At 56.2% G+C, this 55012-nt stretch carries 69 protein-coding genes, 1 pseudogene and 1 other annotated feature (1 of these 71 cut by a window edge); of the genes and pseudogenes, 67 read left to right on the top strand and 3 right to left on the bottom strand.

Annotated features, from left to right (window positions below; translation table 11 throughout):
* Both PHU01S_RS18165 and PHU01S_RS18160 read right to left on the bottom strand, forming a co-directional pair.
* Positions 1-540, bottom strand: the 5' end (the start) of a protein-coding gene (locus tag PHU01S_RS18165) for a sensor histidine kinase (protein ID WP_246029270.1). The gene continues 609 nt to the left of window position 1, outside the view; 540 of the gene's 1149 nt are visible here — the first part of the coding sequence; the start codon lies at positions 538-540; its stop codon lies beyond the left edge, outside the window.
* Between the two features lie 162 nt (positions 541-702).
* On the bottom strand, positions 703-1407 hold the full coding sequence (locus PHU01S_RS18160; RefSeq protein ID WP_048743650.1) for a response regulator transcription factor: 705 nt from the start codon (positions 1405-1407) through the stop codon (positions 703-705).
* A gap of 193 nt (positions 1408-1600) precedes the next feature.
* On the opposite strand from PHU01S_RS18160, the gene radA reads away from it, so the two are divergent.
* The 3 genes from radA (at position 1601) to pssA (ending at position 4923) form a co-directional block, all read left to right on the top strand.
* On the top strand, positions 1601-2977 hold the full coding sequence (gene radA, locus PHU01S_RS18155) for a DNA repair protein RadA (RefSeq protein ID WP_021878520.1): 1377 nt from the start codon (positions 1601-1603) through the stop codon (positions 2975-2977).
* A 17-nt stretch (positions 2978-2994) separates the two neighbouring features.
* Complete coding sequence (gene disA / locus PHU01S_RS18150; RefSeq protein ID WP_021878521.1) at positions 2995-4071, top strand: DNA integrity scanning diadenylate cyclase DisA; 1077 nt, start codon at positions 2995-2997, stop codon at positions 4069-4071.
* Between the two features lie 108 nt (positions 4072-4179).
* Entirely contained in the window at positions 4180-4923 is a 744-nt protein-coding gene (pssA, locus tag PHU01S_RS18145; RefSeq protein ID WP_021878522.1) for a CDP-diacylglycerol--serine O-phosphatidyltransferase, read from the top strand.
* A gap of 233 nt (positions 4924-5156) precedes the next feature.
* On the opposite strand, the gene PHU01S_RS18140 is transcribed toward pssA, so the two are convergent.
* Positions 5157-5552: a nucleoside triphosphate pyrophosphohydrolase family protein gene (locus PHU01S_RS18140; protein WP_021878523.1), complete on the bottom strand. Its 396-nt coding sequence runs from the start codon at positions 5550-5552 to the stop codon at positions 5157-5159.
* Positions 5553-5857: 305 nt separating this feature from the next.
* On the opposite strand from PHU01S_RS18140, the gene PHU01S_RS18135 reads away from it, so the two are divergent.
* The 64 genes and pseudogenes from PHU01S_RS18135 to PHU01S_RS17820 all read left to right on the top strand — a co-directional run.
* Positions 5858-6970: a PIN/TRAM domain-containing protein gene (locus PHU01S_RS18135; protein WP_021878524.1), complete on the top strand. Its 1113-nt coding sequence runs from the start codon at positions 5858-5860 to the stop codon at positions 6968-6970.
* A 49-nt stretch (positions 6971-7019) separates the two neighbouring features.
* Complete coding sequence (ispD, locus tag PHU01S_RS18130; RefSeq protein WP_127508989.1) at positions 7020-7802, top strand: 2-C-methyl-D-erythritol 4-phosphate cytidylyltransferase; 783 nt, start codon at positions 7020-7022, stop codon at positions 7800-7802.
* 2 nt (positions 7803-7804) lie between these two features.
* The gene (gene ispF, locus PHU01S_RS18125; RefSeq protein WP_048743647.1) at positions 7805-8287 is read left to right on the top strand and encodes a 2-C-methyl-D-erythritol 2,4-cyclodiphosphate synthase; all 483 of its coding nucleotides are present in this window, start codon (positions 7805-7807) and stop codon (positions 8285-8287) included.
* A 256-nt stretch (positions 8288-8543) separates the two neighbouring features.
* The gene (gene gltX / locus PHU01S_RS18120) at positions 8544-10019 is read left to right on the top strand and encodes a glutamate--tRNA ligase (protein ID WP_127508986.1); all 1476 of its coding nucleotides are present in this window, start codon (positions 8544-8546) and stop codon (positions 10017-10019) included.
* Between the two features lie 491 nt (positions 10020-10510).
* Positions 10511-11194 (top strand): serine O-acetyltransferase, encoded by a 684-nt coding sequence (cysE, locus tag PHU01S_RS18115; RefSeq protein WP_174806382.1) that lies wholly within the window; start codon positions 10511-10513, stop codon positions 11192-11194.
* A gap of 17 nt (positions 11195-11211) precedes the next feature.
* Positions 11212-12690 carry a cysteine--tRNA ligase gene (gene cysS / locus PHU01S_RS18110; protein WP_127508983.1) on the top strand — a complete coding sequence of 493 codons (1479 nt, stop codon included), beginning with the start codon at positions 11212-11214 and terminating at the stop codon, positions 12688-12690.
* Positions 12687-13148 (top strand): Mini-ribonuclease 3, encoded by a 462-nt coding sequence (locus PHU01S_RS18105; protein WP_048743642.1) that lies wholly within the window; start codon positions 12687-12689, stop codon positions 13146-13148. The genes cysS and PHU01S_RS18105 overlap by 4 nt, the downstream gene beginning before the upstream one ends.
* The gene (gene rlmB / locus PHU01S_RS18100; RefSeq protein ID WP_048743641.1) at positions 13138-13926 is read left to right on the top strand and encodes a 23S rRNA (guanosine(2251)-2'-O)-methyltransferase RlmB; all 789 of its coding nucleotides are present in this window, start codon (positions 13138-13140) and stop codon (positions 13924-13926) included. The genes PHU01S_RS18105 and rlmB overlap by 11 nt, the downstream gene beginning before the upstream one ends.
* Before the next feature lie 5 nt (positions 13927-13931).
* Positions 13932-14453, top strand: a complete 522-nt coding sequence (locus PHU01S_RS18095; RefSeq protein ID WP_021878530.1) for an NYN domain-containing protein — start codon at positions 13932-13934, stop codon at positions 14451-14453.
* A 300-nt stretch (positions 14454-14753) separates the two neighbouring features.
* Positions 14754-15404 (top strand): RNA polymerase sporulation sigma factor SigH, encoded by a 651-nt coding sequence (sigH, locus tag PHU01S_RS18090; protein WP_048743637.1) that lies wholly within the window; start codon positions 14754-14756, stop codon positions 15402-15404.
* A 376-nt stretch (positions 15405-15780) separates the two neighbouring features.
* Complete coding sequence (gene rpmG, locus PHU01S_RS18085; protein ID WP_021878532.1) at positions 15781-15930, top strand: 50S ribosomal protein L33; 150 nt, start codon at positions 15781-15783, stop codon at positions 15928-15930.
* A 17-nt stretch (positions 15931-15947) separates the two neighbouring features.
* On the top strand, positions 15948-16157 hold the full coding sequence (gene secE, locus PHU01S_RS18080) for a preprotein translocase subunit SecE (RefSeq protein WP_021878533.1): 210 nt from the start codon (positions 15948-15950) through the stop codon (positions 16155-16157).
* 24 nt (positions 16158-16181) lie between these two features.
* On the top strand, positions 16182-16715 hold the full coding sequence (nusG, locus tag PHU01S_RS18075; protein ID WP_048743635.1) for a transcription termination/antitermination protein NusG: 534 nt from the start codon (positions 16182-16184) through the stop codon (positions 16713-16715).
* 90 nt (positions 16716-16805) lie between these two features.
* A complete protein-coding gene (rplK, locus tag PHU01S_RS18070; protein WP_021878535.1) occupies positions 16806-17231 on the top strand; it encodes a 50S ribosomal protein L11 in 426 nt (141 codons plus the stop codon).
* 112 nt (positions 17232-17343) lie between these two features.
* On the top strand, positions 17344-18036 hold the full coding sequence (rplA, locus tag PHU01S_RS18065) for a 50S ribosomal protein L1 (RefSeq protein WP_048743631.1): 693 nt from the start codon (positions 17344-17346) through the stop codon (positions 18034-18036).
* A 13-nt stretch (positions 18037-18049) separates the two neighbouring features.
* Positions 18050-18185: a sequence feature (ribosomal protein L10 leader region), on the top strand.
* A gap of 64 nt (positions 18186-18249) precedes the next feature.
* Positions 18250-18753: a 50S ribosomal protein L10 gene (rplJ, locus tag PHU01S_RS18060; RefSeq protein ID WP_048743629.1), complete on the top strand. Its 504-nt coding sequence runs from the start codon at positions 18250-18252 to the stop codon at positions 18751-18753.
* Positions 18754-18872: 119 nt separating this feature from the next.
* Positions 18873-19235, top strand: coding sequence for a 50S ribosomal protein L7/L12 (gene rplL, locus PHU01S_RS18055; protein WP_048743628.1), 363 nt, complete (start codon positions 18873-18875; stop codon positions 19233-19235).
* Between the two features lie 90 nt (positions 19236-19325).
* Entirely contained in the window at positions 19326-19934 is a 609-nt protein-coding gene (locus tag PHU01S_RS18050) for a class I SAM-dependent methyltransferase (RefSeq protein WP_049868847.1), read from the top strand.
* A 614-nt stretch (positions 19935-20548) separates the two neighbouring features.
* Entirely contained in the window at positions 20549-24094 is a 3546-nt protein-coding gene (gene rpoB / locus PHU01S_RS18045) for a DNA-directed RNA polymerase subunit beta (protein ID WP_048743625.1), read from the top strand.
* A gap of 35 nt (positions 24095-24129) precedes the next feature.
* A complete protein-coding gene (gene rpoC / locus PHU01S_RS18040) occupies positions 24130-27759 on the top strand; it encodes a DNA-directed RNA polymerase subunit beta' (RefSeq protein WP_048743623.1) in 3630 nt (1209 codons plus the stop codon).
* A gap of 216 nt (positions 27760-27975) precedes the next feature.
* Positions 27976-28206, top strand: a complete 231-nt coding sequence (locus tag PHU01S_RS18035; RefSeq protein WP_048743622.1) for a ribosomal L7Ae/L30e/S12e/Gadd45 family protein — start codon at positions 27976-27978, stop codon at positions 28204-28206.
* Positions 28207-28365: 159 nt separating this feature from the next.
* The gene (gene rpsL, locus PHU01S_RS18030) at positions 28366-28785 is read left to right on the top strand and encodes a 30S ribosomal protein S12 (RefSeq protein ID WP_048743621.1); all 420 of its coding nucleotides are present in this window, start codon (positions 28366-28368) and stop codon (positions 28783-28785) included.
* Between the two features lie 53 nt (positions 28786-28838).
* On the top strand, positions 28839-29309 hold the full coding sequence (gene rpsG / locus PHU01S_RS18025) for a 30S ribosomal protein S7 (RefSeq protein WP_048743619.1): 471 nt from the start codon (positions 28839-28841) through the stop codon (positions 29307-29309).
* Positions 29310-29344: 35 nt separating this feature from the next.
* Positions 29345-31420 carry an elongation factor G gene (fusA, locus tag PHU01S_RS18020; RefSeq protein WP_048743618.1) on the top strand — a complete coding sequence of 692 codons (2076 nt, stop codon included), beginning with the start codon at positions 29345-29347 and terminating at the stop codon, positions 31418-31420.
* A gap of 97 nt (positions 31421-31517) precedes the next feature.
* Positions 31518-32708, top strand: a complete 1191-nt coding sequence (tuf, locus tag PHU01S_RS18015) for an elongation factor Tu (protein ID WP_021878333.1) — start codon at positions 31518-31520, stop codon at positions 32706-32708.
* A gap of 507 nt (positions 32709-33215) precedes the next feature.
* Entirely contained in the window at positions 33216-33524 is a 309-nt protein-coding gene (gene rpsJ, locus PHU01S_RS18010) for a 30S ribosomal protein S10 (RefSeq protein WP_017692074.1), read from the top strand.
* Between the two features lie 47 nt (positions 33525-33571).
* Entirely contained in the window at positions 33572-34195 is a 624-nt protein-coding gene (gene rplC, locus PHU01S_RS18005; protein ID WP_021878331.1) for a 50S ribosomal protein L3, read from the top strand.
* Between the two features lie 30 nt (positions 34196-34225).
* Positions 34226-34849 (top strand): 50S ribosomal protein L4, encoded by a 624-nt coding sequence (rplD, locus tag PHU01S_RS18000; RefSeq protein ID WP_021878330.1) that lies wholly within the window; start codon positions 34226-34228, stop codon positions 34847-34849.
* Entirely contained in the window at positions 34849-35139 is a 291-nt protein-coding gene (rplW, locus tag PHU01S_RS17995) for a 50S ribosomal protein L23 (protein WP_021878329.1), read from the top strand. Before rplD ends, rplW begins: the two co-directional genes overlap by 1 nt.
* Positions 35140-35165: 26 nt before the next feature.
* The gene (gene rplB / locus PHU01S_RS17990; RefSeq protein WP_021878328.1) at positions 35166-35996 is read left to right on the top strand and encodes a 50S ribosomal protein L2; all 831 of its coding nucleotides are present in this window, start codon (positions 35166-35168) and stop codon (positions 35994-35996) included.
* Positions 35997-36067: 71 nt separating this feature from the next.
* On the top strand, positions 36068-36346 hold the full coding sequence (gene rpsS, locus PHU01S_RS17985) for a 30S ribosomal protein S19 (protein ID WP_021878327.1): 279 nt from the start codon (positions 36068-36070) through the stop codon (positions 36344-36346).
* 49 nt (positions 36347-36395) lie between these two features.
* Complete coding sequence (gene rplV / locus PHU01S_RS17980) at positions 36396-36731, top strand: 50S ribosomal protein L22 (protein WP_021878326.1); 336 nt, start codon at positions 36396-36398, stop codon at positions 36729-36731.
* 13 nt (positions 36732-36744) lie between these two features.
* Entirely contained in the window at positions 36745-37410 is a 666-nt protein-coding gene (gene rpsC, locus PHU01S_RS17975; protein WP_021878325.1) for a 30S ribosomal protein S3, read from the top strand.
* 2 nt (positions 37411-37412) lie between these two features.
* Positions 37413-37847, top strand: a complete 435-nt coding sequence (gene rplP, locus PHU01S_RS17970; RefSeq protein ID WP_048743604.1) for a 50S ribosomal protein L16 — start codon at positions 37413-37415, stop codon at positions 37845-37847.
* Complete coding sequence (rpmC, locus tag PHU01S_RS17965) at positions 37837-38037, top strand: 50S ribosomal protein L29 (protein WP_048743602.1); 201 nt, start codon at positions 37837-37839, stop codon at positions 38035-38037. The genes rplP and rpmC overlap by 11 nt, the downstream gene beginning before the upstream one ends.
* A gap of 46 nt (positions 38038-38083) precedes the next feature.
* A complete protein-coding gene (gene rpsQ, locus PHU01S_RS17960) occupies positions 38084-38347 on the top strand; it encodes a 30S ribosomal protein S17 (protein ID WP_021878322.1) in 264 nt (87 codons plus the stop codon).
* 38 nt (positions 38348-38385) lie between these two features.
* On the top strand, positions 38386-38754 hold the full coding sequence (gene rplN / locus PHU01S_RS17955; protein WP_048743599.1) for a 50S ribosomal protein L14: 369 nt from the start codon (positions 38386-38388) through the stop codon (positions 38752-38754).
* 49 nt (positions 38755-38803) lie between these two features.
* A complete protein-coding gene (gene rplX / locus PHU01S_RS17950; RefSeq protein WP_021878320.1) occupies positions 38804-39157 on the top strand; it encodes a 50S ribosomal protein L24 in 354 nt (117 codons plus the stop codon).
* 31 nt (positions 39158-39188) lie between these two features.
* Positions 39189-39731: a 50S ribosomal protein L5 gene (gene rplE, locus PHU01S_RS17945; protein ID WP_021878319.1), complete on the top strand. Its 543-nt coding sequence runs from the start codon at positions 39189-39191 to the stop codon at positions 39729-39731.
* A 27-nt stretch (positions 39732-39758) separates the two neighbouring features.
* Positions 39759-39944, top strand: coding sequence for a type Z 30S ribosomal protein S14 (locus PHU01S_RS17940; protein ID WP_010348808.1), 186 nt, complete (start codon positions 39759-39761; stop codon positions 39942-39944).
* A 31-nt stretch (positions 39945-39975) separates the two neighbouring features.
* Positions 39976-40374, top strand: coding sequence for a 30S ribosomal protein S8 (rpsH, locus tag PHU01S_RS17935; RefSeq protein ID WP_021878317.1), 399 nt, complete (start codon positions 39976-39978; stop codon positions 40372-40374).
* 30 nt (positions 40375-40404) lie between these two features.
* On the top strand, positions 40405-40947 hold the full coding sequence (rplF, locus tag PHU01S_RS17930) for a 50S ribosomal protein L6 (protein ID WP_049868848.1): 543 nt from the start codon (positions 40405-40407) through the stop codon (positions 40945-40947).
* Positions 40948-41006: 59 nt separating this feature from the next.
* A complete protein-coding gene (gene rplR / locus PHU01S_RS17925) occupies positions 41007-41375 on the top strand; it encodes a 50S ribosomal protein L18 (protein WP_048743594.1) in 369 nt (122 codons plus the stop codon).
* Positions 41376-41395: 20 nt separating this feature from the next.
* On the top strand, positions 41396-41896 hold the full coding sequence (rpsE, locus tag PHU01S_RS17920) for a 30S ribosomal protein S5 (protein WP_048743592.1): 501 nt from the start codon (positions 41396-41398) through the stop codon (positions 41894-41896).
* Between the two features lie 13 nt (positions 41897-41909).
* Positions 41910-42089 (top strand): 50S ribosomal protein L30, encoded by a 180-nt coding sequence (gene rpmD, locus PHU01S_RS17915; protein ID WP_021878313.1) that lies wholly within the window; start codon positions 41910-41912, stop codon positions 42087-42089.
* A 58-nt stretch (positions 42090-42147) separates the two neighbouring features.
* Positions 42148-42588, top strand: coding sequence for a 50S ribosomal protein L15 (gene rplO / locus PHU01S_RS17910; RefSeq protein ID WP_048743590.1), 441 nt, complete (start codon positions 42148-42150; stop codon positions 42586-42588).
* The gene (gene secY, locus PHU01S_RS17905) at positions 42589-43887 is read left to right on the top strand and encodes a preprotein translocase subunit SecY (RefSeq protein ID WP_021878311.1); all 1299 of its coding nucleotides are present in this window, start codon (positions 42589-42591) and stop codon (positions 43885-43887) included. It begins immediately after the preceding gene.
* A 91-nt stretch (positions 43888-43978) separates the two neighbouring features.
* The gene (locus tag PHU01S_RS17900) at positions 43979-44632 is read left to right on the top strand and encodes an adenylate kinase (protein WP_021878310.1); all 654 of its coding nucleotides are present in this window, start codon (positions 43979-43981) and stop codon (positions 44630-44632) included.
* Entirely contained in the window at positions 44629-45387 is a 759-nt protein-coding gene (gene map / locus PHU01S_RS17895; protein ID WP_021878309.1) for a type I methionyl aminopeptidase, read from the top strand. Before PHU01S_RS17900 ends, map begins: the two co-directional genes overlap by 4 nt.
* A 7-nt stretch (positions 45388-45394) precedes the next feature.
* On the top strand, positions 45395-45700 hold the full coding sequence (locus tag PHU01S_RS17890; protein ID WP_048743588.1) for a KOW domain-containing RNA-binding protein: 306 nt from the start codon (positions 45395-45397) through the stop codon (positions 45698-45700).
* A complete protein-coding gene (gene infA / locus PHU01S_RS17885) occupies positions 45678-45893 on the top strand; it encodes a translation initiation factor IF-1 (RefSeq protein WP_048743586.1) in 216 nt (71 codons plus the stop codon). Before PHU01S_RS17890 ends, infA begins: the two co-directional genes overlap by 23 nt.
* Before the next feature lie 43 nt (positions 45894-45936).
* On the top strand, positions 45937-46050 hold the full coding sequence (gene rpmJ, locus PHU01S_RS17880) for a 50S ribosomal protein L36 (protein ID WP_021296640.1): 114 nt from the start codon (positions 45937-45939) through the stop codon (positions 46048-46050).
* Positions 46051-46068: 18 nt separating this feature from the next.
* The gene (gene rpsM, locus PHU01S_RS17875; RefSeq protein WP_048743584.1) at positions 46069-46437 is read left to right on the top strand and encodes a 30S ribosomal protein S13; all 369 of its coding nucleotides are present in this window, start codon (positions 46069-46071) and stop codon (positions 46435-46437) included.
* Between the two features lie 16 nt (positions 46438-46453).
* Positions 46454-46849 (top strand): 30S ribosomal protein S11, encoded by a 396-nt coding sequence (gene rpsK, locus PHU01S_RS17870; RefSeq protein WP_021878306.1) that lies wholly within the window; start codon positions 46454-46456, stop codon positions 46847-46849.
* Between the two features lie 127 nt (positions 46850-46976).
* Complete coding sequence (locus PHU01S_RS17865) at positions 46977-47921, top strand: DNA-directed RNA polymerase subunit alpha (RefSeq protein ID WP_049868849.1); 945 nt, start codon at positions 46977-46979, stop codon at positions 47919-47921.
* A gap of 20 nt (positions 47922-47941) precedes the next feature.
* Complete coding sequence (rplQ, locus tag PHU01S_RS17860; protein WP_048743581.1) at positions 47942-48307, top strand: 50S ribosomal protein L17; 366 nt, start codon at positions 47942-47944, stop codon at positions 48305-48307.
* A gap of 434 nt (positions 48308-48741) precedes the next feature.
* Positions 48742-49494, top strand: coding sequence for a tRNA pseudouridine(38-40) synthase TruA (gene truA / locus PHU01S_RS17855; protein WP_127508980.1), 753 nt, complete (start codon positions 48742-48744; stop codon positions 49492-49494).
* Positions 49495-49757: 263 nt separating this feature from the next.
* Positions 49758-50195, top strand: coding sequence for a 50S ribosomal protein L13 (rplM, locus tag PHU01S_RS17850; protein ID WP_048743578.1), 438 nt, complete (start codon positions 49758-49760; stop codon positions 50193-50195).
* Positions 50196-50214: 19 nt separating this feature from the next.
* Positions 50215-50607, top strand: coding sequence for a 30S ribosomal protein S9 (gene rpsI / locus PHU01S_RS17845; RefSeq protein ID WP_021878300.1), 393 nt, complete (start codon positions 50215-50217; stop codon positions 50605-50607).
* A 183-nt stretch (positions 50608-50790) separates the two neighbouring features.
* On the top strand, positions 50791-51774 hold the full coding sequence (locus PHU01S_RS17840; RefSeq protein ID WP_127508977.1) for a nucleoside hydrolase: 984 nt from the start codon (positions 50791-50793) through the stop codon (positions 51772-51774).
* A 149-nt stretch (positions 51775-51923) separates the two neighbouring features.
* Positions 51924-52616: a phosphoadenylyl-sulfate reductase gene (locus tag PHU01S_RS17835; RefSeq protein ID WP_049868852.1), complete on the top strand. Its 693-nt coding sequence runs from the start codon at positions 51924-51926 to the stop codon at positions 52614-52616.
* Positions 52617-52636: 20 nt separating this feature from the next.
* Entirely contained in the window at positions 52637-53806 is a 1170-nt protein-coding gene (gene sat, locus PHU01S_RS17830) for a sulfate adenylyltransferase (protein WP_049868853.1), read from the top strand.
* Between the two features lie 150 nt (positions 53807-53956).
* Positions 53957-54763, top strand: a complete 807-nt coding sequence (gene cwlD, locus PHU01S_RS17825) for an N-acetylmuramoyl-L-alanine amidase CwlD (protein ID WP_048743685.1) — start codon at positions 53957-53959, stop codon at positions 54761-54763.
* A 69-nt stretch (positions 54764-54832) separates the two neighbouring features.
* Positions 54833-55012, top strand: a pseudogene (locus PHU01S_RS17820) (MRP family ATP-binding protein); the annotation flags it as partial.

Below are 55012 nucleotides of genomic sequence, written 5' to 3'. Positions count from 1 at the left end.
CATCTCGACCTCGTCGCGGTAACGGTCGTCCTCGATATATTCCAGAAACCCCAGCACCGAGGTGAGCGGGGTGCGAAGATCATGGGACACCCCGGTAATGAGGTCGTCCTTGGCTTGCACGGCAGCCCGCTCCTCTTCCTGGGCGAGCTGCAGCCTGCGGGCCATTTCGTTGACGCTGCGCGCAACGACCCCGAGCTCATCGCTGCTGCTCTCGTCGATGCGGTGGGACAGATCTCCTGCCGAGATCGCCTGCAGGGCGCTCGTCAGGGTGTCGAAGCGCTTGATGATGCCCCTGGACAAGGAAAAGAACAAAAAGATGAACAGCAGCAGTCCGACGATGACCCGAACCGGGCCGGAGCCGATCCCATTGATGGTGTAGGCCAGCGCCTTCGTCAGGAAAAAGGATTTGGACGGATTGAACCGGATGAGCAGCTCCGCCAAGTAATTGCCCAGCAAAAGAAGGACTCCCATGCCGAGCAGGCTGGCGGCGAAGCTGAGGATGAATTTCCATAGAAAGGTTTGAAAGATGCGGCTGGCCAAAGATGTGCCTCCCTCATAGACGGACGTCGTTCTGCGGCTTTGCGAGTTGAATGTGGACGATGAGCCGGCGGCCGGGACATGCCGGGCCCCGACATGAGCATCGGCATCATTTGAATGCGTCCGGGTATTGGAGCTTCAACGTATCGAGCATGCTCTCGCTCCCTACAGCTTCTCCATTTTGTAGCCGACGCCCCATACGGTCTTGATGTACCTGGGATGCCTCGGATCGGCTTCGATCTTCTCCCTCAGCTTGCGGATATGGACCATGACGGTATTTCCCGCTTCAAAAAAAGTTTCCTGCCAAATCATCTCGTACAGCTGCTCGATGCTGTACACCCGGCCGGGATTGCGCCCGAGCAGCTCCAGGATGGAGAATTCCCGGGGCGTAAGCCGCACCTCCTGGCCCTCGACCGTCACTTCCCGCGTCGCGGAGTTGAAGGTGACGCCGTCGATCGTGACGGCATCCGGCGAGGCGGCGTCGCCGGCGGCGGCTCCATAGATGCCGTATCGGCGCAGCTGGCTTTTGATCCGGGCGAGCAGCTCCAAAGGGCTGAACGGCTTGGACACATAATCGTCGGCCCCGACGCTGAGGCCGTGGATTTTGTCGATCTCCTCGCTTTTGGCGGACAGGAAAATAATCGGCATCTGCCGGATTTCCCGAATCGCCATGCAGGTGTCGATTCCGTTCATGCCGGGCATCATGACATCGAGCACGACGAGATCCACTTTTTCCTTCCGGATGATGTCCAGAGCCTCTCCTCCGCTTGCAGCGGTCAGAAGGCGGAACCTTTCCTGCTTGAGGTAAAGCCCCATCAGCTTGACGATTTCGGGCTCGTCATCGACGAGCAGCACCGTTTCTTCGTTCATGGCTCACCGCTCCCTCTCTCTTTTCTGTCAGTATAACGGAAAAGATCTTATCTTTTTCTTAGATTCCCGGACATCGGCGAGAACGGAGCGCCAGCGGCTCCTGCTCGAAAGAATGTTCGCATGATTTTCTTTTGTTGCGGCCTCTGAAATGGTAAACTTTGAAGGTACGTCATATCCGTAAAAGGAGCCTTCGATGGCCAAACTAAAAGTGAAATTCGCCTGTACGGAATGCGGAACGGAATCGCCCAAATGGCTGGGAAAATGCCCCGGCTGCGGCGCCTGGAACACGATGGTGGAGGAAAAGGAGACGGTGGTCAAAACCGCCGGCGTCGGATTATCCTCTCCAATGGCCCGCGGGACGAAAGAAAAGCCGCGTTCCATCATAGACATAGATACCGGGCATGAGCCCCGCATCGAAAGCAGCATCGGGGAGCTGAACCGGGTGCTGGGCGGCGGGGTCGTGCCCGGCTCCCTCATACTCGTCGGCGGCGACCCCGGCATCGGCAAGTCGACGCTGCTGCTGCAGACCTCCCATGCATTGTCGGCCGCCGGACTCAAGGTGCTCTATATATCGGGCGAGGAATCCGTTCGCCAGACCAAGCTCCGCGCCGATCGCCTCGGCGCGCTGAGCGCGTCGCTGTTCGTGCTCTGCGAGACGAACATGGAGCATATCAATGATGCCATCGATACCGTCCAGCCGGATTTTCTCGTCATCGACTCGATCCAGACCGTCTATGACCCCAGCGTCCAGTCCGCACCGGGCAGCGTCGCCCAGGTGAGGGAATGCACGGCCCACTTCATGCGCGTCTCCAAGCTGGGCGGCATTGCGACCGTGCTGGTCGGACATGTCACCAAGGAGGGAGCGATCGCCGGCCCGAGGCTGCTGGAGCATATGGTGGACTGCGTCCTTTACTTCGAGGGGGAGCGCCATCATTCCTACCGCCTGCTTCGCGCCGTCAAAAACCGCTTCGGCTCCACCAACGAGATCGGCATCTTCGAGATGGGCGAGAGCGGGCTGCGCGAAGTGGCGAACCCGTCGGAGCTGTTCCTGTCGGAGCGGCCTCTGGGCGTCTCCGGCTCCACCGTCGTGGCGAGCATGGAGGGCACGAGGCCTGTGCTCGTGGAGCTCCAGGCGCTGGTCGCGCCTACGCATTTTCCGTCGCCGCGACGGACGTCCACCGGCTACGACCACAACCGGATGGCGCTGATCATCGCCGTGCTCGAAAAAAGAATCGGGCTGTTCCTGCAGACGCAGGATGCATACCTGAACGCCGCCGGCGGAGTGCGCCTTGACGAGCCCGCTGTCGATCTGGCCGCCGCCGTGGCGCTTGCTTCCAGCTTCAAGGATGCGCCGACGCGTCCATTCGACGTCGTCTTCGGCGAGGTGGGGCTTACCGGCGAGGTGCGGGCTGTCTCCCGAGCCGAGCAGCGGGTCAAGGAAGCCCAGAAGCTGGGCTTCAAGCGGGTCATCATGCCCGAGAAAAGCCTCAAGGGCTGGAAGCCGCCGGACGATATAACGATTGTCGGCGTGAATACCGTATCCGAAGCATTGCGCGCGGCGCTGGAATAGGGGGTTCGCTGGAAATCATGAAAGAGAACAGAGAGATCGAAATTACGAATCAGCTGCTGCAGCTGGTCGCGCCGGGCACCGCTTTCCGCGAAGGGCTGGACAATGTGCTGCGGGCGAAGACAGGCGCGCTGCTCGTCGTCGGCTACAGTCCCGAGGTGATGGAGGTCGTGGACGGCGGGTTTTCCATCAATTGCGACTTTTCCCCGAACTATCTGTACGAGCTGGCCAAGATGGACGGGGCCATCATCCTGAGCGAGGATCTCAAGAAGATCCTGTATGCGAATACGCAGCTGATTCCGGACCCGTCGATTTCGTCGATCGAGACCGGGATCAGGCACCGCACCGCGGAGCGGGTGGCCAAGCAGACGGGCAAGCTGGTGGTATCAATTTCGCAGAGGCGTAATATCATCACCTTGTATATGGGTAATCTAAGGTATTCCCTGAAGGACATGGGCGTTATTCTTACGAAGGCGAATCAGGCGATCCAGACGCTGGAAAAGTACAAGGCGGTGCTGAGGCAGTCGTTCACGAATCTGTCGGCGCTTGAATTCGAGGAATTGGTGACGCTGCAGGAGGTCGCGCATGTCATCCACCGGGTGGAGATGGTGCTGCGGATCAAAATGGAGATCAAGCGGTACGTCAACGAGCTCGGCACCGAAGGCCGTCTGATCAGCATGCAGATGGAAGAGCTCATCGGAGGCGTGGAGGAGGATGCCTGGTTCCTGCTCAAGGATTACGCCCGCGACAACAGCGACGAGAAAATCCGGGACATCCGGACCGGGCTCAAAAAGCTCAGCAACGACGAGCTGATGGACGCGCCTCATGTCATTCGGCTGCTCGGCTATCCGCAAGGAGCGACGATTGCAGATGAGGCCGTCCATCCGCGCGGCTACCGCCAGATGTACCGGATTCCGCGGCTTCCGCTCATCATCATGAACAATCTGATCGAGAAATTCGGAAATCTGCCCAATATCGTCATGGCGACGATCGGCGAATTGGACGAAGTGGACGGAATCGGCGAGGTGCGCGCCCGGGCGATCAAGGAAGGATTGCGCCGGATTCAAGATCAAATGTTCATTGACAGACAAATCTGATTCCCCTAGAATGGGGGAATGCCGACAGGAGGGCTTGGATGATGGTGGATTTTTTTCCATCGATGTCCATGATATCCCAAGGCATAGTAGAGATGAGGTGGAAATGAAGTGTTTGCAAAATCATTGCCGAGTCTTTTTACCATAGGCAACCTGTTCCTCGGGATCGTCGCCATCATTATGGTGTTCAATGAAAAGCCTGAAGTCGCCGCCATGATGGTCATCGTCGCCATGCTTCTGGACGGGGTCGACGGCCGCGTCGCCCGCGCGCTCAATGTTCAAAGCGAATTCGGCAAGGAGCTCGATTCCTTGTCCGATATCATATCGTTCGGTGTCGCCCCTGCTTTCATCATGTATGTCGTGGCATTTCAGGATCTCAGCTCGCAGCCGGCCGCCTGGATCGTGACCGCGATCTTCCCGATCTGCGGCGCGCTCCGGCTCGCCCGGTTCAACGTCATCTCCGGCATTCCGGGCTACTTCGTCGGCCTGCCGATTCCGGCAGCAGGGGGCGTTCTGGCTACGCTGGCTCTGTTCTACACGGATATCCAGCCCTGGGTGCTGATGGCGAGCACGCTCGTTCTCGCGCTGCTGATGGTCAGCACGGTGAAGTACCCGAACTTCAAGAAGATCGGACTGCCCAAGGGCGCGATCTGGAGCATACCGATCGTCGTCGTCATTGCGGTCGTGCTCGGCGTCGCTTTCCCGAACCAGATCTCCAAGATCATCTTTGTGCCGCTGCTGCTCTATGCGCTGTACGGCCTAAAAAAAAACGTTAATGTCCAGGGACGCCTGCGCCGCCGCAGATCCCGCCGTTCCGAAGGCGAAGAAGAGAACGTCCGCAAGCGGAGCGTCTAGCATCCTCCTGCCGCTGGCATGGATCGGCTCCTGCGATGCAGCAGCCGCTTCCTGACCCGGTGCCGAATTTCGGTGCCGGGTTTGTTGGTTGTATATGGAGCTTCTGTCCTGCCTGGGATGAGGCTCGCCGATTGCCGGCCACAGCCTTTCTCATTGGAGAAAGCAAATAAAAAGCAGTCCGTCCTCCATTGGAGAATGGACTGCTTTTTCAATGTCCGGATAGGAATTCCGGTTCAGGTCAAATTGAAAATGCCGAGCGTAGAGCATTTATCGGATTCGGCGGACAGAACCTCGCCGAGATCGATTTCCAGCAGATTGCAGAGCGCGGACATGTAGAACAGGTGGCGTCCCAGCTCGTTTTTCAGCACATCACGGCAGTTCTCGCACACATGGCCGTCCATGTGTGTGCCCAGAAGCTGCTTGGCGCTCTCAAGCTCGGGATCGTCCGAATAAGGCTGCTTGCTGGCCTGGATTTCAATACAGCCGCATTCGGTCACGGCTTTCGTGACAGCGCGGTTGACAGCTGCGCCCGTCTGTCCGAACTTGGACAGGACATCGAGCATGCTCCGGTGACGCAGGAGCAATTCCGATACTTGCTGCTGAAACTCTTGGAGCGTTGGAGCGCTCATCGGTATCCACCTCTTTCGCGATTTTTGCTGCTATGGGAATGCATGTCATGGGACGAGCATGCGATTTCATCCGCCGTATGCTGGACGGCGATGGCCTGAATCCATTATAAGCCCGCCCTGTCCAGAATACAAAAACGAAATCGCCATTATGAGAAATCCTTCATGACGCGTCTTTCGCAGGACTTGCGGCGCATGGACGGGAATGAGGCCCGCCCGTCGCCTGCTGCTGCAAAATTGTTGCTTGGATGCGACGGTTTAGCCTTCTCCAAATTGGAACATACTGGCTAATGGAGGTGGCATAAGCGATGATAAAACGTATTCTGCAATTACTCGGTATCGTATTCGGCGGCATGATCGGCTCTCAGTTCGGCAATGGAACAGGCGGAGCGCTTCCGGCCGGCCTTGGAAGCTACAGCCCTCTCGCAGGGAGCTACGGTTCTTTCGGATTTTACACCGGCCTGGCGACAGGCGCGCTGGCGGGCCTGCTGCTGGCGACCGCCCTTGCCGGAAGACTGGAGAGAATGCTCGGGGAAGGCGTGCGGCGCGCTTCCGACATGCCGGCGGCGGATCTGCTGGCAGGCGCGGCGGGATTGACCGGCGGCCTTGTCCTTTCGGCTCTGCTCTATCCCTCGGTATCCCAGCTTCCGGGGGCGGCGGCGACGATCGCTCCGGCGCTGCTGACTTTGGGACTCGGCTACGTGGGACTGAGCGTCGGGCTGAGGAAGAAGGAAGAGCTGACGGAAGGGCTCCACGCGATGATGCAGCCGAAGGCGCTGCCCGTTCCGGAGAAGGAAGAGCATGTCAATTTCGAAGAACACAAGATCATGGACACAAGCGTCATCATCGACGGCCGGATCGCGGATATTTGCAAGACCGGCTTCATCGAGGGGACGCTCGTCATTCCCGAGTTCGTCCTCGAGGAGCTGCAGCATATCGCCGATTCCTCCGATCTGCTCAAGCGCAACCGCGGCCGCCGCGGCCTGGACATCTTGAACAAGATCCAGAAGGAGCTCGACGTGAAGGTTCTCATCTACGAAGGGGACTTCGAGGAGATCGGCGAGGTGGACAGCAAGCTCGTCAAGCTGGCCAAGCTGCTGCGGGGCAAGGTGCTCACGAACGACTTCAACCTCAACAAGGTTTGCGAGCTGCAGGGAGTGTCGGTGCTGAACATCAACGATTTGGCCAATGCGGTCAAGCCGGTCGTGCTGCCGGGCGAGGAAATCGTCGTGCAGATCATCAAGGACGGCAAGGAGCATGGACAAGGAGTCGCCTATCTCGACGACGGCACGATGATTGTCGTGGAGGGCGGCAGGGATTACATCGGCATGACGATGGAGGTGCTCGTGACGAGCGTGCTCCAGACTTCGGCGGGACGGATGATCTTCGCAAAGCCCAAGCTGTTGGAAAAAGCGCTGTAACAGGGTATGATAGGGAATAAACGTTACAGCGGGAAGTGAGCTTCGGAAGATGGACAAGCAATATGGCGGCGAGCAAGCCGCAACCTCTCAGGCCGCCCCGGGCGCCGCGTCTTCGGATGCGGCGCTTGTCGGCTTCCGGGAGGCCTGCTGGGGAGCCGTCATCGTGGCGGCCGGACGCGGCACGCGGATGGGCACGCCGGAGAGCAAGCAGTTCCTGCTGCTGCGGGGCAAGCCGGTGCTGGTCCATACGCTGGAGCTGTTCCAGAGGATGGACGCCATCCGGGAGATCGTGCTCGTCACGGGAGCGGCGGATGCCGAACGTTGCCGCCGCTGGTGCGGGGAGTACGGCTTGACCAAGGTGGCCGCGATCATGGAGGGCGGCTCCGAGCGCCAGCATTCCGTGCGGATCGGCCTGGACTCGCTCTCGGCGGATTGGGCGCTTGTCCATGACGGCGTCCGGCCGCTCGTCAGCGAGGCTGCGGTGTCCGCTTGCCTGGCGCGTGCCGAGGAGACCGGCGCGGCCGTGCTCGCCGTGCCGGTCAAGGACACGATCAAGAAGGTGGACGCGGCGGGCATCATCGAATCGACGCCGGACCGGAGCAGCTTGTGGGCGATCCAGACCCCGCAAGCTTTTCGCCGCGCCCGTCTCAGGGAAGCCCATGAACGGGCGCTTGCGGACGGCTTTCTCGGTACGGACGACTCCATGGTCGTGGAGCGGCTCGGAGATCCGGTCGCCGTAGCCGAAGGGGAATATACGAATATCAAGATTACGACCCCGGAAGATCTGCCCTACGCGGAATTTCTTCTGGAGCAGAGGGAGAGGGGACGATAGAGATGATTAGAGTGGGACAAGGATTCGACGTGCATCAGCTGGTGGAGGGCCGTCCATGCATTATCGGGGGCGTCGCCATTCCATTCGAAAAAGGGCTGCTCGGCCATTCCGATGCCGACGTGCTGCTGCATACCGTAGCGGATGCGGTGCTCGGCGCGCTTGCGCTCGGCGATATCGGCAAGCATTTCCCGGACACCGATCCGGCGTTCAAGGATGCCGACAGCGTCAAGCTGCTGGAGCATGTGTGGGCGCTTGCAGTCCAGCGGGGATATGCGCTCGGGAACCTGGATTGCACGATTATCGCGCAGGCTCCCAAAATGGCGCCGTACATTCCCGCGATGGTGGAAGTGATCGCCCGCGTGCTGGGAGCGGAGCAGGACCAGGTGAACGTCAAGGCGACGACGACGGAACGGCTCGGATTTCCCGGACGGGGCGAGGGAATCGCCGCTCAGGCGGTTGTCTGCCTCGTGAAAAATATGCTATGATGGCACTTATTTTAGGCGGTTAAGTGCAGCCGTACAGTCCGCTCAGGCAAGCGGAACAGGATACCGACCGGCTCGCTGTCGAACCCGTATTTCCTCATCCTGCTTATGCGCAGTGGAACTCGGTTTCATAGGCGGACGCCGCGTTTTCACCTCCATGTTGCCGCTGCCTCCAGCGCCGCAATGGTTCCACTTACATAAATAGCGTTCATAGGGCGAGGCCCCGGGACGAAAACAAGAACGAAATGGGGAATTCAAGATGGCAGACCAAGGAACGCAGGAAATCCGCGTCCGTTATGCTCCGTCGCCGACGGGGCATCTGCATATCGGCAACGCGCGCACCGCGCTGTTCAACTATCTGTTCGCCCGCAGGCACGGCGGCAAGTTCATCGTCCGTATCGAGGATACGGACGTGAAGCGCAACGTGGCCGGCGGCGAGGAGAGCCAGCTGAAGTACATGAGCTGGCTCGGCATCACCTGGGATGAAAGCATCGATGTCGGCGGCGGCTACGGACCGTACCGCCAGACCGAACGCCTCGACATCTACAGCCGGTACTGGCAGCAGCTGCTCGACGAGGGCAAGGCTTACCGCTGCTACTGCACGGAAGCAGAGCTCGAGCGGGAGCGGGAAGAGCAGAGCGCGCGCGGCGAAACCCCGCGCTATTCGGGCCGCCACCGAAATCTGACTGCCGAGCAGCAGGCTGGCTTCGAAGCGGAAGGACGCGTCGCGAGCATCCGCTTCCGCGTGCCGGAAGACCGCACATATACATGGAACGACATGGTCAAGGGAACGATCAGCATCGACACCAAGGAAACCGGAGATTTCGTCATCGTGAAGAAGGACGGCATCCCGACCTACAACTTCGCGGTTGCGGTCGACGACCATCTCATGAAGATCTCCCACGTGCTCCGCGGCGAGGACCATATCTCCAATACGCCGCGCCAGCTGATGATCTACGAGGCTTTGGGCTGGGAGCCGCCGCTGTTCGCCCACATGACGCTGATCGTGAACGAATCCCGCAAGAAGCTGAGCAAGCGGGACGAGTCCATCATCCAGTTCATTGAGCAGTACGAGAATCTCGGCTACCTGCCGGAGACGCTGTTCAACTTCATCGCCTTGCTGGGCTGGTCGCCGGAGGGCGAGCAGGAGCTGTTCACCCGCGAGGGGCTCGTGGAGGCGTTCGACGAGTCGCGCCTCAGCCGCAGCCCGGCCGTGTTCGACACGAACAAGCTGGCCTGGATGAACAACGAATACATCAAGTCGCTGGAGCTTCCCCGCCTTGTCGACCTCTGCCTGCCGCATCTGCAGAAGGCGGGCCGGGTATCGGAGGCGCCTGAGGCCGGCGAGCGCGAATGGGCGGCCGACCTGATCGGCCTCTACCGCGACAAGCTGCGCTGGGGAGCCGAGATCGTGCCGCTGACCGAGCTGTTCTTCCTGGAATCGTTCGAGGACGAGGCTGAGGCTGTCGCCGTGCTGGAGGAAGAAACGGTGCCGACGGTGCTGGGAGCCTTCCTGTCCGGCGTCGAGACGCTGGAGCCCGAAGCCTGGAACGAGGAGGGCATCAAGGCGCTCATCAAGTCGGTCCAGAAGGAAACCGGCTGTAAGGGCAAGTCGCTCTTCATGCCGATCCGGGCCGCGGTCACCGGGCAGACGCACGGACCGGACCTCAACCGCACCATCTCGCTGCTGGGCCGGGCCAAAGTCGCACAGCGGCTGCGCGCCCGCTTGGGCTGAGGACGGCCCCGCATATATTTCCGCGCTCCGGCTTCTTGCACTTTGCGGGTTATCGGGTATACTACAAGTAATTGAACCTTTTTACAGGCTTTGACCAGGAGAGAACCGCCATATCCGGGATTGCAGAGAGGACAACCGCCACGCATCCGGCCGCAGCATATCGCGACGCGCCGGGAAGGTGACGGCTGGGAGTTGTCCATTCCGGCGGCGGGTTCATGCACCTGCGAGCCTTGCTCCGATCTTGCGGAAGCTTCTCTTCCGCTCGGGTAGGCGGCAACGCATGGCCGGCGTTACAGGCTACGAGACAGGGCCGCCAGGCATCCTGACCCGCTTGAGACCGCTTCGCGCGCGTTTCTCCCGGGCGGATGCGGCCCTGTGCCGCAGAGTGGGACCGCGTCTGTACGCCTCTGCAGCCTTCGGGCTGCGGAGGCTTATTTTTTGATTGGACGGAAGAAAGCTTGGATCATCTCGCCCGAAGGGGGCTGAAGCCGATGTTGCGTCACATGAAATCCGATATACGGGCCGTGTTCGACAACGACCCCGCTGCGCGCAGCGTGTTCGAGGTGATCTTCACCTATTCGGGACTGCATGCCATCTGGGCGCATCGCGCCGCGCATTATTTGTTCAAGCGCAAATGGTTCACGGCCGCCCGCATCATCTCTCAGGTCAGCCGGTTCATGACCGGAATCGAAATCCATCCCGGGGCCAGAATCGGCAGCCGCCTGTTCATCGACCACGGCATGGGCGTCGTCATCGGGGAGACTTGCGAGATCGGGGACGACGTCATCATCTATCAGGGCGTCACCCTCGGCGGCACGGGCAAGGAAAAGGGCAAGCGCCATCCTACCATAGGCAGCAATGTCGTCATCGGCTCGGGAGCGAAGGTTTTAGGATCGTTCCAGGTTGGAGACTATTCCAATATCGGTTCCAACGCCGTCGTTCTCCGGGAGGTGCCCGAGAACAGCACGGTCGTAGGCAACCCGGGCCGCATCGTCAAGCGCAACGGAGAAAAGGTCGGCGACAGGCTCGACCATGCGAAGCTGCCCGATCCGCTCATTGAGATGATCCGGAGCATGCAGAATGAAATCAATTCCCTCAAGGCGGAGGTCGACCGGCTCAAGCAGCCTGCGGCGCCCGTTCGTGAATATATGGAGGAACCGGTGAAATTCCGGTAAGCGGAGGCGAAGCGTAAATGAGTTTGGAAATCTACAATACGATGAGCAGAACCAAGGAAACGTTCAAGTCGCAAGAGCCGGGCAAGGTCAAAATGTACGTATGCGGCCCGACGGTCTACGACTATATCCATATCGGCAACGCGCGGCCCGCGATTTTCTTCGACGTCGTGCGCCGTTATCTGGAAGCGGTCGGATACGAGGTCAACTACGTCGTCAACTTCACCGACGTGGACGACAAGATGATCCGCAAGGCGGAGCAGCTCGGCATTACGGTGCCGGAGCTCGCGGACACGTTCATCTCCGCCTATTACGAGGACACGGAAGGGCTCGGCGTCCGCCGTGCGTCGCTGAATCCCCGCGTCATGGAGCATATGCCGGAAATCATCGCTTTCGTCCAGGATCTCGTCGACAAGGGAGCGGCCTATGAAAGCGGCGGCGACGTCTATTTCCGGACGAAATCCTTCGCGGACTACGGCCAGCTCTCCCACCAGAACATGCAGGAGCTGCAGATGGGCATCCGCATCGGCATCGACGAGCGCAAGGAGGATCCGCAGGATTTCGTTCTGTGGAAGGGCGCCAAGCCGGGAGAGATCAAATGGGACAGTCCATGGGGGCCGGGCCGTCCGGGATGGCATATCGAATGCTCTGCGATGGCGAAGCGGCATCTGGGCGATACCCTCGACATCCATGGCGGAGGCAACGACCTGCAGTTCCCGCATCATGAGTGCGAATGCGCCCAGTCCGAGACGCTGAGCGGCAAGCCGCTCGCCAACTATTGGATGCATAACGGCTTCATCAACATCGACAACCAGAAGATGTCCAAGTCGCTCGGCAACGGCATTACGGTCCATGACATGCTGACCCGGATCAAGCCGGAAGCGATCCGTTACTTCATGCTTTCCGGCCATTACCGTTCGCCGCTCAACTTCAGCGACGACACGGTAGAGCAGGCGCTCGGCAGCGTGGAGCGGATCGCCAATTGCCGCACCAACCTGCTGCACCGGCTGGCGGCGGTCGGCGGTTCCATGGAAGCCGATGCAGCCGTCGATGCCCCAGGCAGCGGCTCCGCCGGCCTAGGCTCGCTCCGGTTCGTGCCGGATTCCGGAAATGCCGAGCTGGATGAACGGCTTCTGGAGCTGAGCGGCCGCTTCACAGCCAAAATGGACGATGATTTCAATACGCCCGATGCCATCACGGTGCTGTTCGATCTGGTGACCGAAGCGAACCAGCATCTGCAGCGGCCTGTCGTGACGGCCCGGGAGGCGCTTGCGCTCATCGGGCTGATGGACGCCATGGACCGCGTGCTCGGCTTGCTTCCGGCCGCGTCCGAACAGCATGGACTGCTGGATGCCGAGGTGGATGCGCTGATCGTCGAGCGGACGGAAGCGCGCGCTTCGAAGAACTGGAAGCGCGCGGACGAAATCCGCGACCTGCTGGCAGAGCAAGGCATCCTGCTGGAGGACACTCCGCAGGGCATCCGGTGGCGCCGCAAATGAACGAGCCTGTGAAGGAACAAAGCCGAGAGCTTCCCTACGAGCCGCCTTCCAAGACGCCGGAGCTGCTGAACCCCATCGTGCTCGCTTACGCCGGCGATGCGGTGTTCGAGCTGCTGGTGCGCCAGCATCTGCTCGCCCAGCCGAATCTCAAGCCGCATCATCTCCATCGCGAGGCGACCGGAATGGTGTCGGCCAAAGGGCAGCGGCAGCTGCTGGAGCGCTGGGCGCCGATGCTGTCGGAGGAGGAGGCCGACATCGTCAGGCGCGGCCGCAACGCCAAGTCCGGCCAGTCTCCGCGCAATGCGGATCCGGCCGATTACAAGCAGGCGACCGCTCTGGAGAGTCTGATGGGGTATTTATATTACAAAGGCCGGACCGAACGGATCCGGGAGTTGATGGCGGCCGCTTTCTCCGAGAAGGAAGCGGAACGCGGAAAGGAGACTGGGAATGGCCAGTGACAGGCAGAAGAAGGAACAGAACGACCAGAACGAGCAGGAGCAGCAGGAATGGATCGCGGGCAAACATCCCGTCCTGGAGGCGCTCCGCTCGGGCCGCGAGCTGAATAAGATCTGGATCGCCGACACGGTGCAGAAGCCGTCGGTATCCCCGATCATGGCCGAAGCCAAGAAAGCGGGAATCGTCGTCCAGTTCGTGGACAAGCGCAAGCTCGACCAGTTGGGCCTTGAAGTTTCCCATCAAGGGGTCGTAGCCCAGGCGGCGGCCTACCGGTATGCCGAATTGGAAGAGCTGCTGCAGCGGGCCAAGGACCGCGGCGAGACGCCACTGCTGCTCATTTTGGATGAGATCGAGGATCCGCATAACCTGGGCTCCATTCTGAGGACGGCGGAATGCACCGGCGTGCACGGAGTCATCATTCCGAAGCGCCGCGCGGCCGGCTTGACGGCAACCGTATGGAAAACCTCCGCCGGAGCGGCCGAGCATGTGCCGGTGGCGCGAGTGACCAATCTCGCCCAGACGATCGAGAGCCTGAAGCAGGAGGGAATCTGGATTGCGGGCGCGGACGTGTCGGCGCAGCAGGATGTGTACAAGACCAGTTTCGACCTTCCGCTTGCCCTCGTCATCGGCAACGAAGCCAAAGGCATGGGCCGGCTGATCCGCGAGAAATGCGATTTCCTCGTCAAGCTCCCGATGCTGGGCCAGCTCAATTCGCTCAACGCCTCCGTGGCCGCCGGCGTGCTCATGTACGAGGTCGTCCGGCAGCGCCGGGGCGTCTAGCTGCCGTGTCCCGCCAGTCGGACGTCCTGCTGGTCGACGGCTACAACATCATCGGCGCCTGGCCGGAGCTGGAACGCTTGAAGGAAAGCAATCTGGAGGAGGCAAGGGACCGGCTGCTCGATCTGCTGGCCGACTATCAAGGCTATACGGGACATCAGGTGTACGTCGTGTTTGACGCGCATCAGGTTCCCGGCAGCCGCTCGGCCTACAAGCAGCACAAGCTGACGGTCGTATTCACGAAAGAAAAGGAAACGGCGGACGAGTGCATCGAACGTCTCGTCACCGAGCTCAAGAAGCGAAGCCGCCATATCTATGTGGCGACCTCGGATTCCGTCGAGCAGCATGTCGCGTTCGGCAAAGGCGCCCTGCGGATCTCGGCCCGGGAACTGGAGCTGGAGCTGCAGCAGAACCGCCGCGAGATCGACAAGTCGCTGCGTTCCGACAGCGCCAAATCCCGCAATACGATCGATGCCAAGCTGTCGCTGGAAATGCGGACGATGCTGGAAAGAATGAGACGGGGGGAATGAATGGACGGAACTGGCGATTGATGGAGATAGGCGTGTAAGCTTATCTGCCTCCGCAATAGCGTTTTCCAACCATCTGTTTACAATTTTTCAAGATCCTATCGGTTATAGAACGCTCGTTTGCGTTGACGATGTCAAGAGAGGTCTTGTATACTGTCCTTATTATTTCTGGCAAAATTGTCCGCTTTTCCGCCGCTTGTCGCCGCCTGGCTTTCCAGTCCGGACGATAGCGGAAGGAGAGCTTTTCTGACTTAAGAAAAATAGACCTTGCAGTGCACGCTTTGCAGGCCGGAGGGATAGTTGGTGAGCATCGACCTCAGAGAATGGAGTACGCACGATTATGACTGCCGAACGGATGAAGACGTTGTCGAGGCGGTGCGGACGGGCGACAGCGAAGCGCTGGAATATCTGATCAACAAATACCGGAATTTCGTTCGTGCCAAGGCCCGCTCTTATTTCCTTATCGGAGCGGACCGGGAAGACATCGTGCAGGAAGGCATGATCGGGCTCTACAAGTCCATCCGCGACTTCAAGGGTGACAAGCTGGCTTCCTTCAAAGCTTTCGCGGAGCTGTGCATCACCCGCCAAATCATAACCGCAATCAAGACGGCGACCCGGCAGAAGCATATTCCGCTGAACTCCTACGTTTCGCTGGACAAGCCGATCTATGATGAAGATTCCGACCGCACGCTGCTGGATGTCATCTGCGGCACCCGCGTCAGCGATCCGGAAGAGCTCATCATCAATCGGGAGGAGTTCGACGGCCTCGAGGACAAGATGTCCGAGATTCTGAGCGATCTGGAACGGAAAGTTCTCATGCTGTATCTGGACGGCCGCTCCTACCAGGAGATCGCCGTTGATCTGGACCGGCACGTCAAGTCGATCGACAACGCCCTTCAGCGAGTGAAGCGCAAGCTGGAGAAGTACCTCGAGCTGCGGGACGTCAGCTGTTAGGCTGCCGCCCTGATCCTGAACCTGCCTGCTTTCAAGACCCGGATGACGGGTCTTTTTTCTTTTCCGCGCCGCCTGCTGCCGATGGAAGGCCGTTTAGAAGTCTATCAAAACGGCTATACTTGGAAACAGCGATGAAAGCAGCGCGCCGTCCTCCGGTCCCGATGCCGGCAAGGGCTGTCCGCCGCCTGCCTCTCCAGCCTTCCCGCCGCTCTGCGTGCGGCTTCCGGGCCGCCCGGACGCCTTCCATTTTGCATTGACATGCAAGAATCCGTTATGATAAGGTACTTAGAGTGACTCGGATCAGGCCTGAGGCCCTCTCGGGTCCTATCGCACGTTGTTTGACGAAGCGCACTCTTAAGATCGGGAGGTGACCTAAATGCGGGTTATTATTACGCTTGCATGCACGAACTGCAAGCAAAGAAACTACACGAACACCAAGAACAAGCGCAATCACCCCGACCGCATGGAAATGAGGAAGTTCTGCAAGTTCTGCAACGAGCATACTCCTCACCGCGAGACGAGATAGTCAGGAGGTGGGTTCAGGTGACTTTTATCGCAAAGCTGAAGCAAAACTTCGGATCGACGTTTGGTTTTTTTGCAGACAGTTGGGCTGAGCTGAAGAAAGTTCGCTGGCCAAACCGTAAAGAGTTGACAAGCTATACGATCGTTGTACTCGTCACGATCGTGTTTGTGACGATTTACTTTTGGCTTCTTGACATCGGGATCTCATCTCTGGTTGAACTGATTGTTTAAGAAGGGTCCAAAGGTGGATTGTTAATGGAAAAAAGATGGTATGTGGTTCATACTTACTCGGGCTATGAGAACAAGGTGAAAGCCAACCTCGAGCGCCGCGTCGAATCGATGGGCATGGAAGACAAGATCTTCCGCGTGCTGGTTCCGATGGAAGAAGAAATCGTGAACAAGGACGGGAAGAAGAAGACCGTCATGCGCAAAGTCTATCCGGGATACGTCCTGGTGGAAATGATTCAGACCGACGATTCTTGGTATGTTGTTCGCAATACGCCTGGCGTAACGGGATTCGTGGGCTCTACAGGTTCCGGCTCCAAGCCGACGGCACTGCTTCCGGAGGAAGTGGACGCCATTCTCAACCATATGGGAATGTCCGAGCCTAAGCCGAAGATGGAATTCGAGCTGAAAGAAACCGTTCGCGTTACAGTAGGTCCGTTTGCTAACTTTGTCGGCGTCATTGAAGAAATTCAAATGGACAAGAGCAAGCTGAAAGTCCATGTCAACATGTTTGGTCGTGAAACCCCGGTTGAACTTGACTACACACAGGTCGAGAAGGTATAATGAACCGGTTTCCGGCCTCCGGATTCATCCGGATGGCGGCATGAGCATTTCATGTCAGGCAACTGACTTCGATCGCAGGAGGTGTAACACATGGCAAAGAAAGTCATCAAACTCGTCAAGCTGCAAGTTCCGGCAGGCAAAGCCAACCCGGCTCCGCCAATCGGTCCTGCGCTCGGTCAAGCAGGCGTCAACATCATGGCGTTCTGTAAAGAGTTCAACGCGCGTACGGCTGATCAAGCCGGCCTGATCATTCCGGTCGTCATCACCGTATTCGAAGACCGCTCCTTCACGTTCGAGACGAAAACTCCTCCAGCAGCCGTACTGCTCCGCGTAGCAGCAGGCATCGAGAAGGGTTCCGGCGAACCGAACAAGAAGAAGGTCGCTACGGTCAACCGTTCCAAGGTCCGCGAGATCGCAGAACAAAAAATGCAGGATCTGAACGCTGCATCCGTAGAAGCTGCAATGCGCATGGTCGAAGGTACTGCCCGCAGCATGGGCGTAACGATCGTCGACTAATCCAGGACGCGCCTCGAGGCGCGGCGTCACAGCGGGACCGCTTGGTTTCGCAGTGGGAGGGACGGCTGTACGTCAGGCGTTCCGCTACACACCACATAAGGAGGAACTCTTCATGGCAAAGCATGGCAAGAAATACGTTGAAGCCGCTAAGCTGATCGACAGCGAAGCGACTTACGAGCCGTCTGAAGCAATCGAGCTCGTGAAAAAAGCAGCAACCGCCAAATTCGACGAATCCGTCGAAGTGGCTGTCCGTCTGGGCGTCGACCCGCGGAAACAAGACCAAGCCGTTCGCGGTGTCGTTGTACTCCCGCACGGTACGGGCAAAACAAAGCGCGTCCTCGTATTCGCCAAAGGCGACAAAGCGAAGGAAGCCGAAGCTGCAGGCGCTGACTTCGTCGGCGATGCGGACATGATCAACAAAATTCAACAAGGCTGGTTCGAATTCGATGTCTGCGTGGCTACGCCTGACATGATGGCTGAAGTCGGCAAGCTCGGACGTATCCTCGGCGGTAAAGGCCTCATGCCTAACCCTAAAGCCGGCACGGTAACGTTCGACGTGACGAAGGCTGTTCAGGAGATCAAAGCCGGTAAGATCGAATACCGCCTTGACCGTGCAGGTCAAATCCATGCACCGATCGGCAAAGTGTCGTTCGACGCCGAGAAGCTGGCTGAGAACCTCAAATCGCTGATCGACGCTCTGAACCGTGCCAAACCGGCATCGGCAAAAGGGATTTACCTGAAAAACATCGCTGTATCTTCTACGATGGGACCTGGCGCTCGCGTCAACGTTTCCACGTTCCGCTAAGAGCTGCGATTCTAACTTCAGAACACGCATACCTAAGACAGTAGGTGCCTTCGGGCTTAATCCCCTACCGAGGTGTTATGATATACGTTTCCCGTAAACGGACAATCATGGCCTTCGCTGTCTTGGCGGAGGCCTTTATTCATGCACCGGCAGGTTGAAGGTAAACCGTTCTAAAGGATGCAACGGATATCCACATCGGGAGGTGTAAACAAAATGGCAAACGTAAAAGTTATCGAATCCAAGCAGCAGCAGGTGGAAGAAATCGCCGCCAAGCTGAAAGCAAGCACGACGACGGTTGTAGCTGACTACCGTGGACTGAACGTGGCTCAAGTAACGGAACTGCGCAGGCAGCTTCGCGAAGCAGGCATCGAATTCCAGGTTCTCAAAAACTCCCTCGTTCGCCGCGCGTCCGAATCCGCCGAGCTTTCCGGTCTGACAGAAGTTCTCGCGGGTCCGACGGCTATCGCCTTCGGCGCGGACGACGTCGTAGCTCCTGCAAAAATCATCTCCGACTTCGCCAAGAAAAATGACGCCCTGAAAGTAAAAGGCGGCATCCTCGAAGGCCAAGTCGTAGACGCAGCCCAAATCAAGGCGCTGGCAGACCTGCCATCCCGCGACGGCCTGCTCTCCATGCTCCTCAGCGTCCTCCAGGCTCCTATGCGCAACTTCGCGCTGGCGGTCAAAGCCGTGGCGGAAAAGCAAGAAGCGGAAGCCTAAAAACGATTTTCCTCCGTCCGGCGGCCATCGGGCTGCCGGCAGGAATTGCTTGATCCTTGCGCCGGCATAGCCGGCATCCATCACCACCAAAAAAACTTATACCCAATGGAGGTTCAACCATGAGCAACGAACAAATCTTGGAAGCCATTAAAGGCATGAACGTTCTGGAACTGAACGATCTCGTTAAAGCAATCGAAGAAGAATTCGGCGTAACGGCTGCTGCACCTACGGTTGTAGCTGCTGGCGGCGGCGCTGCTGAAGTTGAAGAGCAATCCGAATTCGACGTTATCCTTACGAGCGCTGGCGCTTCCAAAATCAACGTCATCAAAGTCGTTCGCGAGCTGACAGGTCTTGGCCTGAAAGAAGCGAAAGAAGTTGTCGACAACGCTCCAAAAGCAATCAAAGAAAAAGTAGCTAAAGAAGAAGCAGAAGCTATCAAAGCTAAGCTTGAAGAAGCAGGCGCAGCTGTAGAAGTGAAATAAGCTTTCTCTTAAAAGCTTGAGAACCCCTTGGAGCCTCGCGGTTCCAAGGGGTTCTCTCTATGAGAAGGCATACCCGGAAGGAGGGACATGATGTCGGACCACTACTATTCCCGTACGCCGGGAACGCAGCAGAACCGGCAGAAGCATGAGACGGAGCTGAGAGGCTTCCGGTTTCAGTTCATGACGGACAACGGAGTCTTTTCCAAAAGCGGAATCGACTACGGCAGCCGTTTCCTCATCGAGGAGATGGAAATCGGCGAGGCTGACCGGGTGCTGGATGTCGGCTGCGGCTATGGCCCCATCGGACTGACGGCAGCGCGGCTGGCGCCGCAAGGACAGGTTGTCATGCTGGATATCAATGAGCGAGCCGTAGAGCTGGCCGGAGAGAATGCGAAGCTGAATGGAATTGCCAATGTGCGCATACAGCAGAGCGATCTGTTCGAGAAAGCCGGCGGCGAGCCGTTTGATGTCATCTTGACGAATCCGCCGATTCGGGCAGGCAAAGCGACTGTTCACCGAATATTTGAGGAAGGGTATTCGTTGCTGAAGCCCGGCGGCAGCATGTGGGTGGTCATTCAAAAGAAGCAGGGGGCTCCTTCTGCCGAAGCCAAGCTTCAGCAGCTGTTCGGCCGCGTCAAGGAAGTCGGCAAGGATAAAGGGTTTCGGATTTTCAAGGCGATCCGTTCCTTGGACAATTAGCCGGCAATCAACCTCTCGGAGCAGCGGTCAAGGTTGATCTCGCCATGGCGGAGCCGGCGGACAGCCATGGCGTCGGATTCATCCTTCATGACCCGCTAAATCAAGCCATCTGTCGACAATGAAGATTGGAACGACTATCGTCGCGCGATGCGTCATGAAGGGATGGTCATCGCCTTATCGTGTGCTCCTGTTTTTGACTAGAGACTAAATTCTCATTTTTGTTGACTCGCCTTTGTCGATGTGCTATTATTATGAAATGTCAGCATTAAAATAGGCGGAATCTCTTTAGTCCGCTAAAATGTCAAGAATTATTTATTTGATGCGCCATGCATACAAAATTGGTTTTTGACGTATAATGTTTAGATTTTGGGCAAAATTACATGATAGGAGACCATGTCTTCCCTATGGTTCGTCCATGTGGGGGAGGCCGAGGTTTCAGACCGGAAGTATGCTCTTTTTTCGAAACCACTTCGATAAGGGCTTTTCTTTATTTACCACCATGGGATTGAGGCTCAAACCGGCCGGCCCGAAGGTAACCGGCTGAGGTCTGGCTAGGTCATGTTTCATGAGTGCGCTTATCACGCTGAGAAGCAGACATGAGGGGTGAGGTTAAGTTGGCAGGACAACTTGTTCAGTATGGTCGACGCACGCGCAGGAGCTATAACCGGATTCACGAAGTGCTCGAAGTCCCGAACTTGATTGAAATCCAACAAAAGTCTTATGAGAAGTTTCTGGAGAGCGATCTCCTGGAGTTGTTCCAGGATATTTCTCCGATTCAGGACTTCACGGGGAATCTTTCGTTGGAATTCATCGATTATAGCCTGGGAGAGCCTAAGTATTCCGTCGACGAGTCGAAAGAGCGCGACGTTACGTATGCAGCGCCGCTTCGCGTTAAGGTAAGGCTCCTTAACAAGGAAACGGGCGAGGTTAAGGAACAGGAAGTGTTCATGGGCGATTTCCCGCTGATGACCGAGACCGGCACCTTCATCATCAATGGTGCGGAACGCGTTATCGTCAGCCAATTGGTACGCTCCCCCAGCGTGTACTTCAGCACCAAGGTCGACAAAAACGGCAAGCGCACTTACACGGCCACTGTCATTCCTAACCGCGGTGCTTGGCTGGAGCTGGAGACGGATGCCAAGGATATCATCTACGTGCGCATCGACCGTACCCGGAAGATTCCGGTAACGGTGCTTCTTCGCGCCCTTGGATTCGGCAGCGATGCCGAAATCTTGGACTTGCTCGGACAGGACGAGTACATCAAGAACACGCTGGACAAGGATAACACCGACTCCACGGAAAAAGCCCTGATCGAGATCTACGAGCGCCTGCGTCCAGGCGAGCCGCCTACGCTGGACAATGCGAAGAGCTTGCTCGTCGCGCGCTTCTTCGACCCTAAACGTTATGATCTGGCCAATGTCGGCCGTTACAAGATCAATAAAAAGCTTCATATCAAAAACCGTCTGTTCAACCAGCGTCTGGCTGAAACTCTCGTGGACAACGAGACGGGCGAAATTCTGGCCGAAGCCGGCCAGATGATCGACCGCCGCCTGCTGGATGAGCTGCTTCCATTCCTGGAAAAACAGCTGAACAGCAAAACGTATCACGTCGCCAACGGCGTTCTGGATGCGGATAGTATCCCACTGCAGACGGTGAGCGTATTCGCTCCCAATGAAGATGGAAAAATCATCAAGGTCATTTCCAATGACGTCATCGACAAGTCGGTCAAACATATTACGCCTGCCGATATCATTTCGTCGATCAACTACTTCATCAACCTGCTGCACGGCGTAGGCAGCACGGACGACATCGACCATCTGGGCAACCGCCGCCTGCGTTCCGTCGGCGAGCTGCTGCAGAACCAGTTCCGGATCGGCCTCTCCCGCATGGAGCGCGTCGTCCGCGAGCGCATGTCGATCCAGGATGCCAATGCGATCACGCCGCAGGCGCTGATCAACATCCGTCCGGTCATCGCGTCAATCAAGGAGTTCTTCGGCTCCTCCCAGCTGTCGCAGTTCATGGACCAGACGAACCCTCTGGCCGAACTGACGCACAAACGCCGTCTGTCCGCCCTCGGACCCGGCGGTCTGACCCGCGAACGCGCCGGCATGGAAGTCCGAGACGTCCATCACTCCCACTATGGGCGGATGTGTCCGATCGAGACGCCTGAGGGACCGAACATCGGTCTGATCAACTCCTTGTCCAGCTTCGCCCGCATCAACGAGTACGGCTTTATTGAAGCTCCGTACCGCTGGGTGGATCCGAAGACCGCCATTGTCACGGAGCAGATCGCTTACCTGACCGCGGATGAGGAAGACAACTACGTCATCGCGCAGGCAAACGCCCTCCTGACGGAAGACAGCAAGTTCGTCGACGATCAGGTTGTCGTGCGCTACAACAAGCAGGCCGACAACATCCTGACGATGCCGACCGAGCGCGTCGACTACATGGACGTATCGCCGAAGCAGGTCGTATCCGTCGCGACGGCTCTGATTCCGTTCCTCGAGAACGATGACTCCAACCGCGCGCTCATGGGATCCAACATGCAGCGGCAAGCGGTGCCTCTGCTCATTCCGAAGGCGCCTCTTGTCGGTACCGGCATGGAGCACAAGTCCGCGAAGGATTCCGGCGTCTGCATCGTAGCGAAGCATGACGGCATCATCGAGCGCTCCTCGGCCAACGAGATTTGGCTGCGCCGCGTCGAGATGGTGGACGGCAAGCAGGTTACGGGCGATCTCGTGAAGCACAAGCTGCACAAGTTCATGCGCTCCAACCAAGGCACTTGCATCAACCAGCGTCCGCTGGCGCGCAAGGGCGACATCGTCAAGAAAGGCGACATCCTCGCCGACGGTCCTTCGACCGAGCAGGGCGAGCTGGCTCTGGGCCGCAACGTCGTCGTTGCCTTCATGACTTGGGAAGGCTACAACTACGAGGATGCCATCCTGCTCAGCGAGAAGCTTGTGAAGGAAGACGTGTACACGTCGATTCACATTGAAGAATACGAGTCCGAAGCCCGCGATACGAAGCTCGGACCTGAAGAAATCACGCGCGACATCCCGAACGTCGGCGAAGAAGCGCTCAAGAACCTCGACGAGCGCGGCATCATCCGCGTCGGCGCCGAAATCAGCGCCGGGGACATCCTCGTCGGCAAAGTAACGCCTAAAGGCGTAACGGAGCTGACGGCGGAAGAGCGCCTGCTGCACGCCATCTTCGGCGAAAAGGCGCGCGAAGTGCGCGACACGAGCCTGCGCGTGCCTCACGGCACGGACGGCATCGTCGTCGACGTCAAAGTGTTCACCCGCGAGAACGGCGACGAGCTGCCTCCTGGCGTGAACCAGCTGGTCCGTGTCTACATCGCCCAGAAGCGTAAAATCTCCGAAGGCGACAAAATGGCCGGACGTCACGGCAACAAGGGCGTCATCGCCCGCATCCTGCCGGAAGAGGATATGCCTTTCCTGCCGGACGGAACGCCTGTAGAAGTCGTTCTCAACCCGCTGGGCGTACCTTCCCGGATGAACATCGGCCAGGTGCTCGAGGTCCATCTTGGCATGGCCTGCAAGCGTCTGGGCATCCACGCCGCTACGCCGGTATTCGACGGAGCGCGCGAGTACGACGTGTTCGACACGATGGAAGAATCGGGCATGCAGCGCAACGGCAAGACGGTTCTGTACGACGGACGCACGGGCGAGACGTTCGAGCGCGAAGTCACCGTCGGCGTCATGTACATGATCAAGCTGGCGCACATGGTCGACGACAAGATCCACGCCCGCTCCACGGGTCCATACTCGCTCGTAACGCAGCAGCCTCTCGGCGGCAAAGCCCAGTTCGGCGGCCAGCGCTTCGGCGAGATGGAAGTATGGGCGCTCGAGGCCTATGGCGCGGCTTACACCCTCCAGGAGATCCTGACGGTCAAATCCGACGACGTGGTCGGCCGGGTGAAGACGTACGAATCGATCGTGAAGGGCGAGAACGTGCCGGAGCCGGGCGTTCCAGAGTCGTTCAAGGTCTTGATCAAAGAGCTGCAGTCTCTCGGCATGGACGTCAAAATCCTGAACGAGGACGAAAACGAGATCGAAATGAAGGAAATCGACGACGAGGACGAAGGCACCAGCGACAAGCTGAACCTCAACCTGGAAGGCGCCGAAGCTGGCGCGGAATAAGCCTAAGCCATACTTGAACTAAGGAGGGTTGCTCCTTGTTGGATGTGAACAACTTCGAGTACATGAAGATCGGCCTTGCATCGCCGGAGAAGATTCGCTCTTGGTCCCGCGGAGAAGTCAAGAAGCCGGAGACCATTAACTATAGGACGCTCAAGCCGGAGAAGGAAGGGCTCTTCTGCGAGAAGATCTTTGGCCCGACCAAGGATTGGGAATGCCACTGCGGCAAGTACAAGCGCGTCCGCTACAAAGGCGTCGTCTGCGACCGCTGCGGCGTTGAAGTCACCCGTGCCAAAGTGCGCCGCGAGCGCATGGGACACATCGAGCTTGCCGCTCCTGTCTCCCATATCTGGTACTTCAAAGGAATTCCTAGCCGGATGGGGCTGGCTCTCGACATGTCGCCCCGCTCGCTCGAGGAAATCATCTACTTTGCAAGCTATGTCGTGACGGATCCGGGCGAAACCCCGCTGGAGAAAAAGCAGCTTCTGTCCGAGAAGGAATACCGCAGCTACCGCGAGAAATACGGCTACGGCTTCCAAGCCGGCATGGGCGCTGAAGCCGTCAAGAAGCTTCTTCAGGACATCGACGTCGAGCGCGAGCTGGATCAGCTCAAGGAAGAGCTGCGCACGGCCCAAGGCCAGCGCCGCAACCGCGCCATCAAGCGTCTCGAGGTCATCGAGGCGTTCCGCCATTCCGGCAACAAGCCGGATTGGATGATCCTCGACGTGCTCCCGGTCATTCCGCCGGAGCTTCGTCCGATGGTTCAGCTGGACGGCGGACGCTTTGCGACTTCCGACCTCAACGACCTGTACCGCCGCGTCATCAACCGCAACAACCGTCTGAAGCGCCTGCTCGATCTCGGCGCTCCCGACATCATCGTGCAAAATGAGAAGCGCATGCTGCAGGAAGCCGTCGACGCCCTCATCGACAACGGCCGCCGCGGCCGTCCGGTTACGGGTCCCGGCAATCGTCCCCTGAAATCCCTCAGCCATATGCTGAAGGGCAAGCAGGGCCGTTTCCGCCAGAACCTTCTCGGCAAGCGCGTCGACTACTCCGGCCGTTCCGTTATCGTTGTCGGACCAAGCCTGAAGATGTACCAATGCGGCCTTCCGAAGGAAATGGCGCTGGAGCTCTTCAAGCCGTTCGTCATGAAGGAACTGGTCAACAAGGGCCTCGCCCACAACATCAAGAGCGCCAAGCGCAAAGTCGAACGAGTTAGCGCCGAAGTGTGGGACGTTCTTGAAGAAGTCATCAAGGAGCATCCGGTTCTGCTGAACCGCGCCCCTACGCTTCACAGACTCGGCATCCAGGCATTCGAGCCGATCCTTGTCGAAGGACGCGCCATCAAGCTTCACCCGCTCGTATGTACGGCCTACAACGCCGACTTCGACGGCGACCAGATGGCCGTTCACGTTCCGCTGTCCGCGGAAGCGCAGGCGGAAGCCCGCCTTCTGATGCTGGCGGCAGGCAACATCCTCAACCCTAAGGACGGCAAGCCGGTCGTAACTCCGTCCCAGGATATGGTCCTCGGCTCCTTCTATCTGACGATGGACAACAAGGAAGCGCAAGGATCAGGCTCTGTCTTCGGCTCCGTCAACGAAGCCGTCTCCGCTTACCAGCGGGGCATCGTGTCGTTGCATGCGCGCATCTTCATTCCGGCGAAGGTCCTCAAGAAGGATGCCTTCACGGACCAGCAGAACAGCTCGCTCATCTCGACGACGGTCGGCAAAGTCATCTTCAACGAGATCTTCCCGAGCTCGTTCCCTTACATCAACGAGGCGACCAAGACCAACTTGATGGACGGAACGCCGGATAAATATTTCGTGTACGAAAAAGGCGCGGACCTGAACTCCTTCCTGGACAACGTGCCGCAAATGGGCGCTGTCGGCAAGGAATACCTCGGTCTTCTGATCGCGGAATGCTTCCGCCAGTACCACACGACCAAGACGTCGGTCATCCTTGACAAGATCAAGGAGCTCGGATTCACGTACTCGACCCGCGCGGGCATCACGGTAGCCGTCTCCGACGTCATCGTGCCGCCGGAGAAGGAAGAGATCCTGAAGCAGTCCGACGAGAAGGTCAAAGTCGTGACGAACCAATACCGTCGCGGCCTGATCACCAACGAAGAACGTTATGACCGCGTCATCGAGATCTGGAGCAAGACTAAAGACCAAATTACGGAAATCCTCATGAAATCGATGGACCGCTACAATTCCATCATGCTCATGGTGGATTCCAAGGCGCGGGGTAACAAATCGCAGATCACCCAGCTGGGCGGCATGCGGGGTCTGATGGCCAACCCATCCGGCCGCATCATCGAGCTCCCGATCAAGTCGAACTTCCGTGAAGGCCTGACGGTACTCGAGTACTACATCTCGACTCACGGCGCGCGTAAAGGTCTTGCCGATACCGCCCTCCGTACAGCCGACTCCGGTTACCTGACCCGCCGTCTCGTCGACGTCGCCCAGGACGTTATCGTCCGCGAGGACGATTGCGGCACGGACAAAGGCATCACGGTGGCCAAGATCCAGGACGGCAAGGAAGTCATCGAGGATCTGTACGACCGCATCGAGGGCCGCTATTCCTTCGAGACGATCCGTCATCCGCAGACGGGAGAAGTCATCGTTGCCCGCAACGATCTTATCGACGCCGAGAAGGCCGATGCGATCGTCGATGCAGGCGTAGAGAAGCTTCAGATCCGTTCCGTACTGAGCTGCCGCGCCCGTCACGGCGTCTGCAAGATCTGCTACGGCCGCAACCTGGCGACAGGCAAGCATGTAGAGATCGGCGAAGCCGTAGGCATCATCGCGGCCCAATCGATCGGCGAGCCGGGAACCCAGCTCACCATGCGTACCTTCCATACCGGCGGCGTTGCCGGCGACGACATCACGCAAGGTCTGCCGCGTATCCAGGAGCTCTTCGAGGCGCGTAACCCTAAAGGCCAAGCGATCATCAGCGAACTGGACGGCGTCGTGAAGAGCATTCGCGAAACGAAAGACCGCCGTGAGATTGAAGTTCAAGGCGAAGCCGAATCCAAAGTGTATCCGGTCAGCTACGGTTCCCGGATCCGCGTCATCGAAGGCCAGCATCTGGAAGCCGGCGACGAGCTGACGGACGGCTCCATCGATCCGAAGGAAATGCTGCGCATCAAAGGCATCCGCGGGGTACAGAACTACATCCTGCAGGAAGTTCAGCGCGTTTACCGGAACCAGGGCGTAGAAATCAACGACAAGCACGTGGAAGTCATGATCAAGCAGATGCTGCGCAAAATCCGTATCGTCGATGCCGGCGACACGAAGCTTCTGCCTGGCGCGTTCGTCGATGTGCACGAATACGAAGCAGCCAACCGCGAAGTGCTTCTGTCCGGCCGCGAGCCGGCAGTCGCCAAACCGGTCCTGCTCGGCATCACCAAGGCTTCCCTGGAGACGGATTCGTTCCTTTCCGCGGCATCCTTCCAGGAAACGACCCGCGTCCTGACCGACGCTGCCATCAAAGGCAAGGTCGACCAGCTGCTCGGCCTCAAGGAGAACGTCATCATCGGCAAGCTGATTCCTGCCGGTACGGGCATGAACCGTTACCGCAGCATCCGCTTCGTCGGCCAAGAGGACGAACTCGAGACCGCAGCGGCGGAAGCCGAGCTCAGCGAGACGGTTCCGGTCGAATCCTAACAATTCAACCGGAAATCTTCGGAACCTTGCAATACCGCTCCACATCAGCAGCTGCCCGGCCTTCGGGCGGCTGCTCTTTTATGGGCGTGCTCTTTGAACCGGAATATCTTTTGAGCAAATGGACAAGCCCATCTTGACATGGGGATAAGTCTAGTGCTACTATATCGAAGTGTGCCTGTGAGTGGATTTCTGTGCTTAAGCAAGGATGGTGAATCCATGGCTTACAAGATTGGCACGAAGCAGACGACCAAGACCGTTGAATCAGGCAAGGCGATTCACGTCTATGTAGCCAGAGACGCTGATGACAGGCTGACCGGCGCTATCGTCGAGTTATGCGGAAGAATGAGCGTGCCAGTGACTTGGACGGAGACGATGACCGATCTCGGAGAGCAATGCGGGATTGACGTCGGAGCCGCGATGGCAGCAATGGTTGGAGATGAAGAGTAGGACGTTGTTTTTGCCGGTAAGGTTCGGATTTTTCCGCTCAATACGTCAGGCAAAAACTTTTGTTTGTCCAAAGATGAACCGCCTGGATCTGTGGGCTTAAATAATGAGCGTCAATCAGTTCAGCGTTTCATGAATTATGGGAAGGGGGTGGCAACCGACATGCCAACAATCAACCAACTGGTCCGCAAGGGCCGTCAAGCAAAAGTGGTCAAGTCCAAATCGCCAGCACTGCAGCGGGGATTCAATGCCCTGAAGCGTGAGGCTACGGAAATCAGCGCTCCGCAAAAACGCGGTGTCTGCACTCGCGTAGGCACGATGACTCCGAAGAAGCCTAACTCCGCACTTCGCAAATACGCTCGTGTTCGTCTGACGAACCGCGTAGAGGTTACGGCTTACATTCCGGGTATCGGACACAACCTGCAAGAGCACAGCGTCGTTCTGATCCGCGGCGGACGTGTAAAAGACCTTCCGGGCGTACGTTACCATATCGTTCGCGGTGCATTGGATACGGCTGGCGTCAACAACCGTATGCAAGCTCGTTCCAAATATGGCGCGAAGCGTCCTAAAGTTAAAAAGTAAGACTTTTATAAACTTCAACTTATTAGATACTGAGGGAAAGGGGGACTTGCTACATGCCACGTAAAGGTCCTGTAACAAAACGCGACGTACTGCCGGATCCTATCTACAACAGCAAGCTCGTTACACGTCTCATCAACCGCATCATGATCGACGGCAAGCGCGGCGTTGCCGCAACACTGCTGTATGATGCCTTCAAACTGATTCAAGAGCGCTCCGGCAAAGATCCGATGGAAGTGTTCGAAGCAGCCCTGAAGAACATCATGCCTGTACTGGAAGTTAAAGCCCGCCGTGTAGGCGGCGCCAACTACCAGGTGCCGATCGAAGTTAAACCTGAGCGCCGTACCGCGCTTGGTCTCCGTTGGCTCGTGAACTACTCGCGTAACCGCGGGGAGAAAACGATGGAAGAGCGTCTTGCAGCTGAAATTCTCGACGCATCCAACAACACGGGCGCTTCCGTTAAAAAACGCGAAGACACGCACAAAATGGCGGAAGCCAACAAAGCATTCGCTCACTACCGCTGGTAGGATTCTAGCAGTACAATTTGAAGGGAGACATTCCAATGGCAAGAGAGTTCTCCTTGGCAAATACGCGTAACATCGGGATTATGGCGCATATCGATGCGGGTAAAACCACCACGACCGAACGGATCCTGTTCTACACAGGCCGTACCCACAAAATCGGCGAAGTGCACGAAGGTGCAGCGACGATGGACTGGATGGAGCAAGAGCAGGAGCGCGGCATCACGATTACGTCTGCCGCGACGACCGCTCAGTGGAAGGGTAACCGCATCAATATTATCGACACCCCGGGACACGTTGACTTCACCGTAGAAGTTGAACGTTCCCTGCGCGTATTGGACGGGGCAGTTGGTGTTTTCAGTGCAAAGGAAGGCGTTGAGCCTCAGTCCGAAACTGTATGGCGCCAGGCTGACCGCTACAACGTTCCCCGGATTGCCTACATCAACAAAATGGACATCATCGGCGCGGACTTCCTGAATGTCATCAAAGACATGCGCGATCGTCTGCAAGCCAATGCTGTCGCGATTCAACTGCCGATTGGCGCCGAGAATGATTTTGTCGGCGTAATCGATCTCGTTGAACGTGTTGCCTACAAATACAAAGACGACCTCGGAAAAGATCCTGAGCAAGTCGAAATTCCTGCCGAGCTGGCTGATCAAGCCGAAGAGCTCCGCGCAGAGCTGGTCGAGAAAGTGGCCGAGCTGGACGAAGAACTCATGATGAAGTATCTGGAAGGCGAAGAAATCACCATTCCAGAACTCAAAGCGGCGCTCCGCAAGGGCGTTGTCGAAGTGAAGATCTTCCCGGTCATCGCTGGCTCCTCGTACCGCAACAAAGGCGTTCAAATGATGCTGGATGCAGTCGTTGACTATCTGCCGGCTCCAATCGACGTTCCTGCTATCAAGGGTACCCTTGAGGATGGTACGGAGACGACCCGCGAATCTTCCGACGAAGCGCCGTTCTCGGCTCTCGCATTCAAAATCATGACGGATCCTTTCGTCGGCAAGCTGACCTTCTTCCGCGTTTACTCCGGCGTTCTGAACTCCGGTTCTTACGTTGTGAACGCAACGAAGGGCAAGCGCGAGCGCGTCGGCCGTATTCTTCAAATGCATGCGAACAGCCGTCAAGAGATCAGCTCGGTATACTCCGGCGACATCGCCGCTGCAGTAGGCCTGAAGGATACGACGACTGGCGATACGCTGTGCGACGAGAAGAATCCGGTCATCCTCGAATCCATGAACTTCCCTGAGCCGGTTATCCAGCTTGCGGTTGAGCCTAAGACCAAGGCTGACCAAGACAAGATGGGTATCGCTCTGCAGAAGCTTTCGGAAGAGGATCCGACGTTCCGTGCTCATACGGACGAAGAAACGGGACAAACGATCATCGCAGGCATGGGTGAGCTTCACCTTGAAATCCTCGTTGACCGCATGCTCCGCGAATTCAAAGTAGAGACGAACGTTGGTAAACCGCAAGTTGCTTACCGTGAGACGTTCCGTCAAGCGGCTAAAGTCGAAGGCAAGTTCGTTCGCCAATCCGGCGGTCGCGGCCAGTTCGGCCACGTGTGGATCGAATTCGAACCACTCGAGCCGGGCAGCGGCTTTATCTTCGAGAACAAAGTCGTCGGCGGCGTCGTACCTCGTGAATTCATCGGCCCAACTCAAGCGGGTATCGAAGAGTCCATGAAAAATGGTGTCATCGCAGGCTTCCCGCTGGTCGACATCAAAGCTACGATCGTCGACGGATCCTATCATGACGTCGACTCCTCGGAGATGGCGTTCAAGATCGCGGGCTCCATGGCCCTCAAGGCTGCGAAAGACAAGTGTAAACCTGTCATTCTCGAGCCGATCATGAAGGTCGAAGTCACGATTCCAGAAGAGTACATGGGCGACGTCATGGGCATGCTGAACTCCCGTCGCGGACGCATCGAAGGCATGGATTCGCGCGCTGGCGCGCAAATCGTTCGTGCCAAGGTGCCTCTCGCCGAGATGTTCGGATATTCCACGACACTTCGCTCCGGTACCCAAGGTCGCGGCGTGTTCTCCATGGAACTCTCCCACTACGAAGAAGTTCCGAAATCGATCCAAGAAGAGATTGTTTCCAAGAGCAAATCGGAGTAATCTCTATATAGGTTCGCTGTGACAGGCGAAGAGCCGCTTGCGGCGTTCGTCTGTCACCTAACATAAACTTTCCTGACCTTAAGGAGGATTAAGTTCAATGGCAAAAGCTAAATTTGAACGTAATAAACCGCACGTTAACATCGGTACGATCGGTCACGTCGACCATGGTAAAACGACGCTGACGGCTGCCATCACGACTGTTCTTTCCAAAAAATACGGCGGCGTAGCTACGGCTTTCGACCAAATCGACAAAGCTCCAGAAGAGCGCGAGCGCGGTATCACGATCTCCACGGCTCACGTTGAGTACGAAACGCCTAACCGTCACTATGCACACGTTGACTGCCCAGGCCACGCCGACTATGTTAAAAACATGATCACCGGCGCAGCTCAAATGGACGGCGCGATCCTGGTTGTATCCGCAGCTGACGGCCCTATGCCGCAAACGCGCGAGCACATCCTGCTCTCCCGCCAAGTAGGCGTGCCTTACATCGTCGTATTCCTGAACAAATGCGACATGGTTGAAGACGAAGAGCTCCTCGAGCTGGTTGAGATGGAAGTTCGCGACCTTCTTAACGAGTATGAGTTCCCAGGCGACGACACTCCAATCATCCGCGGCGCTGCTCGTGAAGCTCTGCAAAACCCAGACGGTCCTTGGGCTGACAAAATCATCGAGCTCTTCGAGCAAGTTGATACGTACATCCCGACTCCTGAGCGCGACACGGCTAAGCCTTTCCTTATGCCTGTCGAGGACGTGTTCACGATCACGGGCCGTGGTACGGTTGCAACTGGCCGTATCGACCGTGGCGTAGTCAAAGTCTCCGACGAAGTTGAAATCATCGGTCTGGCTGAAGAATCCCGCAAATCCGTCGTTACGGGCGTGGAAATGTTCCGCAAGCTGATGGACTCCGCTCAAGCGGGCGACAACATCGGCGCACTGCTTCGCGGTGTTGACCGTAAAGACATCGAGCGTGGACAAGTTCTTGCTAAACCGGGTTCGGTTAAGCCGCACACGAACTTCACGGCTCAAATCTACGTCCTGACCAAAGAAGAGGGCGGACGTCACAAGCCTTTCTTCACAGGCTACCGTCCACAGTTTTACTTCCGTACAACGGACGTAACGGGCATCATCAACCTGCCTGAAGGTACGGAAATGGTTATGCCTGGCGACAACATCACGGTTACCGTTGAACTGATCGCTCCAATCGCTATCGAAGAAGGAACTCGCTTCTCGATCCGCGAAGGCGGCCGTACGGTAGGCGCTGGCGCCGTAGCATCCATCCAAAAATAATGATCCTGCAGCACTAGCTGCGGATCGGACAAGCCCTCGCTTCGGCGGGGGCTTTTTTGTATTCATTTTTAATTTGTATTCGTATCCTTCGCACTGGTTCTGAGATGAAACGGCTGTAAAAAGGAATAGGGCGGTGAGTTGGCTGCTACAACCTTTATGGCCATAGATGGCCGTTGATTACGCCTCTCCATTTATATAGAAGAAACGCAATCGACTCTCTCCATTCCAGGGAGGAATCCAATCATCCGAATCTCGTATACGTAATTCTTCAACGATAAAAACAGCCTGCAGGAGCCTTTTTCGAGCAAAAGAAGATAACATGAGCGCAAGCCTATTTACATGTTGCATTAGCATGTGTGACGTGATAAAATATTGTCTGTTGGTCTGTGACGTTGCGATGATGCGGGAGGTTGCTGACACACCCGGCTCCTTTGCCATGGAGCATGTGTAAGGAGTTCACGCGGAGTATGTCCGATACTAAATTGGGCGATAGAAGGAGGGACTTATATGGCAAAGCAAAAGATTCGTATTCGCTTGAAAGCATACGATCACCGCATTCTTGATCAGTCTGCAGAGAAAATCGTTGAAACTGCAAAACGTTCCGGGGCAGGCGTTTCCGGTCCGATTCCGCTTCCGACGGAAAAGCAAATCATCACCATTCTCCGTGCAGTACACAAGTACAAGGATTCGCGCGAGCAATTCGAACAGCGTACGCATAAGCGTCTGATCGATATTGTGAACCCGACTCCGCAAACGGTCGATGCTCTGATGCGCCTGGACCTGCCGTCCGGTGTAGATATCGAAATCAAACTGTAAGTTATCCACAAGCGTAAGCTAATGTGAGAACGAAATGAGGTGTCAACATGAAGGGTATCTTAGGTAAAAAGCTCGGAATGACGCAAGTGTTCACAGCTGAGGGTAATGTCGTGCCAGTCACGGTTATCGAAGCCGGCCCATGCGTCGTCCTGCAAAAGAAAGACCAAGAAAATGATGGCTACGAAGCTGTTCAGCTCGGTTTCTCTGACAAAAAAGAGAATAACGCCAACAAGCCGCAAGTCGGCCATGCCAAAAAAGCCAATACGGCTCCTAAGCGCTACGTTCGTGAGATTCGTGGCATCAGCCTGGGCGAATACGAAGTTGGCCAAGAAATCAAAGCTGACCTGTTCGCTGAAGGCGAGTTCGTTGACGTGACGGGCGTATCCAAAGGCAAAGGCTTCCAAGGCGTTATCAAACGTTGGGGACAAAGCCGCGGCCCTATGGCGCACGGTTCGCGTTACCACCGCGGTCCTGGTTCGATGGGTTCCATCCAAGCGAACCGCGTACCTAAAGGCAAACGCCTTCCGGGACATATGGGCCATGAGACGATTACGATTCAGAAGCTTGAAGTCGTACGCGTCGATGCTGAACGCAACGTACTGCTCGTTAAAGGCTCCATTCCGGGTCCTAAAAACAGCTTCGTTAAAATCAAACAAACGGTGAAGAAATAACTCGCCGCCTGAAGAAAGGAGGAACAAGCTATGCCTAAAGTAGATGTGGTAAATGTGAGCGGCGCAAAAGTCGGCGACATCGAGCTCTCCGAGCATGTCTTCGGCATCGAGCCTAACACTCACGTACTGCATAGCGCAGTTTTGCTGCAGCAAGCAGCCGAGCGCGCTGGCACGCACAAAACCAAAGGACGCTCCGAAGTTCGCGGCGGTGGCCGCAAACCTTGGAAGCAAAAAGGAACCGGACGCGCGCGTCAAGGCTCCATCCGCTCCCCGCAATGGGTTGGCGGCGGTACGGTATTCGGACCGACTCCGCGCAGCTACAGCTTCAAGCTGCCACGCAAAGTTCGTCGTCTGGCTATTCGTTCGGCACTGTCTTCCAAAGTCATCGCTAGCGAGCTGATCGTTCTCGATCAACTGAGCTTCGCAGCTCCGAAGACGAAGGAATTCCAAGCCGTTCTGAATAACCTCAAAGTAGGCCGCAAAGCGCTCGTCGTTACGGCTGAATTCGAGAACAACGTGGCTCTGTCCGCCCGCAACATTCCTGGTGTGAAGTTCGTCGCAGCCTCGGGCATCAATGTTCTGGATGTGCTGTCGCATGACCAACTCATCATCACCAAGGATGCGGTCGAGAAAGTACAGGAGGTGCTTGCGTAATGAAAGATCCACGCGATATTATCAAGCGCCCGGTTATCACGGAACAGACAACTGAGCTCATGGGCGCAAAACGCTATGTGTTCGAAGTTGACATCCGTGCCAACAAAACGGAAATCAAAGCTGCCATCGAGCAGATCTTCAGCGTTAAGGTGACGAACGTGAACACGCTTCGCGTGCCAGCCAAGCCTAAGCGCTACGGCCGTCATTCCGGATACACGTCCGAATGGAAGAAAGCCTTCGTTCAACTGAGCGAAGACAGCAAAGAGCTGGAATTCTTCGAGTCGGTCTAACCTGACAAGATAAGGAGGGAAACAAAGTGCCTATCAAGAAGTACAAACCGACTTCCCCGGCTCGCCGCCACATGTCGGTCTCGACATTCGAAGAGATCACAACAAACGTGCCGGAGAAATCGCTCCTGGCGCCGCTTTTCAAAAAAGCCGGCCGGAACAACCAGGGTAAAATCACGGTTCGTCACCACGGCGGCGGACACAAGCGCAAATACCGCGTCATCGACTTCAAGCGGACCAAAGACGGCATCGAAGGCCGCGTAGCGACGATCGAATACGATCCGAACCGTACTTCGAACATCGCTCTGATCAACTACGTCGATGGCGAGAAGCGCTACATCATCGCGCCTAAAGGCCTTAAAGTCGGCGATGCGATCGTTTCCGGTCCATCCGCAGACATCAAAGTGGGCAACGCGCTTCCACTGGAAAACATTCCAGTCGGTACGCTTATCCACAACATCGAGCTGAAGCCTGGCAAAGGTGGACAACTTGTTCGCGCAGCCGGCACGGAAGCTCAACTTCTCGGCAAAGAGGAATCCTACGTGGTTATCCGTCTTAGCTCCGGTGAAGTGCGCCGCATCCTGAAAACTTGCCGTGCAACGATCGGTTCTGTGGGCAACGAGGATCACGAGCTCGTGAAAATCGGTAAAGCTGGCCGTTCCCGTTGGCTGGGCAAGCGTCCTGAAGTTCGCGGCGTTGTCATGAACCCTAACGATCACCCTCACGGTGGTGGTGAAGGCCGCGCTCCAATCGGACGCAAGTCGCCTATGTCTCCATGGGGCAAACCAACCCTTGGTGCCAAAACGCGCAAGAAGAAGAAAGCATCGAGCCAATATATTATTCGTCGCCGTACGAAATAATAACCGCTTGAGCGATTGTGCGTGACGTAAGTACGTCACGCTAACGCTTCGAGGAAGGGAGGAGCAGATCCATGGGTCGTAGTTTGAAAAAAGGTCCTTTCATCGACGGGTACCTGCTGAAGAAAGTTGAAGAACTGAATGCAGCGAACAAGAAAACGGTGATCAAAACCTGGTCCCGCCGTTCCACCATCTTCCCGCAATTCATTGGACACACGCTGGCTGTTTATGACGGCCGCAAGCACGTGCCGGTATACGTGACGGAAGACATGGTTGGACACAAGTTCGGTGAATTCGCGCCGACTCGTACCTACAAAGGTCACGACGACGACAAAAAAACGGGCAGACGTTAAGTTGCGTTGCCCTTTCCATACCATCGCTGTTTGAGAGGAGGTACCTGTCATGGCAGAAGCTAAAGCACATGCTAACCAAGTGCGCATTGCACCGCGCAAAGCTCAGCTCGTTGTTGACCTGATCCGCGGCAAGCAAGTTGGCGAGGCGATCGCAATCCTGCGCCACACTCCGCGCTCCGCATCCCCGATCGTGGAAAAACTTCTGAACTCTGCAATTGCGAACGCCGAGCATAACTACCAGCTCGACGTGAACAAACTGGTCGTATCCCAGGTATTCGTTAACCAAGGGCCGACTATGAAACGGTTTATGCCGCGCGCTATGGGCCGCGCAAGCCGCATCAACAAGCGCACCAGCCACATCACGCTGGTCGTATCTGAAAAATAAGGAGGGATAACGAGTGGGTCAAAAGGTAAATCCGGTTGGTCTTCGCATCGGGGTCATCCGGGATTGGGAATCCAAATGGTACGCCGGTAAAGATTTCGGCGATCTTCTGATGGAAGACGTTCGAGTTCGCGAATTCCTCAAAGGCAAGCTGAAAGACGCTGCTGTGTCCCGCATCGAGATCGAGCGCGCGTCCAATCGCGTGAACGTCACGATCAACACCGCGAAGCCAGGCATGGTCATCGGCAAGGGCGGTTCTGAAGTTGAGAACCTTCGCAACGAGCTGACTCGCCTGACGAACGGCAAAAAGGTTCACATCAACATCTCCGAAATCAAACAAGCCGATCTGGACGCAACGCTCGTTGCCGAAAGCATCGCACAACAGCTTGAGCGCCGGACTTCGTTCCGCCGCGCGATGAAGCAAGCTCTGCAGCGCTCGATGCGCGCAGGCGCAAAAGGAATCAAAACTTCTGTCAGCGGTCGCCTCGGCGGCGCCGAGATCGCTCGTCAAGAAGGATACAGCGAAGGAACCGTGCCGCTTCATACGCTGCGCGCCGATATCGACTACGGCACAGCTGAAGCACATACGACTTACGGCCGCATCGGCGTAAAAGTATGGATCTACCGCGGTGAAATCCTTCCTGTGAAGAAGAAAGCAGCCGTCCAGGAAGGAGGCAACTAATCATGTTGGTACCTAAACGCGTCAAACACCGCAAAGAACAACGCGGACATATGAAAGGCCGCGCTAAAGGCGGCACGGAAGTTCACTTCGGTGAATTCGGCCTTCAAGCGCTTGAGCCTGGTTGGGTCACGAACCGTCAGATCGAATCCGCTCGTATCGCCATGACCCGTTACATCAAACGTGGCGGTAAAGTTTGGATCAAGATCTTCCCTTCCAAGCCGATCACCCAAAAGCCTCTCGAGGTCCGGATGGGTAGCGGTAAAGGTAACGTGGAGAAATGGGTTTCCGTCGTTAAACCGGGCAAAGTGATGTTTGAACTTGCCGGCGTATCCGAGGAAATCGCGCGCGAAGCATTGCGCCTTGCGGCCCACAAGCTCCCGGTTAAAACGAAGTTTGTGAAACGCGAAGAAGTGGGTGGTGAAGCAAATGAAAGCTAATGAATTCCGCAACCTGACCACTGACGAGCTGAACCAAAAGGTTGCCGGCTTTAAAGAAGAGCTGTTCAACCTCCGCTTCCAACTGGCTACCGGCCAATTGGATAATCCAACCCGCATCAGCGCGGTACGGAAAGAAATCGCACGTGCCAAAACGGTACTGCGCCAAAGAGAACTGGGAATCAGCAGCTAATTCAGCCCTGTGCCTGAACGGCCCAGCCTGAGGAAGGAGGAAGAACATGAGCGAACGCAACAACCGCAAAGTTCAGATTGGCAAAGTGGTCAGCGACAAAATGGATAAAACGATCGTGGTGGCTGTAGAAACCTACAAAAAACATGATCTGTACCATAAACGCATCAAATACACGAAGAAATTCAAAGCCCATGATGAAAACAACACTGCGAAAATCGGTGATACGGTTAAAATCATGGAAACTCGTCCGCTGTCGAAAGACAAGCGTTGGAGACTGGTTCAAGTCGTCGAAGAAGCCGTTGTACTTTAAGACGATTCGGCCATCATGACTGAAAGGAGGACATTTCAATGATTCAACCTTTTACACGCCTTGCGGTTGCTGACAACTCTGGCGCAAAGGAACTGATGTGTATCCGCGTTCTGGGTGGTACGGGACGTCGCGTAGGACACATCGGCGATCTGATCGTCTGCTCTGTCAAACAAGCAACACCCGGTGGCGTTGTCAAAAAAGGCGATGTAGTCAAAGCGGTTATCGTGCGCACGAAGCGTACAGTTCGCCGTAAGGACGGTTCCTACATCGCATTCGACGAGAATGCAGCAGTCATCGTGAAGGAAGACAAGAGCCCGCGCGGTACCCGTATCTTCGGACCAGTTGCCCGTGAGCTTCGTGAGAAAGACTTCATGAAGATCGTATCGCTTGCACCGGAAGTTATCTAATTAACGCCCTGGCGGCGTGATTGAAGTCAAGGAGCAGGAGGTGTAACACATGCCAAAGGTTAAAAAAGTTCTGGAATCCCACAACAACAAGCTGCACGTGAAGAAAGACGATACCGTTATCGTCATCACGGGCAAGGATAAAGGCAAAAAAGGCCGCGTCATCGCAGCTTACCCTCGTGAGAACCGTGTCCTGATCGAAGGCGTTAACATGGTGAAGAAGCATACGCGTCCTTCCCAAGCGAACCCGCAGGGCGGCATCCTCGAGCAGGAAGCTCCGATCCACGTTTCCAACGTGATGCACGTAGATCCGAAGAGCGGCAAAGTAACGCGCATCGGCTACAAAGTGCTTGATAACGGCAAAAAAGTCCGCGTAGCTAAACGCTCCGGCGAAGTTATCGACTAATTACTCTTTACGGAAAGGAGGACCCTTTACCATGGCAGCAAGAATGAAAGATCGTTTTCTGAATGAAATCACTCCTGCTCTGATGCAGAAGTTCAGCTACCAGACGGTGATGCAAGTGCCGAAGATCGAGAAGGTCGTCATCAACATGGGCGTAGGCGAAGCTGTTGCCAACTCCAAAGTGCTTGACGTCGCTGTCGAAGATCTCCGCCTCATCTCCGGTCAAAAACCGGTAATCACGCGTGCGAAGAAGTCCATCGCTGGCTTCAAGCTTCGTGAAAATATGCCGATCGGGGTTAAAGTTACACTGCGCGGTGACCGCATGTACTACTTCCTCGACAAGCTGTTCAACGTTGCCCTGCCTCGCGTACGCGACTTCCGCGGCGTATCGACCAAAGCTTTCGACGGTCGCGGCAACTACACCCTTGGCCTTAAAGAGCAGCTGATCTTCCCGGAGATCGAATACGATAAAGTCGATAAAGTCCGCGGTATGGACGTCGTTATCGTAACGACGGCTCAATCGGACGAAGAATCTCGTGAGCTGCTGACCCAACTGGGAATGCCGTTCGCGAAGTAATCGCGAATCAGGAGGTGTAATACCAAAGTGGCAAAAACTTCGATGAAAGTTAAGCAGCAACGCGCTCCGAAGTTCAAAGTCCGCGCCTACACTCGTTGCGAGCGTTGCGGACGTCCGCACTCGGTTCTGCAAAAGTTTAAAATTTGCCGGATTTGTTTCCGTGAATTAGCATACAAAGGCCAGATCCCTGGCGTCAAAAAAGCCAGCTGGTAATCAGCTTTAGTCGGGAAGGAGGTACACAAGAATGGTTATGTCTGATCCGATCGCAGATATGCTTACCCGTATCCGCAACGCGAATCTTGTTCGTCATGAAACCGTTGAAATGCCCGCTTCGAAAATCAAGAAGCAAATCGCTGATATTCTCAAGCGCGAGGGCTTCATTCGTGACGCTGAATATATCGAGGACAGCAAGCAAGGGATGATCCGTATTTTCCTGAAATACGGCTCCAACAACGAGCGTGTCATTACTGGTCTGAAACGTATCAGTAAGCCCGGCCTGCGCGTTTACACGAAATCCAACGAGGTTCCGCGCGTACTCGGCGGTCTCGGAATCGCGATTATCTCCACATCCAAGGGAGTTATGACCGACAAAGAAGCACGTCAAGGCAAAGCTGGCGGCGAAGTCGTCTGCTACGTCTGGTAATAAATCGCCACAACGATAGGAGGTGCAACAATGTCCCGTATTGGTCGCAAACCGATTACCGTCCCTAGCGGCGTGAATGTTTCCCTGGACGAAACGGTGATCACGGTAAAAGGACCGAAAGGTTCCCTTAGCCGTCCGGTTCACAAAGATATCAAAGTCAACTTGGAAGAAGGCACGATCCTCGTAGAACGTCCTTCCGACAACAAGCTGCACCGCTCCCTGCACGGCACGACCCGCAGCATCATCGCGAACATGGTCAGCGGTGTAACGGATGGATTCTCCAAGAATCTTGAGCTGGTAGGCGTTGGTTACCGCGCTAGCAAATCCGGCGAGAAAGTCGTCCTCAACGTCGGCTACTCCCACCCGGTTGAAATCGTGCCTGCTGACGGCATCGAGTTCGAAGTGATCGGTAACAACAAAATCACGGTCCGCGGCATCGACAAAGAGCTTGTCGGCGCAACGGCTGCGAAAATCCGCTCCGTACGCGAGCCAGAGCCATACAAAGGCAAAGGCATCAAGTACGAAGGCGAGCGCATTATCCGCAAAGAAGGCAAAGCCGGTAAGAAAAAATAAGCATAAGGCTATGCTTATTGGTATAGAGGTTCATCTATTCAAGAAGGGAGGATCCCTCAATGATCACCAAAGGCGACAAAAACAAAGCCCGTCTGAAACGCCACCTGCGCGTGCGCAAGAAAATCAACGGCACTGTAGCGCGTCCTCGGCTTTCCGTTTACCGCTCCTCCAAGCACATCTACGCTCAGCTGATCGACGATGTGGCTGGAGTAACGATCGCGTCCGCATCTACGCTGGACAAAGAGCTTGCTGAGAAAGTGAACAACGGCGGCAACGTCGAATCCGCTAAGCTCGTAGGCGAACTGATCGCTAAGCGTGCGAAGGATAAAGGCCATGAGAGCGTCGTATTCGACCGTGGAGGCTACCTGTACCATGGACGGATTCAAGCACTGGCTGATGCAGCCCGTGAAGCGGGTCTCCAATTCTAACTAAAAGGAGGTAAATCGACTTGCGTATTGATGCAAATGCGTTGGGTGAACTGACCGAAAAGGTTGTCCACATCAACCGCGTAGCAAAAGTAGTTAAAGGCGGACGCCGCTTCAGCTTCAGCGCCCTGGTCGTTGTCGGAGACGGCAAAGGACATGTAGGCGCTGGTATCGGCAAAGCAGCTGAAGTACCTGAAGCCATTCGCAAAGGTATTGAGGATGCCAAGAAAAACCTGATCTCTGTTCCTCTCGTGAACACGACGATCCCGCACTTGGTGCTCGGCCACTTCGGCGCTGGCGAAGTTCTTCTCAAGCCAGCATCCCAAGGTACCGGCGTTATCGCCGGCGGCCCTGTGCGTGCAGTACTGGAACTGGCAGGTGTCGGCGACATCCTGACCAAATCCCTCGGTTCTTCCAACTCCATGAACATGGTTAACGCAACGCTCGAAGGCCTTTCCCGCCTGAAACGCGCTGAAGATGTTGCCAAGCTTCGCGGAAAAACTGTCGAAGAGCTCTTGGGTTAAGGAGGGGAACACGATGGCTAAATTGCAAGTAACCCTCGTCCGCAGTCTGATCGGCCGCAACGAGAAGCAGCGCGCAACGGTCGCTTCGCTCGGTCTTCGCAAAATTCGCCAGACGGTTGTCCTTAACGACAGCCCCGCTATCCGCGGCATGGTGACTACGGTTAACCACCTGGTTAAAGTAGAAGAAGTATAAGAGCGAGCAAATCGCTATCCATAGACTTTCAAAGAGCAACAAGGAGGTGCAACGAACGATGAAATTGCATGATCTTAAACCAGCTGAAGGTTCCCGCAAGAGCCCGTTCCGTAAAGGACGCGGTATCGGTAGCGGCAACGGCAAAACGGCGGGCAAAGGCCATAAAGGTCAAAATGCCCGTTCCGGCGGCGGCGTGCGTCCTGGATTCGAGGGCGGTCAAAACCCGCTGTATCGTCGTCTGCCTAAGCGTGGTTTCAACAATCCATTCCGCAAAGAGTACGCGATTGTCAACATCGAAGAGTTGAATGTATTTGAAGCTGGCTCCGAAGTAACTCCTGAAGTTCTCGTTGAGAAGGGCATCATCAAAAACCCTCTCGCAGGAATCAAGATTCTCGGCAATGGCGAAGTAACGGTTCAACTTACGGTTAAAGCAAGCAAGTTCTCTCAATCTGCGGTAGAGAAGATCCAGGCTGCCGGCGGTCAAACCGAGGTGATCTAATTGTTCAAGACGGTTTCAAACATTTGGAAAGTGGAAGACCTTCGCAAGAGGATCCTCTTTACCCTTTTCATTTTGCTTGTATACCGCATCGGTTCCTTCATTCCGGTGCCCAACATCGACAAGAGCGTCTTCACAAGCAATAACCAAGGTTCGGATCTGTTCGGTTTGCTGAACACGTTCACGGGCGGCGCGCTCTTCAAATTCTCGATCTTCGCGATCGGAATCATGCCGTACATCACGGCATCGATCATCGTGCAGCTGCTTTCCATGGATGTCATTCCGCGCTTCGCAGAATGGGCCAAGGAAGGCGAGAACGGCAAACGGAAACTGGCGCAGATTACGCGCTATGGTACCATTGTGTTGGGTCTTGTTCAGGGCTTTGCCACGGCAGTAGGCTTCAATCGTCTCACTAACATGGAACTGGTTCAAAATCCGGGCTTCGCTACCTATGCGATGATCGCCGTCATCCTGACGGCCGGTACAGCCTTCCTCATGTGGTTGGGCGAGCAGATTACGGAGCGCGGCATCGGCAACGGCATCTCGGTAATTATCTTCGCGGGTATTATCGCAGCCATGCCGGGCCACATCGGGAAGATCTACACGACTTACTTCGTAGATCAGCCTGGTGAAGTATTCATGGGCGTGCTGAAGGTTCTGGCCATTCTGATTGTGGTTCTGGCCGTGCTCGTCGGCGTCATCTTCGTCCAACAGGGCATCCGCAAGATTCCTGTCCAATACGCCAAGCGTGTTGTAGGACGCAAGATGTACGGCGGACAATCGACGCATATTCCGCTGAAGGTCAATGGCGCAGGGGTTATCCCGGTCATCTTCGCGGTATCGCTGCTGATGTTCCCGTCGACGATCGCTCAGTTCTGGTCCGGCCACAGCTGGGCTCAATGGATCATCAACCACCTGAGCTACGACAAGGCGCTCGGCATGGTGATCTATGTTATACTGATTATCGGCTTCACCTTCTTCTACACCTTCGTGCAGATCAACCCTGTACAGATGGCGGATCAAATGAAGAAGAACGGCGGCTATATCCCAGGCGTTCGCCCGGGCAAACCGACCTCGACCTACATTACGCGCGTCATGTCCCGCATAACCCTCTTCGGAGCTCTGTTCCTGGCGGTTATCTCGCTGATGCCGATACTGTTCGGATCCTTGGCCGGCTTGGATCGTTCGATTCAGCTTGGCGGTACTTCGCTGCTGATCGTCATCGGCGTCGCTCTCGACACGATGAAGCAGATCGAAACCCAATTGATCAAGCGTCACTACAAAGGGTTTATCAATAAATAACACTGGGCTTCGAACGGGCGGCTTGCTGGCTCCAGCTGGAGGTAGTGGTCAGCCCGCGCGTGCCTATTGTGCTTAAAGCGAGGAAGACAGGATGAACATTCTTTTCATGGGTCCTCCGGGGGCCGGCAAAGGCACCCAGGCCGAGAGAATCGTAGAAAAGTTCAACGTTCCTCACATCTCCACCGGCGATGCGTTCCGGCTGGCGATGAAGCAGGGCACTCCGCTTGGCCAAAAGGCGAAGGAATTCGTGGATCAAGGTCTTCTTGTCCCGGATGAAATCACCAACGGGATCGTGCGGGAACGCCTGCTGCTGGCTGATTGCGAGAGAGGCTTCCTGCTGGACGGCTTCCCGCGCACTCTTCAGCAAGCTGCAGCGCTTGACGCCATGCTGGCGGAAATGGGACGCGGCATCGATCATGTAGTCAACCTGCATGTCGATCGCGGTCTGTTGCTGGCCAGGCTGACGGGACGCCGCATCTGCAAAACCTGCGGCACCACTTATCACGTGATGTTCAACCCTCCCAAGGTTGAAGGCATCTGCGACAAGGACGGCGGAGAGCTTTACCAGCGTTCGGACGACACCGAGGAGAAGGTCGGTACACGCCTCGACGAGTACATCTCGAAGACGGCTCCTCTTCTGGAATACTACGGCGGCAAAGGCTTGCTGCGCGAAGTGGACGGAGAGAAGGAAATTGACCAAGTAACGGCCGAGATCGTTGCCGCTCTGCGGGGTTCGAACGAATGATAATCTGCAAGTCTGAAGCCGAACTGCGATTCATGAGAGAGGCGGGACGCATAGTAGCCGAGACACACCGTCTTATGGCTGCTTCTGTGCGGGCGGGCATTACGACCCGCGAGCTGGATGATATCGCCGATCGCTACATTCGCAGTCAAGGCGCTATTCCGTCGTTTAAGGGCTACAATCAATTTCCTGGCAGCATTTGCGCTTCTGTCAACGAAGAACTGGTGCACGGCATCCCTGGATCCCGCAAGCTGAACGAAGGCGATATCATCACGCTTGATATCGGCGCTCAGTACGAGGGCTACCATGGGGATTCGGCTTGGACCTATCCGGTAGGGACGGTTACGGATGAAGTCTCCCGACTGCTGGAGGTCACCGAACGTTCGCTGTTCGCCGGGCTTGAACAGGTCAAACCGGATGTTCGGCTGTATACGGTCTCGCACGCCATCCAGAAAGCGGTGGAAGACGAGGGCTTCTCCATCGTTCGCGAATATGTAGGTCACGGAATCGGCCAGGATCTTCACGAAGAGCCGCAGATTCCGAACTACGGCATTCCGGACCGGGGCCCGAGGCTGAAACCAGGCATGGTGCTGGCCATCGAGCCGATGGTGAACATCGGGGAGCGTTATGTCCGGACACTGACGGACAATTGGACGGTTGTAACGGTTGACGGCTCCTGGTGCGCTCATTTCGAGCACACGGTTGCGGTCACGGAGAACGGCTGCGAGATTTTGACGAAGCTGCCGGATTCGGAGTAAGAGGAACTTGGATCCGCTGGCTCAGATCGGCCGTCTTGTCAAAGTGCTTCGAGGCAAGGACGAGGGCAGCTGCGCCATCATCATCGGATTGATCGACGACCGGTTCGTCTTGATCGCCGATGGAGATGCACGGCGCTTCGACTCGCCGAAGAAGAAAAACATCCAGCATCTTCAGTTACTGCCGGCTCTCAGCAGCGAAGTTTCGGACAGCATGTCCGAGACGGGCCGGGTGACCAATGCCAAGCTTAGATTCGTCATACAGAAGTACGCTGATCGAAAGGAGAATGAGGATGGCCAAGGAAGACGTCATTGAAGTCGAAGGAACGGTTATTGAACCGCTGCCTAACGCCATGTTCCGGGTTGAACTGGAGAACGGTCACCAGATTCTCGCTCATGTATCCGGCAAGCTCAGAATGCACTTTATCCGTATTCTGACCGGAGACAAAGTGGTTATCCAGTTGTCGCCTTACGATTTATCCAGAGGACGCATTACCTATCGGAAGTAGAACCGCGGGTTCGACGGAAGAAGGAATCGGGAGGTAATTACCAATGAAGGTCAGACCTTCGGTTAAGCCTATTTGCGAGAAATGCAAAGTCATTCGCCGCAAAGGCAACGTTATGGTCATTTGCGAAAATCCGAAACACAAACAAAGACAAGGTTAAGAAAGGAGGACACTGCCCATGGCACGTATAGCTGGTGTGGATTTGCCGCGCGACAAGCGCGTTGAGATTGCTCTCCAGTACATCTTCGGCATCGGTCAAACGACCGCTAAGAGGATCCTGGCTGAAACTGGCGTCAGCGCAAGCACGCGCGTTCGCGACCTCACGGAAGACGAAGTAAGCAAGCTGCGCGAAGTAATCGACAAGTCTGTTAAAGTAGAAGGCGATCTCCGCCGCGAGATTTCCCTCAACATCAAACGTCTTGTTGAAATCGGATGCTACCGTGGTATCCGCCACCGCCGCGGTCTGCCGGTTCGCGGACAACGCACGAAGACCAACGCCCGTACGCGTAAAGGTCCTCGTCGGACTGTAGCGAACAAGAAGAAATAAGGGGGGATAAACAACAATGGCTAAACCTAAAAAAGTGGTTCGCACCAAACGCCGTGACCGGAAGAATATCGAATCCGGCGTAGCGCACATCCGCTCGACGTTCAACAACACGATCGTCACGATTACGGATCCGCACGGCAACGCCATCTCCTGGGCAAGCTCCGGCAACCTCGGATTCAAAGGCTCGCGTAAAAGCACGCCTTACGCCGCTCAAATGGCTGCGGAATCCGCTGCTAAAGCCGCTATGGAACATGGCATGAAAGCCGTTGAAGTCATGGTTAAAGGACCTGGCGCCGGCCGTGAAGCCGCGATCCGTTCCCTTCAAGCCGCTGGCCTCGAAGTGAACCTGATCAAGGACGTAACTCCGGTTCCTCACAACGGCTGCCGTCCGCCGAAACGCCGTCGCGTATAGTTCGTCGGTCTGTGGTATCAAATTGCTGCAACTTGTGAATAATGGTTGTGAAGGTTTGGCATACTACATGATTTGACGCCATTGAACGTTATTGATACGGAGCGACGTTTTGAAGGAGGGTACTATAGTGATTGAGATCGAAAAGCCGAAAATCGAAACCGTTGAGCTGAGTGACGACGGAGCTTATGGCCGATTTGTCGTCGAGCCCCTGGAACGGGGTTACGGCACGACACTCGGAAACTCGCTTCGCCGCATCCTGCTCTCGTCGCTTCCCGGCGCGGCAGTGACGTCCGTGCAGATTGACGGAGTTCTTCACGAGTTTTCCACGGTTCCGGGGGTCATGGAGGACGTTACCGAAATGATCCTGAACCTGAAAGGCCTGTCGCTCAAAATCCACTCCGACGAAGAGAAGGTGCTGGAAATTGATGCAGAAGGCGAAGGGAACGTAACGGCGGGCGACATCCGCGCAGACAGCGATGTCGAGATTCTCAGCCCTGATCTTCATATCGCAACCTTGGCTTCCGGCGCACGGCTCCATATGAGGATTTTCGCCAATCGCGGCCGCGGTTATGTGCAAGCAGACCGCAACAAGCGTGAAGACCAGCCGATTGGCGTCATCCCCGTTGATTCGATTTACACGCCAATTACTCGTGTGAACTATAGCGTTGAGAATACACGTGTCGGTCAGGTGACCAACTACGACAAGCTGACGCTTGAAGTATGGACGGATGGAAGCATCCGCCCCGAAGAGGCTGTAAGCCTCGGCGCTAAAATTTTGACCGAGCATTTGGACCTGTTCGTCGGACTGACCGATGAAGCTAAAGACGCGGAAATTATGGTTGAGAAGGAAGAGGACAAGAAGGAAAAGGTTCTCGAGATGACGATCGAGGAACTGGACCTGTCCGTCCGTTCTTACAACTGCCTTAAACGTGCTGGCATCAACACCGTTCAAGAACTGACCCTGAAGACGGAAGAAGACATGATGAAGGTCCGCAACCTGGGCCGCAAGTCTTTGGAAGAAGTTCAGGAGAAGCTCGAAGAGCTTGGTCTTGGCCTCCGCACGGAAGAATAAGCATCAAGGAGGGGAAATCGATGGCATACTCTAAACTGGGACGCGACGCAAGCGCGCGGAAAGCACTGTTCCGTGACCTTGTTACCGACCTGTTCCTGTACGAGCGCATTCAGACGACCGAAGCGAAAGCGAAAGAAGTGCGTTCGATTGCAGAAAAACTGATCACGAAAGCGAAGCGCGGAGATCTCCACGCCCGCCGTCAAGTGGCTGCATACGTGCGCCGCGAAACGATCGACGGAGAGCAGGACGCAATCCAAAAGCTGTTCTCGGAACTTGCGAGCCGCTACTCCGAGCGCGCTGGCGGATACACTCGTATCCTCAAGCTGGGACCTCGCCGCGGCGATTCGGCTCCTATGGTCTTCCTCGAACTGGTTGACCGCGCGTAAATAGCACCCGCTGCCGCTGCCGGCGGCAAGCAAAAGGTGGACCTAAGCGGCCACCTTTTTTCTTTTGCCCTCCGGCAGGCCGTGCAGCTTGCCTTTGACCCCTTGGGGGGCGTGTGGAATTTCAGACGGGCTGCAAAGGTTCCTCGATCGATGAAAAATGCTTGCACATAGCAGCGGAGCAATCGAATGATTCGTGGAGAAACGACAGCTGCCGACCTAAGGGGGACCCGCATGCTTTTGCGGGATTAGGCAGCTAAGCGGTCGCCTTTGAAGACGGATTTCAACCCTGTTGAATCTGATCAGGAAATACGGCTTCAACAGCGATCGGAACGATCATTTGAATGCGCAGCGGTGTAAAAGCAGGCAGTCTGAATACGAGGAATCTTTGCCATGCCAAGGATAGAATTTCAAAGGCGGCCAAGGAGAGAAAAGCTTTGAGAAACATACGGATGAAGGTAGCCTACGACGGCACCGCCTACAGCGGATTTCAATCCCAGCCGGGAGGAAATACGGTCCAGGACGTCATTGAGCAGGCGATCGAGGTGCTTACGGATGCTAAAACCCACATCACCGCCTCAGGAAGAACGGATGCCAGAGTGCATGCCTTGGGGCAGGTGTTCAACTTTTACACCGAGGCGCAGATAGCGGTTGAACGGTGGTCCCTGGCTCTCAACAGCCGGCTGCCCTCCGATATAAGAATCGTGGAGAATGCGGTGGAAGTACCGCTTGAATTTCACTCCAGATATGCAGCCAAGCGCAAGACATACCGTTATTCGATCTATACCGGCAAATTCAATGACGTCTTCCGCCGTAATTATCATTTTCATCATCCAGCACCACAATTGAACGTCGGGACCATGCGCAGAGCGCTTGAATATATCGTTGGCGAACATGACTTCACCTCGTTCACAACGGTCCATTCGGACAAGATCTCGCATGTGAGGACGATTTACGAGGCGGAGCTTCGGCAGGAGGGCCCTCACCTGGATCTTTATTTGACGGGGAACGGCTTCCTTTACAATATGGTCAGGATCATAACCGGGACGCTGCTGCTCGTCGGCAAAGGCAAGCTGGATCCGGATTCGATGGGCGGAATCATTCTGGCCAAGAATCGTCAAGCAGCCGGCCCGACGGCCGTTCCTTATGGATTGACGCTGGTTGAAGTGGATTATGGCGAGCAATCCTGACTGCAGATGTTTGGAACAGTTTCCTAGGATAAATATACCGGTCCGATATCGTGATATTATCGTGATTCGATTCCAAAAATCCTTGCACTGGGCGCTCCGTTATTGTAATATATAACTTGTGCTTTCTTATTGGCTCTCCCACAGCCCCGCGTAAGAAAGTCACAACCCGAAAGGCAACACAAGCAATAACCCTACCATGATAATTGACCTTGAAACGTGTGTTTCATGATAAATGATCGTAAACATTGAAGGAGGATCCCCTCATGCGCTCCACTTATATGGCTAAGCCTACCGAAGTTCAACGCAACTGGCACATCGTTGACGCTGAAGGCCAAACGCTTGGCCGTCTGGCCAGCGAAGTTGCAAGCCTGATCCGCGGCAAGCACAAGCCGCAATTCACTCCACATATCGACACCGGCGATTTCGTCGTTGTCATCAACGCGGAGAAAATCGTTCTGACAGGCAACAAATGGAATGACAAGAACTACTACCGTCACTCCATGCACCCAGGCGGTTTGAAAGTGACTCCTGCCAAGGACCAGCTGATCAAGAAGCCTGAGAGCCTCGTTGAGTACGCCGTACACGGCATGCTTCCTAAGAACCGTCTCGGCAACAAAATGAAGCTGAAGCTCAAAGTATACGCTGGATCGGAACATCCGCACCAAGCACAAAATCCGGTAGCTTACGAGCTGCGCGGTTAATTAGAAGGAGGACCCTACAATGGCTCAAGTTCAATACTATGGAACTGGTCGTCGTAAGCACTCCGTAGCACGCGTACGTCTCGTGCCGGGTGAAGGACGAATCATTATCAACAAGCGCGAAATGGACGATTACTTCGGTCTTGAAACGCTGAAGCTGATCGTTAAACAACCGCTTGCCCTGACGGAAACAGTCGGCAAATACGACGTGATCGTCATCGCGCATGGCGGCGGCACTTCCGGTCAAGCCGGTGCCATCCGTCACGGCATTTCCCGCGCTCTGCTCAAAGCAGATCCGGAATTCCGTCCATCCCTGAAGCGCGCTGGATTCCTGACGCGTGACCCGCGGATGAAAGAACGTAAGAAGTACGGCCTCAAAGCAGCTCGTCGTGCTCCTCAGTTCTCGAAACGTTAATAGGTTTTACAAGCACCTTTTCCGCTGTCGCGGAAAAGGTGTTTTTTGTAGGCGGCCGGCGAAAGCTATAGGGGACTTATATCGTTAAGAGCAGATTTTAAGCTAAACGGGTAGAACTCTACTCCGCACAAGGCAAAGGCTTCAACCTATCTCCAAGGCTTACATAAGAAAGGAAGATGACCCATGAATTCGAATTTCCGCAAACCCGTTTACTTCAATCACGACGGAGGCGTCGACGATCTCGTTTCCCTCTTTTTGCTGCTTCAAATGAAAGATGTCGATCTGATCGGCGTATCCGTAATCGACGCGGATTGCTACGTGGAGCCGGCCGTATCGGCGAGCCGCAAGATCATCGACCGTTATGGCGCTCCGGAGCTGAAGGGATTGGAAGTTGCCCGTTCCGATTCCCGAGGAAAAAACCCGTTTCCAAAGGATTGGCGCATGCATGCATTCTATGTCGATGCCCTTCCTTTGCTGAATGAGCGCCCTGAGGTCGTTACGCAAGAGGCTGCGAAGCCGGCGCATCTGGATATCGTGGACAAGCTTCAGGCAAGCAAGGAGTCGGTGACCTTGCTGTTCACGGGACCGCTCACGGATCTTGCCCGGGCTCTCGACGTCGACAGCTCCATTGAAAGCAAAATCGAGAAGCTGTACTGGATGGGCGGAACGTTCCTTCCGGAAGGCAACGTGCACGAGCCCGAGCATGACGGCACGGCGGAATGGAACAGCTATTGGGATCCCGAGGCCGCCAAGCGTGTATGGGACAGCGGCATCGCGATCGATATGGTTGCGTTGGAAAGCACGAACAAAGTGCCGCTCATGGTGGAAACCCGCAAGGAGTGGGCGCAGAACCGCCGTCATGAGGGAATCGACTTCCTGGGGCAATGTTATGCTACCGTTCCTCCGCTCGTTCACTTCGCGACCAACTCCACTTATTATTTGTGGGATGTCCTGACGACCGCGATCATCGGCAAGCCTGAGCTCGTATCCTCGAGAGAGGCGACTTGCGACGTCATCCCATCCGGTCCGTCTCAAGGACGCACGGTGGAAAAGGAAGGCGGAAGAAAGGTTACCGTCGTGGACGACGTGAACCGCGATGCTTTCTTCGAATACTTGACGGAGCTTGCCCGCAATGCGGACAAGGATGGAGTGCACCGCATAAGATAGCCTTATCCAATGGATAAGAAACCCTTATACAGCAAGGAATTTCGGGCTTTTTTGATGAATTAAACAATTGCTCAACGGCAACGTTCCCCTTATAATCATAGTAAAGCATAGTTTTTTACTTGGTATTAATGATTAGGAGGGGAACCACCTTGAACCTTTTGGAAAAAGAAGCCCTGATTACCGAGCAGGCGGTTAAGCTGGAAACGGCATCGCCGGAGGAAATCCTCAAATACGCAGTCGAAACCTTCCCGAATATTACGTTTGCCTGCAGCTTTGGAGCCGAGGACGTCGTTCTCGTCGACATGCTGCAGAAAATAAGCCCGCGTTCGGACATTTTCTATCTGGATACCGACTTTCACTTCGCGGAGACGTATGAGACGCGCGACCGGATGGAAGCCAAATACGGCATCAAGTTCGTTCAGGTGAAGCCGGTGCTCACGCCGGAGGAGCAAGCGGCCCAGCATGGCGAGGAGCTGTGGAAGAGCGATCCCAATGCTTGCTGCAACATCCGCAAGGTCGAACCGCTCACCCGCATCCTGTCCCAATACGAGGCATGGATTACCGGCATCCGCCGCGATCAGGCGCCGACGCGCGCGAACGCCAAGAAGATCGAATACGATACGAAATTCGGGCTTGTCAAATTCAACCCGATCGCGGATTGGACTTCCGAGGACGTCTGGAACTATATCCGGGAGAACGACATCATCTACAACCCTCTGCATGACCGCAACTTCCCGAGCATCGGCTGCGAGCAGTGCACGCGCCAGGTCGCTCCGGGCGAGGACCCTCGCGCGGGACGCTGGTCGGGCAACGACAAAACCGAATGCGGACTGCATAAATGAGCCGCGGGGAGGACAAGGACATGGCAAGCATCAAGCCTCATGGCGGCGAACTGGTAAACCGAATTGCAGAGGGGGCCGAGCGCGAGCGCCTGCTGCAGGAAGCCGGCAGCCTCACGGCTTTGACGGTAGATAATTGGACGATCTCGGATCTGGACCTCATCGGCGTCGGAGCGTTCTCGCCCTTGACGGGATTCCTCGGCGAAGAGGATTACCGCTCGGTCGTGGACCGGATGCGTCTGTCCAGCGGAATCGTATGGAGCATTCCGATTACGCTGGCTGTAGATGAAGCGGCAGCTTCCGAACTGTCCGCGGGACAGCGCGTCGCCCTCAAGGGCGAGGACGGAGTCGTCTATGCGCTGCTGGACGTGGAGAGCGTCTATGCGGTCGATCAGAAGCATGAAGCCGTGCAGGTGTTCAAGACGGATGATCTCGAGCATCCCGGCGTGAAAAAGCTCTTCTCCCGTCCGAATACGTACGTCGGCGGTCCGATTACCGTTCTGAACCGGCCGCAGCCGGAAAAGTTCGGCGAGTTTTATTTCGATCCGGCGCAGACGCGCCAGATTTTCGCCGATAAGGGCTGGAAGACGGTCGTTGGCTTCCAGACGCGCAATCCGGTCCACCGCGCCCATGAGTTCATCCAGAAATGCGCGATGGAAATTGTAGACGGGCTTTTCCTCAATCCGCTTGTCGGAGAGACCAAATCGGATGATGTGCCGGCCAATGTGCGGATGAAGAGCTATTTGGCCCTGCTGGACAATTACTACCCGGAAAGCCGGACGTTTCTCGGGGTGTTCCCGGCGGCTATGCGTTATGCGGGCCCGCGCGAAGCGATTTTCCACGCGCTCGTGCGGAAGAATTACGGCTGCACGCATTTCATCGTCGGGCGCGACCATGCCGGAGTCGGCGATTACTACGGCACCTATGAGGCCCAGGATCTGCTGAAGACGTTCCCGGCGGAAGATCTGGACATCACCCCGCTGTATTTCGAGCACAGCTTCTTCTGCAAGAAATGCGGCAACATGGCTACGAGCAAGACTTGTCCGCATGACAAGTCGGAGCATGTCGCGCTCTCGGGCACGAAGGTTCGCGAGATGCTGCGCGGCGGCATCTGCCCGCCTCCGGAGTTCTCCCGTCCGGAAGTGGCCCAGATTCTCATTGAAGGCATGCAGGAGCAGCCTGCGAACGCCTAAGCCGGACAAACCGGAATGAATGAACGCCCTGTCCCATATAAATGATTAGAGCGCGGATGGCTTGCCACATGAGCCCCGCGGCTGCCGATCATGTATGCGGGATGGGGTGTTTTTTTGACAAAAAAAGTGGCCGAAGACAATAGGCATGGCCTGTACCGCAGCCGCAGACGCGTCGTCGTCTGGATGAATCCGCGGGGCTGGACCCGGCTGGGCATCATCGCAGGCATGCTGGCGCTTCTCGCCTGGATGCTGACGGAGCAGATGCCGGCGGCCCGCACATGGAGCGACTGGTCCATGCCGCTGAGCGGCAGGACGATCGTGCTCGATGCGGGACACGGCGGGCCGGATGGAGGCGCGGTAAGCAAAAGCGGCTTGGTCGAGAAGGATCTCAACCTGGCGATCGTGCTCCAGCTGCGGGATTATCTGCAGCAATCGGGCGCCCTTGTATACGTGACGAGGGAGGGAGATACGGATCTGGCTTCACCGGATACGAAAGCCTACCGCAAACGGAAGAGCGAGGATTTGGCGAAGCGGGCCAAATTCGTGCAGGAGCATCAAGCGGATCTTATGATCAGCATCCACATGAACAGCATCCCTTCGCCCAAATGGTCGGGAGCCCAGACGTTCTACTACCCGAACCATGAAGGCAATGCCGCGCTTGCAGCTCTCATCCAGGATGAGATCCGCGTCAACCTGCAGAATACGGAGCGCGTGGCCGCCAAGGCTCCCAATACAGTGTATCTGCTCCAAGCCGTCGATACGGTGCCGAGCGCTCTTGTCGAGGTCGGCTTCCTTTCGCATCCGGGCGAGGCCGCCAGGCTTGGCGACGCCGGGTATCAGAAGCAGGTGGCGGCGGCGGTCTATCAGGGCATTCTCCGCTACAGCAGCGGCGAACGTCCTTCCGGCAGCTCCTCCAGCCCGTCTTCGCCGCTCCCATCTCCGGCGGCAAGGCCGTAGGAGAGGAGAGAAATCCGATTTCATTATGCTATAATGGAATGGATTTATGCGGAAGGTGGAGAGTGGAACATGCTTACACGTGAACTCGTGATAGAGGCCGTCAATTCGGTGACGGCCGCTTTTGCCGCGGACGGGATTGCCGTCCGCGATATTATGGTGAGGGACGGTCAGGTATCGCTGACCGTCCTCACCCCCGGCGGCGGCGCGCAGCCGCCGCTGGAAGCCGCGCTGCGCGAAGCGCTGGCGCGG

This window comes from Paenibacillus humicus NBRC 102415, assembly GCF_004000905.1.
GTDB lineage: Bacteria > Bacillota > Bacilli > Paenibacillales > Paenibacillaceae > Paenibacillus_O > Paenibacillus_O humicus.
The sequence above is the reverse complement of the archived record's forward strand: the minus strand, read 5'-3'. Positions and strand labels throughout refer to the sequence as shown.

Coding starts and splice junctions, on each gene's coding strand:
- PHU01S_RS18160 (WP_048743650.1), bottom strand. CDS start 1,407: ATGAACGAAGAAACGGTGCTGCTCGTCGATGACGAGCCCGAAATCGTC.
- radA (WP_021878520.1), top strand. CDS start 1,601: ATGGCCAAACTAAAAGTGAAATTCGCCTGTACGGAATGCGGAACGGAA.
- disA (WP_021878521.1), top strand. CDS start 2,995: ATGAAAGAGAACAGAGAGATCGAAATTACGAATCAGCTGCTGCAGCTG.
- PHU01S_RS18140 (WP_021878523.1), bottom strand. CDS start 5,552: ATGAGCGCTCCAACGCTCCAAGAGTTTCAGCAGCAAGTATCGGAATTG.
- PHU01S_RS18135 (WP_021878524.1), top strand. CDS start 5,858: ATGATAAAACGTATTCTGCAATTACTCGGTATCGTATTCGGCGGCATG.
- ispD (WP_127508989.1), top strand. CDS start 7,020: ATGGACAAGCAATATGGCGGCGAGCAAGCCGCAACCTCTCAGGCCGCC.
- ispF (WP_048743647.1), top strand. CDS start 7,805: ATGATTAGAGTGGGACAAGGATTCGACGTGCATCAGCTGGTGGAGGGC.
- gltX (WP_127508986.1), top strand. CDS start 8,544: ATGGCAGACCAAGGAACGCAGGAAATCCGCGTCCGTTATGCTCCGTCG.
- cysE (WP_174806382.1), top strand. CDS start 10,511: ATGTTGCGTCACATGAAATCCGATATACGGGCCGTGTTCGACAACGAC.
- cysS (WP_127508983.1), top strand. CDS start 11,212: ATGAGTTTGGAAATCTACAATACGATGAGCAGAACCAAGGAAACGTTC.
- PHU01S_RS18105 (WP_048743642.1), top strand. CDS start 12,687: ATGAACGAGCCTGTGAAGGAACAAAGCCGAGAGCTTCCCTACGAGCCG.
- rlmB (WP_048743641.1), top strand. CDS start 13,138: ATGGCCAGTGACAGGCAGAAGAAGGAACAGAACGACCAGAACGAGCAG.
- rpmG (WP_021878532.1), top strand. CDS start 15,781: ATGCGGGTTATTATTACGCTTGCATGCACGAACTGCAAGCAAAGAAAC.
- nusG (WP_048743635.1), top strand. CDS start 16,182: ATGGAAAAAAGATGGTATGTGGTTCATACTTACTCGGGCTATGAGAAC.
- rplK (WP_021878535.1), top strand. CDS start 16,806: ATGGCAAAGAAAGTCATCAAACTCGTCAAGCTGCAAGTTCCGGCAGGC.
- rplA (WP_048743631.1), top strand. CDS start 17,344: ATGGCAAAGCATGGCAAGAAATACGTTGAAGCCGCTAAGCTGATCGAC.
- rplJ (WP_048743629.1), top strand. CDS start 18,250: ATGGCAAACGTAAAAGTTATCGAATCCAAGCAGCAGCAGGTGGAAGAA.
- rplL (WP_048743628.1), top strand. CDS start 18,873: ATGAGCAACGAACAAATCTTGGAAGCCATTAAAGGCATGAACGTTCTG.
- PHU01S_RS18050 (WP_049868847.1), top strand. CDS start 19,326: ATGTCGGACCACTACTATTCCCGTACGCCGGGAACGCAGCAGAACCGG.
- PHU01S_RS18035 (WP_048743622.1), top strand. CDS start 27,976: ATGGCTTACAAGATTGGCACGAAGCAGACGACCAAGACCGTTGAATCA.
- rpsL (WP_048743621.1), top strand. CDS start 28,366: ATGCCAACAATCAACCAACTGGTCCGCAAGGGCCGTCAAGCAAAAGTG.
- rpsG (WP_048743619.1), top strand. CDS start 28,839: ATGCCACGTAAAGGTCCTGTAACAAAACGCGACGTACTGCCGGATCCT.
- fusA (WP_048743618.1), top strand. CDS start 29,345: ATGGCAAGAGAGTTCTCCTTGGCAAATACGCGTAACATCGGGATTATG.
- tuf (WP_021878333.1), top strand. CDS start 31,518: ATGGCAAAAGCTAAATTTGAACGTAATAAACCGCACGTTAACATCGGT.
- rpsJ (WP_017692074.1), top strand. CDS start 33,216: ATGGCAAAGCAAAAGATTCGTATTCGCTTGAAAGCATACGATCACCGC.
- rplC (WP_021878331.1), top strand. CDS start 33,572: ATGAAGGGTATCTTAGGTAAAAAGCTCGGAATGACGCAAGTGTTCACA.
- rplD (WP_021878330.1), top strand. CDS start 34,226: ATGCCTAAAGTAGATGTGGTAAATGTGAGCGGCGCAAAAGTCGGCGAC.
- rplW (WP_021878329.1), top strand. CDS start 34,849: ATGAAAGATCCACGCGATATTATCAAGCGCCCGGTTATCACGGAACAG.
- rpsS (WP_021878327.1), top strand. CDS start 36,068: ATGGGTCGTAGTTTGAAAAAAGGTCCTTTCATCGACGGGTACCTGCTG.
- rplV (WP_021878326.1), top strand. CDS start 36,396: ATGGCAGAAGCTAAAGCACATGCTAACCAAGTGCGCATTGCACCGCGC.
- rplP (WP_048743604.1), top strand. CDS start 37,413: ATGTTGGTACCTAAACGCGTCAAACACCGCAAAGAACAACGCGGACAT.
- rpmC (WP_048743602.1), top strand. CDS start 37,837: ATGAAAGCTAATGAATTCCGCAACCTGACCACTGACGAGCTGAACCAA.
- rpsQ (WP_021878322.1), top strand. CDS start 38,084: ATGAGCGAACGCAACAACCGCAAAGTTCAGATTGGCAAAGTGGTCAGC.
- rplN (WP_048743599.1), top strand. CDS start 38,386: ATGATTCAACCTTTTACACGCCTTGCGGTTGCTGACAACTCTGGCGCA.
- rplX (WP_021878320.1), top strand. CDS start 38,804: ATGCCAAAGGTTAAAAAAGTTCTGGAATCCCACAACAACAAGCTGCAC.
- rplE (WP_021878319.1), top strand. CDS start 39,189: ATGGCAGCAAGAATGAAAGATCGTTTTCTGAATGAAATCACTCCTGCT.
- rpsH (WP_021878317.1), top strand. CDS start 39,976: ATGGTTATGTCTGATCCGATCGCAGATATGCTTACCCGTATCCGCAAC.
- rplF (WP_049868848.1), top strand. CDS start 40,405: ATGTCCCGTATTGGTCGCAAACCGATTACCGTCCCTAGCGGCGTGAAT.
- rplR (WP_048743594.1), top strand. CDS start 41,007: ATGATCACCAAAGGCGACAAAAACAAAGCCCGTCTGAAACGCCACCTG.
- rpmD (WP_021878313.1), top strand. CDS start 41,910: ATGGCTAAATTGCAAGTAACCCTCGTCCGCAGTCTGATCGGCCGCAAC.
- rplO (WP_048743590.1), top strand. CDS start 42,148: ATGAAATTGCATGATCTTAAACCAGCTGAAGGTTCCCGCAAGAGCCCG.
- PHU01S_RS17900 (WP_021878310.1), top strand. CDS start 43,979: ATGAACATTCTTTTCATGGGTCCTCCGGGGGCCGGCAAAGGCACCCAG.
- map (WP_021878309.1), top strand. CDS start 44,629: ATGATAATCTGCAAGTCTGAAGCCGAACTGCGATTCATGAGAGAGGCG.
- infA (WP_048743586.1), top strand. CDS start 45,678: ATGGCCAAGGAAGACGTCATTGAAGTCGAAGGAACGGTTATTGAACCG.
- rpmJ (WP_021296640.1), top strand. CDS start 45,937: ATGAAGGTCAGACCTTCGGTTAAGCCTATTTGCGAGAAATGCAAAGTC.
- rpsM (WP_048743584.1), top strand. CDS start 46,069: ATGGCACGTATAGCTGGTGTGGATTTGCCGCGCGACAAGCGCGTTGAG.
- rpsK (WP_021878306.1), top strand. CDS start 46,454: ATGGCTAAACCTAAAAAAGTGGTTCGCACCAAACGCCGTGACCGGAAG.
- rplQ (WP_048743581.1), top strand. CDS start 47,942: ATGGCATACTCTAAACTGGGACGCGACGCAAGCGCGCGGAAAGCACTG.
- rplM (WP_048743578.1), top strand. CDS start 49,758: ATGCGCTCCACTTATATGGCTAAGCCTACCGAAGTTCAACGCAACTGG.
- rpsI (WP_021878300.1), top strand. CDS start 50,215: ATGGCTCAAGTTCAATACTATGGAACTGGTCGTCGTAAGCACTCCGTA.
- PHU01S_RS17840 (WP_127508977.1), top strand. CDS start 50,791: ATGAATTCGAATTTCCGCAAACCCGTTTACTTCAATCACGACGGAGGC.
- sat (WP_049868853.1), top strand. CDS start 52,637: ATGGCAAGCATCAAGCCTCATGGCGGCGAACTGGTAAACCGAATTGCA.